This window comes from Pseudomonas sp. efr-133-TYG-23 (genome assembly GCF_030209215.1).
Classification (GTDB): Bacteria; Pseudomonadota; Gammaproteobacteria; order Pseudomonadales; family Pseudomonadaceae; genus Aquipseudomonas; species Aquipseudomonas rhodesiae.
On the sequence record NZ_JARVSL010000028.1, the window covers coordinates 1 to 55,589 of the forward strand.

The following is a 55,589-nucleotide window of genomic DNA, read 5'->3' on the forward strand; positions in this document are numbered from 1 at the left end:
TACCGGCCTGTCACGCCGGGGGTCGCGGGTTCGAGTCCCGTCCGCTGCGCCATATCTGCCTCAAGGCCCACTGAACGCCTTGAAGCACAAAGCAAGCTAAAAGCTGTTTTGATCCGATAGCAAAAACCCTGGTCGAAAGACCGGGGTTTTTTGTTTGTGCGATTTGCAACGGATTTTGGAGCCGGCGAACCGGCTCCAACGACCTATTCAGAAGCCCAGCTTGTCCCGCAACCCGTAATACCACGCCCCCATTGCCGCAAACGGCGTACGCAACAGTTGCCCGCCCGGGAAGGGGTAGTGCGGCAGGTCGGCGAATGCGTCAAAGCGCTCTGCCTGGCCTCTCAAAGCCTCCGCCAGTACCTTGCCTGCCAAGTGCGTGTACGTCACGCCATGGCCGCTGCAGCCTTGGGAATAGTAGATGTTGTCGCCCAGGCGCCCGACTTGCGGCAAGCGAGACAGCGTCAGCAGGAAGTTACCCGTCCAGGCGTAGTCGATCTTCACGTCCTTGAGTTGTGGGAACGCCTTGAGCATTTTCGGACGGATGATCGCCTCGATGTTGGCTGGGTCGCGCGCGCCATACACCACGCCGCCGCCGAAGATCAGGCGTTTATCGCTGGTTAGGCGATAGTAGTCGAGCAAGTAATTGCAATCTTCGACGCAGTAATCCTGCGGCAGCAGCGAATTGGCCAAGTCATCGCCCAGCGGCGCAGTGGTGATGACTTGGGTGCCACACGGCATCGACTTGGCCGCCAACTCCGGCACTAGGTTACCCAGATAGGCATTGCCCGCAACGATGATGAACTTGGCTCTGACCTTGCCTTCGGCGGTATGCACCACGGGGCTCGCGCCTCGCTCGATACGCACCGCCGCCGATTGCTCGTAGATCGTGCCACCCAGGGATTCCACGGCGGCGGCTTCGCCCAATGCCAGGTTGAGCGGATGGATATGGCCGCCGCTCATGTCTAGCAGACCGCCTACGTAGTTCTCGCAGGCCACCACCTCGCGGATACGACGCTCGTCCAGCAGCTCTAGTTGTGTATGGCCGTAGCGTTCCCACAGACGCTTTTGCGACTCCAGATGGGCCATGTGCTTGCTGTTGAGCGCGGCGAAAACTCCACCATCTTTCAAGTCGCACTGAATCTGGTACTTGGCCACCCGTTCGCGAATGATCTTGCCCCCTTCGAACGCCATTTGCCCCAGCAACTGCGCCTGCTTGGGCCCGACGCTGCGCTCGATCACGTCGATATCGCGGCTGTAGCTGTTGACGATCTGTCCGCCATTGCGGCCCGAGGCGCCGAAACCCACTTTCGCGGCCTCCAGTACCGTAACGCGAAAGCCGTGCTCCAGCAGGAACAGTGCGCTGGAAAGACCGGTATAGCCGGCGCCAATCACACACACATCGGTTTCGACCTCGCCTTGCAGCACAGGGCGAGGTGTAACGGCGTTGGCGGAAGCGGCGTAATACGACTGGGGGTAGGGGGTGTTCGCCATCCTGGAACCTCTGTTTTATATTTTTTACGAGTGCGTCGATCCTACCTGAGTTGAAAATCGGCTGCCAGCCATGCAAAAACTGCGGGTGATGTGGCCCTCGATAAAAAATTCGCATATTCATAGGGTTAGCTACGAAAAAGATGTTGACACACCTTCGGAATTCCGTAGAATGCCGCCTCACAGCAGGCACGTAGCTCAGTTGGTTAGAGCACCACCTTGACATGGTGGGGGTCGTTGGTTCGAGTCCAATCGCGCCTACCAAACAAAATCCGCTCTGCTGGGCGGTCTAGAAGGGCTCACCGAAAGGTGGGCCCTTTTTTGTTGTCGAAATTACCGCAATGGAAATGGACAGCAAGACTAAAGTCCCCGGTAATCAAGCCGATAAAGTGAGCAATCTCTCGTTATCGGACATTCGACATGCTTATCAATGTTGGTAATTCCAGCTCCGTAGTCGTCCCGCAGACCACGTCTATCACCAGTGAGACAACCAAGAACGAAGACACCGGGGCCCTGACCATTCGTATGGATCCAAAAGCCACGGGGGCTGCTGCGAACGGCGGGGACCAGGCTCTATCCGGCACGCAGGAGTCAGATCAGGTCAAAGAGTTGAAAAAACAGATCGAGCAACTGCAAAAGCAGCTTCAGCAGGCTCAGGAGGCGTTGCAGAGAGCCCAGTCCAGCAAACAAAGTGAAGAGGCCAAGGCTGTGGCTGTCATGGCGGCTCAAACACAGATTTCGACCATAAACGCGGCATTGCAGACGGTTACCGCGGCGCTTTTGCAGGCCGTCATGGCCGAGAGCGGCAGCGGGAAGGGGTCAATGCTCAGCACCACGGCTTGAACTGATCGTAAAGGGTCGTTGTAGAACGGAGCCACGGGGCGCCAAACTATTTTTTGACTCCGGTTGTCTATGAGGCAGGAAGTCCGTTTTCTCCTCTATCAAGCCGACAGGATTTAGCCCCGTGACTCATCAACCAAAAGATCTCCACACCCGCGTGGATAACTCTGAAACCGGTGATATCACATCGGCAGGTAAGAACATCTTCTTTGCTGCCGTCGGCACCACGCGTATGCCCATGATCGTCACCGATCCCAATCGCGAAGATAATCCGATCATTTTTGCCAACCAGGCCTTCCTGGATATGACCGGTTACAGCGCCGACGAAATCTACGGGCGCAACTGCCGCTTTCTACAAGGCCCGGATACTGACCCCGAGGTGGTGGGCCAGATCAAGCAATCCATCAGTGAAGAAGAAGACGTCGCGGTCGAGTTGCTCAACTACCGCAAAGACGGCTCGACGTTCTGGAACGCGTTGTTCATTTCGCCGGTGTACAACGAATCCAATCAGTTGATGTACTTCTTCGCTTCGCAGCTGGACGTCAGTCGCCGCCGCGATGCCGAGGACGCGCTGCGTCAGGCGCAGAAAATGGAAGCGCTGGGCCAGCTCACCGGCGGTATTGCTCACGACTTCAATAACCTGCTGCAGGTCATCGGCGGCTATGTCGAGATGGTCGACCGCGCCGTGCGCAAGCCTGTGCTAGACGAAGATCGTGTGATTCGCAGCCTGAGTATGACCAAAGGGGCGGTAGAGAAAGCGTCCACGCTGACGCAGCAGTTGCTGGCGTTTTCCCGCAAGCAGAAGTTGCAGGGGCGAGTGATCAACCTCAATCATTTCGTCGAGCTGGCCAGACGCTCCGCTGAGCGGGTGATGGGCGACAACATCGATTTTCGCACCGACCTGCAAACCGATCTGTGGAACTGCCGCATCGACCCGACCCAGGCCGAGCTGGCCATCCTCAATATCGTGATCAATGCGCGCGACGCCTTGGTGGAGCGTGAGCAGCCTGCCTTGGCTATCGAGACCCGCAATATCCAAGTGCGCGAACTCAGCTCCATGTCCTACGACGGGCTGATGCCGGGACGCTATGTCAGTATGGCCTTGACCGACAATGGCTGTGGGATGCCCGACAGTATTCTTACGCGGGTTATGGACCCGTTCTTCACCACCAAGGATGAAGGCAAGGGCACCGGCCTGGGCTTGTCGATGGTCTACGGCTTTGCCAAGCAGTCCGGCGGCGCTGTGCGGATTTACTCCGAGGAGGGCCTTGGCACCACGGTGCGCTTGTATTTCCCGGCGGATGAAGCCGGCGTGTCGGCCCAGGAAGAGCCCAAGGTGTCGGAAGCCCGCAGCGGTTCGGAACGTATCCTGATCGTCGAGGACCGCCCGGATGTCGCGGAGCTGGCGCGCATGGTGCTGGAGGACTACGGCTATCACACCACCATCGCCTACGGCGCTGCCGAGGCATTGGACGTGTTGGCCAGGGAAGAGCGTTACGACTTGCTGTTCTCCGACGTGATCATGCCCGGCGGCATGAATGGGGTGATGCTGGCGCGGGAGGTCTGCCAGTTGTACCCCGACATGAAAATCCTGCTGACCACTGGTTACGCGGAAAACGCCATTGAACGCACCGACCTGGGCGGCGCGGAGTTCGAGGTGATCTCCAAGCCGTGTTTGCCCAATGTGCTGGCCAAGAAGGTCAGGTATGTGCTCGATGGTCCCAACGGCGTAAGCTGAGCCTTGTGTAGGGGGCGTTGCCGACGACGCGCCCCCATTCCCTCCGATACCCACAAAATTTATTGGATCGCAGCAACAATTTTTCTTGTTGGACACCTCCCGCCTCCAGGCAGCAAAGTTGCCGCCACTGACGCTCGACCTTCCGGGTCAACAATAAAAAACCGAGCCGACTGCACGCCACCTCTTGCTGTGAACCCTTTGTTCACATCCTGCTGTAATGGCGCCGCAGCGCGCATTTAAAGGACCTCTTCGTCATGCAAACTGTTGTGAATCTATGGCCGTTGATTGGCGTGCTCGTCATCGTGGTCGGCTTTGTTTTGCGCTTCAATCCGCTGCTGGTGGTCACCGCTGCCGCGATCGCCACCGGGCTTGCTGCTCACTTTCCCCTGGAAAAAATCCTCGCCTCCATGGGGGATGGCTTCCTTCAGACCCGTGCCCTACAGCTAATTCTATTGTTACCGTTGGCAGTCATCGGACTGCTGGAGCGTCATGGGTTGCGTCTGCATGCGCAGAACTGGATCGCACGGTTCCAGCGCGCCACGGTCGGGCGCTTGTTGATCATCTATCTGTTCGTACGCGAATCCACTGCGGCCATGGGCCTGACCAGCCTGGGCGGGCATCCGCAGATGGTGCGGCCGCTGCTGGCGCCGATGGCTGAAGGTGCGGCGGAAAAGCGCTACGGCAAACTGCCGGACAAAGTGCGTCACAAGGTGCTGGCCATGTGTGCGGCCACAGACAACGTTGGGCTGTTCTTCGGTGAAGACATCTTTGTGGCGTTCGGCGCCATCGCGCTGATGCACACGTTCCTGCTGGGCTCGGGGATCGATGTGGAGCCGCTGCACATTGCGGTATGGGGCATTCCCACGGCGATCTGTGCATTTATCGTGCATGGGATCCGGCTGCACCGCTTCGACCGACGGCTCACCCGCGAGCTGACGCCCAGCGTGAAGGCTGTGGAGGCGGCGCAATGATTATTTCGATTCAATACCTGTACTGGCTGGCCGGGGTGCTGCTGTTGATTACGGCAGGCATGATTGTGCTGGATCGCAGCCACCCCAAGCGTTGGTCCAGCGCGCTCTTTTGGCTGCTGTTCGCGATTCCGTTTCTGGTGGGGGAGCGTCTGCCCTCGGTGGTGGTCGGTGCCGGCGTGGTGGTAATGGCATTGATCGCCGGTTTCGGCGGTGTGGGGCGTGGCACCCATGCTGAACTGCATGACAAGGCCACCCGTGCCAGTGCCGGTCGCCTGGGGCACAAGTTGTTTATTCCAGCGTTGGCTATTCCCCTGACCACGGTGATCGGTTCGGTCTTGCTCAAGCACACCGAAATCGGCGGCGTGCCGTTGCTGGACCCGAAAAACACTACCTTTGTGTCCCTCGGTATCGGCTGTCTGATCGCCCTCGGCCTGGCCTGTTGGCTGACCCGCGATACACCGGTGCAAGCCTTGCGCGAGTCGCGTCGCCTGACCGAAGCCCTGGGCTGGGCCATGGTCTTGCCGCAGATGCTGGCCATGCTCGGCCTGTTGTTTAACGAGGCTGGGGTGGGCACGGCGGTCGCCCATGTCACCACTACCTACATCAACCTGGATTTCAAGTTGGTGGCGGTGATGGTCTATGTGCTGGGGATGGCGTTGTTCACAGTGATCATGGGCAACGGTTTCGCGGCGTTCCCGGTGATGACCGGCGGCGTCGGTGTACCGGTGCTGGTGGGGATCTACGGCGGCAACCCAGCGGTCATGGCTGCCATCGGTATGTTCTCCGGCTACTGCGGTACGCTGATGACCCCGATGGCCGCCAACTTCAATATCGTCCCGGCGGCCTTGCTGGAACTGCCGGACAAGAACGCGGTGATCAAAGCGCAACTGCCGACTGCCTTGATGATGCTGGTGGTCAATATCGTCCTGCTTTACCTGTTGATGTGAGGCCACTATGCACACTGTGTTGCTGACGGGATTTGAGCCCTTCGATCAAGACCCGGTGAACCCGTCCTGGGAGGCTGTGCGCCAGTTGGATGGCCTGCAACTGGACGACGACGTGCGGATCGTCGCGCGGCGGCTGCCCTGTGCCTTTGCCACGGCCCCGGAATGTCTGCTGCAAATGATCAACGAACTGCGCCCGGCGATGGTTATCGCCACGGGGCTGGGGCCTGGGCGTAGCGATATTTCCATCGAAAGGGTGGCGATCAACCTCAACGATGCGCGTATCGCCGATAACCTCGGGGCGCAGCCGATCGACACGGCGGTGGTGACGGATGGCCCGGCGGCGTACTTCACCACGCTGCCGATCAAGGCGATGGTGCGGGCGGTGCGCGAGGCTGGGGTAGCCGCTTCGGTGTCCCATACAGCGGGTACGTTCGTGTGCAACCAGGTGTTCTATCGCCTGCAGCATGCGCTCGTCGGCTCTGGTGTGCGCAGCGGCTTTATTCATGTGCCGCGCTTGCCAGGGGGCAGCGAGCCGTCCATGCCGTTGACGACCCTGGTCGAAGGACTGCGCGTCGCGGTGACGGCAGCCTGGCAGACCTCGGTGGATGTGGTGGAGGCGGGCGGTCAGGTAAGTTGATCGGGGCGCTGCTTTCAATGCGTCGCCGTGCAATTTCAACTACAGTTCAAGGACGTTTCTGCCCTGGAAAAATCGCCATGCTCAAGTGCTCGAAATTTGCGTCTGTTGTGCTAATGCTTGCGTTGTCTGCCGGGAGTGGTCTCGCCTTGGCCGATCCTGGCAACGGCCATGGGAATGGCAAGGGCGGCGGTAACGGCAAAGGCAATAACCCTGGCGGTCAGAACTACGACAAACCCAAAGGCAAAGGTGCCTCGGGCAGTCATGGGCCCAACGTGGATCGCAGCAGCGTACTGAGTGTGCTGGGCGGTTATCGCGACTATTGGAGCCCCGGCCCGGCCTTGCCGCCGGGGATCCAGAAGAACCTGGCACGCGGCAAACCGCTGCCGCCGGGTATCGCGAAAAAACTCGATGGCCGCTTGCTGGGCCAGTTGCCACATTACGATGGCTACGAATGGCAGCAGGCGGGCACTGACTTGATCCTGGTGGCCATTGCTTCGGGCATCATCTACGAAGTCCTCAATGGTGCGTTCAACTGATCAGTCCGCTTCACGCCCGGGGAACAACAGCTCGAAACAGGTGACACCGTTCTGGCTGCTGACGCTGTAGCGGCCATTGTGCAACTGCATGATGGTCGCCACGATCGACAGGCCCAACCCGTTGGAGTGAGCCGAACGTTCCCGCGACTCATCCACTCGATAAAAACGCTCGAACAGACGCGGCAGGTGTTCGGCCGCAATCGTCTCCCCCTGATTGCTGACCCGCAGGATGAGGCCCTCATCCGTGGGCATCGCCTCGATACGCAGCTCTGAATGCGCGGCGCCGTACTTGATCGCATTAGCGCACAGGTTCGCCAGGGCGCGCCGCAGTAGCATGGGCTCGGCCCAGATTTCCCCTTGGCCAGCGGCGAGAATGCGCATCCCCCGATCACTTGCCAGCCCCTCGAAGTATTCCGCGATGCGTTCCACTTCATCTGCGGCGCTGAGTGCCTGGCGTTGGCGCAGGGCGCTGGCCGGGTCAGTGCGTGCGAGGAACAGCATATTGTCGAGCATGCGCGCCAGCCGTTCGAGTTCTTCGACATTCGAGGCCAACAGTTGCTGATAGCTATCGACGCTGCGCTGTTGATGCAGGGCAACCTGGGTTTCCCCCAACAAGTTGTTGATAGGCGTGCGTAGTTCATGGGCCATGTCGGTCGACACCTGGCTCAATTGCGCAAAACCCTTGGCCAGGCGTTCGAGCATGGTGTTGAAGGCATCGATCATCGGCAATAGTTCTTTCGGCGCGCCCCGGCTGTCGAGACGTTCGGCCAGGTTGCCGACGCCGATCCCTTGGGCATGCTGCGCCAACCGTCGCAACGGCAGCAGGCCGCGATGCACCAGTAGATAGCCGGCCAGCGCCAGGGCCAGTGCGGCGATACCTGCCAGGATATACACACTCAATCGATAACTGGCGAGCATGGCGGTACGTTCGGTCATCAAGCGTCCGCTGGTAACTTGCAGGTTGCCCAGGTCGCCGGAGTCGATAGACGCGGCAAGGGCGGCCAAAGGAACGCCGTTGACACCAGGCAGGTGCTGCACATCGGTAAGGTCCAGGACATGGCCTTTGGGCACCGGTGTAACCGCCGGCAAGTCGATATTTCCGGGATTCACCAGCAGCAATGGCTGTTGCCCGGGAGCTGCGATACTCAGCACCGATTCGCGGTTGCCCAGCATGTTCTGGAACAATTCCGGTTTGTTCCTGATCAGCTCCAGGGTGTTGCTGTCGTTGAGCAGGTTGCGCAGTTGATCGACCCGCGAGATCAGCGCGGCATCGTCGCGGCGGATCAGCTCGCGCTCCAGTTCCCGGTACAGCGCCACGCCGAGGGTGGCCAGCAGAGCAAAGGCGAGCAGGGCGAACACCAGCGCCAGGCGCAAAGTCAGCGAATAATGTCGGCGAGGCGTCATGGTTGGGTATCGAAGCGGTAGCCGATGCCGCGCACGCTATGGATCAGCTTGAGCTGGAACGGGTCGTCGATCTTCAGGCGCAAACGGCGCACGGCCACGTCCACCACATTGGTGTCGCTGTCGAAGTTCATGTCCCATACCCGCGACGCGATCAGCGAGCGTGACAATACCTGGCCCTGGTGCGTGGCAAACAGGTGCAGAAGGGCAAATTCCTTGTTGGTCAGGGTAATGCGTGTGCCGGCGCGGGTGACGCGTCGTTTGAGCACTTCAATGTGCAAGTCGGCGATGTGCAGTTGGTCTTCTTCACGGGTTGGGCCGCGACGGGTCAGGGTGCGTAGGCGGGCTACCAGTTCAGCGAAGGAAAAGGGCTTGATCAGGTAATCGTCCGCACCCAGCTCCAGGCCCTTGATGCGGTCGGCGATATCATCACGGGCGGTAAGAAAAAGCACTGGTGTGTCAGCTTCTTTACGCAGGCGGCGCAGCACTTCCCAGCCGTCCATTTTCGGCATCATCACATCCAGGACGATCACATCGAACGGCGTTTCCAGCGCTTGGTGCAGGCCGTCCACGCCATCGCGGGCAAGGCTGACGGAATAGCCCAGTTCCTGAAGGCCATTGAGCAGGTAATTGCCGGCCTTGGGTTCGTCTTCGACAACAAGGATATTCATGGGAAGGGCTCGGGTTCGGTACGTCGCGCCAGTGTAATCCGATCAATTGTCATTGGGGCAACCGATGGCCTGGACCTGGTAGTCCAGTACATGTTCGCGCCCCTGGTGGTCGAGGTAGCGCAATTGCGCCGGGACAACGCCGCATTGGCTGCCGGTGTCGCTGCTCGACAGTACTTTGGCGACGTCCAGGTGCACGTAGAAGCCAGTGGCGTCATGGATTATGCCGGTGTTGTCGGCAGCGAATACGGAGCCGGTGGCAAGCAGTGCGGTGACGCCGAGGATAAACAGTTTCATCACGGTCTTGCTCCAGAAGGGTGGCTGCCAGGCTTTGGCAGTACGTTCACGGTAATCAGCCACCCCTAACAGCCCGCCAACAGAATGATGACAAGTTCGTAATCAAACCCGTTGCCCCAGGTCTGGCGGCGTTTACAAGCCACCGGGTAGCCCCGTAGATTGCAGCAGCCGCTCATGTGTTACCGCCCACGAGGAAGCCATCCAGTGTCCATCCGCGCTTCAGTTGTATTTGCCCGTCCCTACCGTGCTTTTCTGTTCGATATGGATGGAACCCTGCTCAACTCCATCGCCGCCGCGGAGCGGGTATGGAGCCTCTGGGCCGAACGTCACGGTCTGGATGTGGCGGCGTTTTTAACCACCATCCATGGCGCCCGCGCCATCGATACCATCACGCGCCAGGGGTTACCCGGCGTCGACCCGCACGCTGAAGCGCAATGGATCACCGAAGCTGAAATCAACGATGTGCGCGGCGTGGTTGCGATTTCCGGCGCTGCGGCGTTTCTCGACAGCCTGCCTGCCGATCAGTGGGCGTTGGTGACGTCGGCGCCCAAGGAGCTGGCAATGCGCCGGCTGCAAGCGGCGGGCATTGCGCCGCCGACGGTGATGGTGACGGCAGAAGATGTCGCTATCGGCAAGCCGAATCCGGCCTGTTATGTGCTGGGTGCCCAGCGTTTGGGCGTTTCGGTGCAGGAATGTCTGGTGTTTGAGGATGCGTCGGTGGGCATTCGCGCAGGTGAGGCGGCGGGCGCGGATGTGATGGTGGTGACTGCGACCCACCTCAAGCCGTTGGCGACACAACACCCAACCATTGGTGGGTATGAGCGGCTGCAGGTGCGGCGGAATGCCGAGGGCTGGTTGACCTTGCACAACGAGCCGGGGTGATACAAGAAAGCCAAGACCTTTACGGGTCTTGGCTTTCTTGCCACGCAATCGCGTTGGGCGGTGCATGCATGCGTTCGCTCCTCATGCCGCGTCGTGACACCACCATTTCGCGAAGAATCTCATTAGCCAGTCGTGCAATCGCTTCGGCGCCGCGATAGTGCGCGCGTACGATCCCGGTGATTGCGAAATGATCTGTCTCCGGGCCGCTGAGCACCACGGACAAGGTGCCGTCAGCGTGTAGCGTGCAGGCAACCGCATAGCTGGGTAAGCGGGCTGCGAGGGCGGATTCGATTTCTGATCGGCTGAGGGTATCCATCGGTTTCAGGCCTTCAACTAACGGGTAAACACACCAAGCATAGGCCGCGATGCGACACTGTAAATACCGGCAATCTGCTAGCTGATACGTCACTCTGGGCGTGACGTTTTTCCAGGGCTGCGCTGACAGAATCTGCGGTGTACAACCTTTTGTATAGGCTTGAGGCAGAACATAAACAGATAACCGCATAGCAGTAGCGTCAGGTCCAGCACCGAATGCTGATCGGTGGGAGCGCTTCCTGCAATTTCAAACCTGATTGCCAATTCCAGGCCGATAAAAGCCAGCCCTATCAGCAAGGCGATCAGCCAGGATCTGGAAAAGCGCGGCGATGCGGTATGAGACCTCATGTACGTGCTCCCGAGTGCACATTGAGGAAGTCAGTCAGGAGTTTCGGCTGTAAATGACGTAACAAGTTCCGGTCCCGAAGATTGTTTCATCTTGTCGAGTGGACCGACTTGATGGCGATGCTGGCCACGTCCGAAACGCAGGCCGTTGGGAAGAGTTTTCGCCAGCCGTTACCGTGCACGAAAGGGCTGGCTACTGAGGGCGTTTCAAGGCGTCTGGTTTTTGTCCGGAGCAGTCAGGCCAGCCTGGATACGTTGATAGATCTCTTCGCGATGCACGGCAACGTCTTTCGGTGCGTTGATGCCAATTCGTACTTGCTGGCCGCTGACGCCCAGGATGGTGATCGTGATGTCATCACCGATGTTTATGCTTTCACCAACTTTGCGGGTGAGTATAAGCATGGACTTCTCCTTGATTACTTTTAAGGACACATGTTTCAGACAGGGCAGGTGTCGGATGTGTATAGCTTACTGCTAAGCGCTTCCCTGTGACTGCCTCTTTAGGACGCATAGAGGCAACATTAATTCCCATGGGCGCATCATACAGGTCTGCGATACATCATTCGCATTGTTTAATCCAACGTTTATGACGGCCAGAATAGACAGTGGATGATAAAGTCGCCTCTTTAATCCTTAAAGGAGCAGGGCAGTGCGTAAAGTAGTGATGGCAATGATGGTGTTGGCGCTGGCCGGCTGTGGCGAAGGCAAGCCCGTCGATACCCCCAAGGCCAAGCCTGCCGTGAGCGAAAGCCAACCACAGACCGGCGCGATTGCTGTGCAGGAATGGGATGTACGGGTAGGCCCGCCGGACCACAAGCTGCAGGCGATCACTGACCTTACCGCTTGGTTGCTGGAACATGGTTTCAATTTTTATATCGTGAAGGTGGACGGCAAGGACGAAGTGCTTCTAGGGCCGTTCGCAACCAAGGAGGAAGCAGAAGCCAAGCAGGCACTGCTCACTGAAAAACTCGCGCGGGCCAAGAAGAACGACACCGAGTCCCAAGTCATCGAGCACAAGGCCGCCCAGTAACGGGCCGATTGGGCGGGGGCTCCCGCCCATGTTCAACCGCATGCTTTGAGGTTCACCGGGCCGACAAACTCATTGCCGCGCCCCATCACGCAGGCCACGGTCTGGTTACGCTGGCGCTCCCAGGCCTGAACGGGGTAGGTCTTGTTCCAGGCTTCGTACAATTGGCGATCCTGTTTCGACAAGCGCAAACCGTACTGCTTACTCATGTAGAAATAGGTACGCGCAATCATTCCGCGAATCGATGGGCGCGGCATGACCTTCTTGGCCTTGAAGTCAACCTGTGTCAGGCATGAGCCGTATTGCCCACTCTGTACCGGCAGCCAACCAAAGCTGAAGTTGTTACGGTCGCCGTTAACTTCGCCAATGCTGGGTACCAGGTTGTGCAAATCCGCTTCGGCACGCTTGAACACATCATCATGGTGCGTGCAGTTTTTGCGACCGCCGTTCTGCCAGCACTGGCGCTGATGCCCGATCTGCCATGCGGGCACAATGTGTTCCCATTCAATGCGCGCGGCGCGGTTGGCGTTTTTGCGTGGAATGTACCCGCAGGCTTTCAGGTCCACGCGATTGCCGGTGTATTTGCAGCCGCAATAGAACTCGGTGGATTGCGGGGCGTAGAGTTTCCAGGCAATTTTCTTGGCTTCGCTGAACGTGCGAGGCGCTTGGGCATGGGCGGAAATGGCAAAAAACAGGCAACACACAGCAATAAAGCGGGCACTCATTGAGTCAATCTTCCTTCGGCACAACCCAGAAAATCTGCACGCCACCGTCGTCGCGGTAGGCGAGGGTGACATTATCGTTTTCAGCGATTTCCTCGAGCAGGCGCTGCCATTGCTCTTCAGGCTCATCCGGCAGGCGGAAGATGAGGGCGGCCTTGGCTTTCTGAGCCTGGGTCGAGTTAATGATCTTTTGCACACGAACGGCCAAGCGTTCATAAGCATCAGGTGCTGTCGGCAGTGCCGCAGAAGATTTTGCCACGGAATATTCCTTAGTTTGCTGTACGTGCATACAGTATTTAACTGTAGGCAATTTCGCAACTGCTTAAACTTCTGGAGGTTCTTCTGTCAGCAATTCGGGATGGCTGATGGAGGGGGGAGGAGGGGCTGTAGGAGCGAATTCGCTCCTACAGAAGATGTTTAGAAATCAATATTCCCAGAACATCCGTTGCAGCTCTTTGCTGTCCTGAGTCTTGGTCAGGGCGACCATTGCCAGAATCCGCGCTTTCTGTGGGTTCAAGTCCAGGGCTGCGACCCAGTCGTACTTGTCGTCAGGCTGTTCGGCGTTACGCAGCACCATGCCACCCGCGTTGACGTGGGAAGAACGAATGATCTGCACGCCTTGCTTGCGCAGGTCCACCAGAGTCGGCACCACTTTGGAAGACACCGAGCCGTTACCGGTGCCGGCATGGATGATGGCTTTCGCGCCAGCTTGGGCCAGGGCCTTGTAAGCAGTGTCGCTCACGTTGCCGTAGCCGTAGGCAATTTCCACATCGGGCAGGCTCTTGATGGTTTTGATGTCGAACTCGGAGTCCATGGTGTGGCGCTTGGCTGGCAGGCGGAACCAGTAGGACTTGCCCTCAACCACCATGCCCAGTGGACCCCATGGGCTCTTGAAGGCTTCGGTCTTGATGTTGATCATCTTGCTGACGTCACGACCGGACTGGATTTCGTCGTTCATGGTCACCAGTACGCCTTTGCCGCGTGCATCTTTGCTGCCGGCCACGGCCACTGCGTTATACAGGTTGAGCATGCCGTCCGCCGACATGGCGGTGCCTGGGCGCATCGAGCCGACCACTACGATAGGCTTGTCGGTTTTCTCTACCAGGTTCAGGAAGTAGGCGGTTTCTTCCAGGGTGTCGGTACCGTGGGTGATCACGATGCCATCCACGTCTTTGCTGTCGGCCAGCTCCGCAACACGGCGACCCAGTTGCAGCAGGTTCTCGTTGTTGATGCTTTCGGACGCAATTTGCATCACTTGTTCGCCGCGCACATTGGCGATCTGACTAAGCTCAGGAACACCGGCGATCAATTGCTCGATACCGACCTTGGCCGCCTGATAGGTGGCGCTGTTAGCGGCACTGGCGCCGGCGCCGGCAATGGTGCCGCCGGTGGCGAGAATCACCACGTTGGACAGTTTGGTCTTGGCTTCAACTTCTTTTGCCTGGGCGGCAACGGGGAACAGCAGCAGGAGGGCTAAGGCGCCCGGAACAAAGTTCTTCAGTGCGGATTTCATTATTTTTCTCTCTGATTTTTTGATGAGTGCTGTAGCAGGTTCATCCAGAACACTCGGGCGATGCTAAATGCCGCGAGGTGCTGACTAGGAGCAGGATCTGTACCAGCCTCATGGTTGATGGTTTTTTAAATTAACTTATTGATAAAAAAGGATTTTCTATGAAATTTAAGTGTGATCGATTTTCGTGCCGTCCGGCTTTCCGAACACGGCATCGATTGCCGTTCGGTTGTCCGAAAATAATGACGGAATAATCCGCATTGGCTTGCCAGGCGTAAGCGGTTCAGAGAGCGATAAGGGAGACGATGTTCAGAAGCTGCCGCGTATGCTGCAAAGGTGTTGATGAAAGGAGCTGCATGAAAGACGCTTCCCCCGTTGACAAATTTCGACAAGGTTCTCATAGTTTGAGTAACGCAAACGTTTGCGAGATGTTTCCGATGCGCTTGGCGTAACGTGACAGCTCGTATCAGCCACCTAAGTGGGCGGGCTGCCGAAGCCTTCTTCGGTGCAAGCGTTGCTTACAATAATCATAAGATCGGAGTGACCCCATGACGCTGCCATTTGCTGGACGTCTTCTCGCTATCGCTGTGCTTGCTGCCGCATCCGCCGCTTTACCGCTCTCTTCTGCATTCGCTGACGATGCCGCCGCCAAACCGAAAGTCGGTCTTGTAATGAAGTCCCTGGCCAACGAGTTTTTCGTCACCATGCAGGAAGGCGCCAAGGACTATCAGAAAGCCCACCCCGCCGATTTCGACATGATCACGAACGGTATCAAGAATGAAACCGATACTGCTGCCCAGATTGATATCGTCAATCAGATGATCCTGTCCAAAGTCAACGCCATCGTCATTGCACCAGCCGACTCCAAGGCGCTGGTCACCGTACTGAAAAAAGCCTCCGATGCCGGGATCAAGGTGATCAACATCGACAATCGTCTCGACCCCGGTGTGTTGAAAAGCAAGAACCTGGACATTCCCTTCGTTGGCCCGGACAACCGCAAAGGTGCCAAGTTGGTGGGCGATTACCTGGCCAAGCAAATGAGCGCGGGTGACAAGGTCGGCATCATCGAAGGCGTACCGACCACCACCAACGCCCAGCAGCGCACCGCCGGTTTCAAAGACGCGATGGATGCTGCCGGCATGAAGATCGTATCCACCCAGTCGGGTAACTGGGAGATCGACCAGGGCCAGAAAGTCGCCTCCGCAATGCTGAGCGAATACCCAGACCTCAAGGCGCTGCTGGCTGGTAACGACAACATGGCTTTGGGTGCTGTCTCCGCCGTACGTGCAGCCGGCAAAGCGGGCAAGGTGCTGGTGGTGGGCTACGACAATATCGAAGCCATCAAGCCGATGCTGCAGGACGGCCGCGTGCTGGCCACCGCCGACCAGGCCGCTGCCCAGCAAGCCGTGTTCGGTATCCAGAACGCGCTCAAGCTGGTCAAGGGTGAAAAAGTCGATGCCAAAGATGGCGTGATCGAAACCCCGGTCGAACTCGTCCTCAAGAAGTAATTCTGGCAGCACCCAAACAGCGTCCGCTCGCTCCCGGGCGGACGCTCGGAGATTTTCCTATGTCATCTTCCGCCCCGAACGCTGTCCTCTCGGTCAGCGGTATCGGTAAGACGTATGCCCAGCCAGTTCTGTCCGACATCACTCTGACGCTCAATCGCGGCGAAGTGTTGGCGCTGACGGGTGAAAACGGCGCAGGCAAAAGCACCTTGTCGAAAATCATCGGCGGGCTGGTCACCCCGACCACCGGGCACATGCAGTTCAACGGCCAGGATTACTGCCCAGGTAGCCGCACTCAGGCTGAAGCGCTGGGTGTGCGCATGGTCATGCAGGAACTCAACCTGCTGCCGACCCTGACTGTCGCCGAAAACCTGTTTTTGCATAACCTGCCCAGCCACGGTGGCTGGATCAGCCGCAAGCAACTGCGCACGGCCGCGATCGAAGCCATGGCCCAGGTCGGCCTGGATGCCATCGACCCGGACACTCTGGTTGGCAGCTTGGGGATCGGCCACCAGCAAATGGTCGAGATCGCGCGCAACCTGATCGGCGACTGCCATGTGCTGATCCTCGACGAACCCACGGCTATGCTTACCGCCCGTGAAGTCGAGATGCTGTTTGAGCAGATCGCCCGTTTGCAGGCTCGCGGCGTAGCGATTATTTACATTTCCCATCGGCTGGAAGAGCTGGCTCGTGTCGCCCAGCGCATCGCGGTCCTGCGTGACGGCAAACTGGTGTGCGTCGAGCCGATGGCCAACTACAACAGCGAGCAACTGGTCACATTGATGGTCGGTCGCGAACTGGGCGAACACATCGATTTGGGCCAGCGCACCATCGGTGGCCCGGCGCTGACGGTCAAAGGTCTGACGCGCTCGGACAAAGTCCGCGACGTCTCGTTCGAAGTTCGTGCCGGTGAAATCTATGGCATTTCCGGGCTGATCGGCGCGGGCCGTACTGAGCTACTGCGCCTGATCTTCGGCGCTGACCAAGCCGACAGCGGCACCGTGGCCCTGGGCTCGCCAGCTCAGGTGGTGAGCATTCGTTCGCCGGTGGATGCCGTGGGCCATGGCATCGCGCTGATCACCGAAGACCGTAAGGGGGAAGGCTTGCTGCTGACCCAGTCCATCAGCGCCAACATTGCTCTGGGCAACATGCCTGAAATTTCCGCGGGCGGCGTCGTTAACAGTGGCGATGAAACCGCGTTGGCCCAACGTCAGATCGATGCCATGCGCATTCGCAGTTCCAGCCCGGCGCAGTTGGTGTCGGAATTATCCGGCGGCAACCAGCAGAAGGTGGTGATTGGTCGCTGGTTGGAGCGCGACTGCTCGGTGATGCTGTTCGACGAGCCTACGCGCGGTATCGACGTCGGCGCCAAATTCGACATTTACGCCTTGCTCGGCGAGTTGACCCGGCAGGGCAAGGCGTTGGTAGTGGTGTCCAGCGACCTGCGCGAACTCATGTTGATCTGCGACCGCATCGGTGTGCTGTCCGCCGGGCGCCTGATCGACACCTTCGAGCGCGACAGTTGGACCCAGGACGAATTGCTCGCCGCCGCCTTTGCCGGCTATCAGAAACGTGATGCGCTGCTCAACGATGCAGTGCTTAGGGATACCCCATGAAAACGACCACTTTTCCCGGTAAAACCGGCGGCAACTTCTACGGCCTGGGGACCTACCTGGGCCTGGCAGGTGCCTTGCTCGCGATGATTGCGCTGTTCTCGGTATTGAGCGATCACTTCCTGTCCTATGACACGTTCAGTACGTTGGCCAACCAGATCCCGGACCTGATGGTGCTGGCGGTGGGCATGACCTTCATCCTGATCATCGGCGGTATCGACCTGTCGGTAGGCTCCGTGCTGGCGCTGGCGGCGTCGGCGGTCAGTGTGGCGATCCTCAGCTGGGGCTGGAGCGTTTTGCCGGCCGCCGTGCTGGGCATGGGCTGTGCCGCGTTGGCCGGCACGCTCACCGGTTCGATCACCGTGGCCTGGCGCATTCCGTCGTTTATCGTGTCCCTCGGTGTGTTGGAAATGGCCCGCGGCGTCGCGTACCAAATGACCGGTTCACGCACCGCCTACATCGGTGACTCCTTCGCTTGGCTGTCCAATCCGGTTGCCTTTGGTATTTCGCCGTCGTTCATCATTGCCTTGCTAGTGATCATTGCGGCCCAACTGGTGTTGACGCGGACCGTGTTCGGTCGCTATCTGATCGGTATCGGCACCAACGAGGAAGCGGTACGCCTGGCGGGGATCAATCCCAAGCCCTACAAGATCCTGGTGTTCAGCCTTATGGGCCTGTTGGCCGGCGTAGCCGCGTTGTTCCAGATCTCGCGCCTGGAGGCGGCTGATCCGAACGCGGGTTCCGGTCTGGAGTTGCAGGTGATCGCGGCGGTGGTTATCGGCGGCACCAGCCTGATGGGCGGGCGCGGTTCGGTGATCAGCACGTTCTTCGGCGTCTTGATCATCTCGGTTCTGGCTGCCGGCCTGGCACAGATCGGCGCCACGGAGCCGACCAAGCGCATCATTACCGGTGCCGTGATTGTGATCGCCGTGGTGCTCGATACCTATCGCAGCCAGCGTGCCAGTCGGCGAGGCTGAACCATGGCAACGATCAAGGATGTGGCAGCGCTTGCGGGTATTTCCTACACCACCGTGTCCCATGTGGTGAACAAGACGCGTCCGGTCAGCGAGCCGGTGCGCCTCAAGGTCGAGGCCGCTATCAAGCAGCTCGACTACGTGCCCAGTGCCGTTGCGCGTTCGCTCAAAGCCAAGACCACCGCAACCATAGGCCTGCTGGTGCCCAACAGCCTCAACCCGTATTTCGCGGAATTGGCCCGTGGTATCGAGGACTATTGCGAGCGTAATGGTTATTGCGTGATCCTCTGCAACTCCGATGACAACGCTGAAAAGCAGCGCAGTTACTTGCGGGTATTGCTGGAGAAGCGTATCGACGGTTTGATCGTCACCTCAGTGGGCGGCGACGACAGTGGGCTGGCTGCAGGCTTGAGCGCGGTGCGAACGCCCATGGTGATCGTCGACCGGGCGTTGGATGGCATTGATGTCGATCTGGTGCGTATCGACCACGAAGAGGGCGCTTACCTGGCCACCCGGCACCTGCTCGACCTCGGTCATCGGGATATTGCCTGTATCGGCGGCCCGGCCCACACCCGCGTGGCACAAATGCGTCTGGCAGGGTATCGCCGGGCGTTGCACGAGGCTGGCGTGGAAGTACCGGCCGAGCGCATCCGCGAAAGCGATTTCACCAGCACCGGCGGTTATGCCGCCGCCGTGCAACTGCTGGCTGAAAAACCGCCCAGCGCGATTTTCGCCAGCAACGACATGATCGGTTTCGGTGTATTGCGCGCGGCGGCCGAGCGTAATATTCGCGTGCCCGGCGAGCTGTCGGTGATCGGTTTCGACGACATTCAAATGAGCCGTTACGTCTACCCTGCGCTGACCACGGTGGGGCAGTCCATCGTGCAACTGGGCGAGACGGCTGCCGAGCTTTTACTGCGACGGATCGCCAACCCTCAACTGCCGATCGATCAACGTATCGTGACGCCGAGCATTGTGTTGCGTGAGTCGACGGCCCCCGTCGCCGGTGTGTTTGCCCAATACCGCTGAACCGAATTGATGAGTACTGATGTATGCCCGCAAAAGTAGTGGTAATAGGCAGCTTGAACATGGATCTGGTGACCCGCGCCAGCCGCTTGCCGCGCGCCGGTGAAACGCTGATCGGCCAAACCTTTTCCACCGTCCCCGGCGGCAAGGGCGCCAATCAGGCAGTCGCGGCGGCGCGGCTGGGTGGCGAGGTGGCGATGATCGGCTGCGTCGGCACCGATGCCTACGGCAGCCAACTGCGCGAGGCATTGCTGTTCGAAGGCATCGATTGCCAGGCGGTCAGCAGCGTCGCCGGCTCCAGCGGTGTTGCGTTGATCGTGGTGGATGACAGCAGTCAGAACGCAATCGTCATCGTGGCCGGTAGCAATGGCGCTCTGACGCCGGCGTCACTGCAAGCGTTCGACGCGGTGCTACAAGGGGCCGACGTGATCGTCTGCCAGCTTGAAGTGCCCATGGACACCGTGGGGTACGCTCTCAAGCGTGGCCGTGAACTGGGCAAGACTGTGATCCTCAATCCGGCGCCTGCCAGTGCTCCTTTGCCGGCCGAGTGGTACGCCTCGATCGACTATCTGATTCCCAACGAAAGCGAAGCCAGTGCGCTCAGCGGCGTGATGGTCGACTCTCTCGACAGCGCCAAAGAGGCGGCGACTCGTCTGATCGAAGCTGGCGCCGGCAAAGTCATCGTTACCCTGGGTGCGCAAGGTGCGTTGTTTGCCGATGGCCAAGGGTTTGAGCACTTGGTGGCGCCCAAGGTCAAGGCGGTGGATACCACCGCAGCCGGCGACACCTTCGTAGGCGGTTTTGCAGCTGCGTTGTCCGCTGGCAAAAGCGAGGCCGAGGCCATCCGCTTCGGTCAGGTCGCGGCTGCGCTGTCGGTTACCCGCGCCGGCGCACAACCCTCCATTCCAACGCTGCACGACGTACAAGGTTTTGTAGCCTCATGAAAAAGACCCCACTGCTCAATATCGCCCTGTCGCGGGTGATCGCTTCTCTGGGACACGGCGACATCCTGGTCATCGGTGATGCCGGTTTGCCGGTGCCGCCGGGTGTCGAGTTGATCGACCTGGCGCTGACCCAGGGCATTCCGGACTTCATCAGTACCCTGCGCATTGTGCTCAGTGAAATGCAGGTGGAGAGTCATGTATTGGCCAACGAGATTCTGCTCAAGCAGCCTTTAGCGCTGACTGAGCTGAATGCCCTGACGGCTCAGGCCGGGCTCGGCGAGCGTCGTCTGCTGAGTCATGATGAGTTCAAACAGCTGAGCCGTCAGGCCCGCGCCGTGGTGCGTACTGGCGAATGCCAGCCTTACTGCAATATTGCGCTGGTGTCCGGCGTGACGTTCTAGTCTTTCCCAACGACAAGGAGTGTTTTATGCAACGTGGTCTACCCACCCTGAGAAATTTGTTTCGGAGTGTTCTGCTTTTGTCCGCACTCACTGCAGCAAGCGCCCAGGCGGCGGAAAAAATCGACCTGATCATCGACACCGACCCGGGCGCCGATGACGTGGTGGCGTTGCTGTTCGCCATGGCTTCTCCTGAGGAGCTGAATATCCGCGCGCTCACCACCGTCGCCGGTAATGTGCGCCTGGACAAAACCTCCCGTAACGCCCGGCTGGCCCGTGAGTGGGCAGGGCGCGAGGACATTCCGGTATACGCCGGTGCGCCAGCACCGCTGTTGCGCACGCCGATCTATGCCGAGAACATTCATGGCAAGGAAGGTATTTCCGGCGTCACCGTGCACGAGCCCAAAAAGGGCCTCGCGCCAGGCAATGCCGTTGATTACCTGGTCACGACCCTGCGTGCCGCCAAGCCTCACAGCATCACCATCGCTATGCTCGGCCCGCAGACCAACCTGGCGCTGGCATTGACCCAAGACCCGGAAATCACTCAAGGCATCAAGGAAGTGGTGGTGATGGGCGGTGCGCACTTCAACGGCGGCAATATTACGCCGGTCGCGGAGTTCAACCTGTTCGCCGACCCGGTAGCGGCAGAAATCGTGCTCAAGAGTGGCGTCAAGCTGACCTACCTACCGCTGGACGTCACCCACAAGGTGCTCACCAGTGAAGCGCGTCTGAAGCAGATCGCCGACCTCAAGAACAATGCGAGCAAGATCGTCGGCGATATCCTCAACGAGTACGTCAAGGGCGACATGGAGCACTACGGCATTCCCGGTGGGCCGGTGCACGACGCCACCGTGGTCGCCTATCTGCTCAAGCCTTCGCTGTTCAGCGGGCGTGAAGTCAACGTTGTGGTCGACAGCCGTGAAGGCCCGACCTTCGGTCAGACCATCGTCGATTGGTACGATGGCCTGAAACAACCGAAGAACGCATTCTGGGTTGAGAACGGCGATGCCCAGGGTTTTTTCGATCTGCTGGCCGAACGCCTGGCGCGCTTGAAGTAACGTGCTGATCGGTCGGCGTTCACCGGCCGATTCTTACTCGCGCTCGGGGTTATCTGCCCCCATGTGATCGGCTGGGTATTTTTCGAATACCTGGCCGATGAATGCTTGCGCGGCCTGGGTGCCCAATTCCTTGACTAGCAGGTCGATGCCGATGATTGCCAATTCCTCTGGGCTGCCTGGGCTGTAGGAACTCTGGCCCAAGGGCCATTTGGCTTTGATGTCGGCTTGAAGCGTTACGGTGGTCATGAAGGTCTCGCGAGGCAGAAAAAAATACTGGGCAGCGCGCTGGTGCGCGGTTTTTGCCGAGGCAGTTAACCATCTTGCACGCTGTTTGGCACTGATACTTAGGCATGAGGCTTAGGTGCGGGCGCGCGCTGTGCGACACTGTTAGCTTGTTTAATAGTCGGAAAACGCTCCGTGCATATCGATTTGAATAACCCCGAGAATCTGACATTGGCCGCCGTACGCCAACTGCTGGCCAGTGCCAGCGACGACGAGCATGCCCAGTTACGGGTGACCAAGGCCGGTCTTGCCTATATTTCGAGCGGACGGGCGGTGGGCAGTGTGGATATCGACGGGTTGCTGTTTCGGCTGGAGACCTGGGCAAAGGGCTCCGGTTATGTCGGTAACGTGGCGGCCAGTGATGAAGTCTGGGTCACGCAGATTTTCAATGCGTTGCGGCAAAACTGGCCGAAACCGTCGGATGACTACATCGACATCTACTGATCGCGTTCATATCTGGTCACGATTGATCAAGCGAATGCCCGGCGAGAGTCAGGCAGACTTGCTTCTCAACGGTTTACGTCTTGAAACCAAATCGCCACACCGCTGTCGCACGATCTCTGTCCATTTTTTATTCATAGGAGGCTTCATGCCTTGGAAGCTCGCATCATTCGGTACTTTGTTGGCAGCACTCGCATTGGCGGGCTGCAGCACCTCGGGTACCTCTGAGCCGGCCAAAAATGCCGCCGTGACCGATGCCGGTCATAGCCGCTGTGAGGCGAAGGCTGCCGAATTTACAATTGGCCAGAAAGCCTCGCCGCAACTGTTGGAACAGGCTCGTACGCGCTCCGGTGCGCAGAACGCCCGGATCCTCAAGCCCAACGACATGATCACCCTGGAGTACCGCTCCGACCGACTGAACCTGAACACCGATGACAATTTGGTGATCACGCGGGTCAATTGCGGCTGATCCTCACCGGCTTTTGCAGTGCCCATAAAAAACCCCGTCACATGGACGGGGTTTTTTTAGCTCAGCGGAGAATTACTCGCCGCGAACCTGTGCAGCTTGCATACCCTTTTGGCCTTTCTCAGCCACGAAGGAAACGGTTTGGCCTTCTTTCAGGCTTTTGAAACCGTCGCTTTCGATAGCTTTGAAGTGTACGAACAGGTCGTCACCGCCACCTTGAGGAGTGATGAAGCCGAAGCCTTTTTCATCGTTGAACCATTTAACGGTGCCGGTTTGGCGATTAGACATGGTGTATCTCCAAGAAACATATATTTTCAGTAGTGCTGTGCTGCTCAGGCCAACTGGGCACACCGGGCTATCATAGTCGAAATGTTCGGCTTGGGAGCCCCCCCAAGGCATTGTTTGCTAATCAATAGCGTTGCGTTTAGCTCTTTGACAGGCTGAAAGCCCCGATCTACGGGGCTTTTGCGCTAAATATAGGCTGTTAAAAAAAGCCGTAAAACCTGCGTAATTTGTGAGAAATTGCGGATTTCAGAGCTTTTTTTCAATCAGTCGCCCATGTGAACGGGCACTGAACTTACTTTTTCTTCACGACTTTGCAGGACGAAATAGCCGCTACAGCTTTGTTTTTAAGCTCCGCACTGGCGTTCTGGTTGGTCATCAATTCCTTGATTTCAGCAGTGCTCAATTCCGCGTTGATTTTGTCCGCGCCACATTCGCAATGGGCTTTGGCGGTTTTGACGTCCACGTTCTGGCTGGCCGCAGCACTGCAGTCGCTGACGAAACTATCGCGCGCACCGGCTGGCCAGTTCGATGGAGCCGCAGCCTGAGCGCCAAGGGAAACGAAGGTCAGTGAGGCGGCGAGAGCGAGGGTCGAGGTGAAACGCATCATGGGATGCTCCTTTGAGTCGAGGACGAACGGCGATTCTCAATGGGTTTGAGGCACTGCGTACAGCCCAAGTTCATTTTTGCATCTATTAAAGCCTGGAAATTATCGTTATCAGCAGCGGCGGCGGCGCGATGACCGTTCATCTGTGCTAGCATCGGCGGCCTGGCTATTTATCGGCGCGTTCCAGACGGCCTGGCCACGTTGTTTTTTTCACTCCAGTCACTCTGGTTCGATTATCGGTTGGCCGAAAGGCTCCTGCCGCTGTAAGGCAGGCGTTCAGCATTGAGCGGCCTGGTGTTGGATCTTGTACTGGCTCATCCCAACCCACGTGACCTTTGGTAGGGGTCACCACTAGGAGAGGAGGCGCCATGCCAACTATTACTCTTCCCGACGGCAGTCAGCGTTCATTCGATCATCCGGTTTCCGTAGCCGAGGTCGCCGCATCCATTGGCGCGGGCCTGGCCAAAGCCACCGTGGCCGGTAAGGTCGACGGCAAGCTGGTCGATGCCAGCGACCTGATCACCACCGATGCCAGCCTGCAAATCATCACGCCCAAGGATCAAGAAGGGCTGGAGATCATTCGCCACTCTTGCGCGCACTTGATTGGCCATGCGGTCAAGCAACTGTACCCGACAGCGAAAATGGTGATCGGTCCGGTCATTGAAGAAGGCTTTTATTACGATATCGCCTACGAGCGTCCTTTTACTCCGGACGACCTCGCGGCCATCGAGCAGCGCATGCACGCGCTGATCGAAAAAGACTACGACGTGATCAAGAAGGTCACGCCGCGCGCCGAAGTGATCGACGTGTTCACCGCTCGAGGCGAAGACTACAAGTTGCGTCTGGTGGAAGACATGCCGGACGAACAGGCCATGGGTCTGTACTATCACGAAGAATACGTCGACATGTGCCGTGGCCCGCACGTGCCGAACACGCGTTTCCTCAAGTCGTTCAAGTTGACCAAGCTGTCCGGCGCATACTGGCGCGGCGACGCCAAGAACGAGCAATTGCAGCGCATCTATGGCACTGCTTGGGCTGACAAGAAGCAGTTGGCCGCTTATATCCAGCGCATCGAAGAAGCCGAAAAACGTGACCACCGCAAAATCGGCAAGCGCCTGAACCTGTTCCACCTTCAGGAAGAAGCGCCGGGCATGGTGTTCTGGCACCCGAACGGCTGGACCCTGTATCAAGTGCTTGAGCAGTACATGCGCAAGGTTCAGCGCGAAAACGGTTACTTGGAAATCAAGACACCGCAAGTGGTTGATCGTAGTCTGTGGGAGAAGTCCGGACACTGGGCCAACTACGCCGACAACATGTTCACGACTGAGTCGGAAAGCCGCGATTACGCCATTAAGCCCATGAACTGCCCATGCCACGTACAGGTCTTCAACCAAGGCCTGAAGAGCTACCGCGAGTTGCCGATGCGCCTGGCGGAGTTCGGTGCCTGCCACCGCAACGAGCCATCGGGTGCGCTGCACGGCATCATGCGTGTGCGCGGCTTTACGCAGGATGACGCTCACATCTTCTGCACGGAAGAACAGATGCAGGCTGAGTCGGCGGCGTTTATCAAGCTGACCATGGACGTTTATCGTGATTTCGGCTTTACCGAAGTTGAGATGAAGCTGTCCACTCGTCCGGAAAAACGCGTCGGTTCCGACGAGCTGTGGGATCGCGCCGAGGCAGCATTGGCCGCAGCCCTTGATAGCGCGGGCCTTGCATACGACCTGCAGCCGGGTGAGGGAGCTTTCTACGGTCCTAAGATTGAATTCTCGCTGAAAGATTGCCTTGGCCGTGTCTGGCAATGTGGTACCTTGCAGCTCGATTTTAACCTGCCGATCCGTCTGGGAGCCGAATACGTCTCTGAAGACAACAGCCGTAAGCACCCGGTCATGCTGCACCGGGCGATCCTCGGTTCGTTCGAGCGGTTCGTCGGAATCCTGATCGAGCACTACGAGGGTGCATTCCCTGCGTGGCTGGCTCCAACCCAGGCAGTGATCATGAATATCACTGATAAACAGGCAGATTTTGCCGCCGAAGTTGAAAAAACTCTCAACGAAAGCGGATTTCGTGCCAAGTCCGACTTGAGAAATGAAAAGATCGGCTTTAAAATCCGCGAGCATACTTTGCTCAAGGTTCCCTATCTTTTGGTTATCGGAGATCGGGAAGTCGAGATGCAGACTGTCGCTGTGCGTACTCGTGAAGGTGCTGACCTGGGCTCGATGCCCGTCGCCCAGTTCGCTGAGTTCCTCGCGCAAGCGGTTTCCCGGCTTGGTCGCCCAGATTCGGAGTAATTATTATTAAGCGTGAAATGAGACAAGATAAACGAGCTGCACCGAAAGCCCCGATCAACGAGAATATCTCGGCACGCGAGGTTCGGTTAATTGGCGCTGACGGCGAGCAGATTGGCATCGTCTCGATTGATGAAGCGCTTCGTATCGCTGAAGAGTCCAAATTGGACCTGGTGGAAATCTCCGCCGACGCAGTCCCGCCTGTTTGCCGGGTGATGGACTACGGCAAATCGATCTTCGAAAAGAAGAAGCAGATTGCTGCGGCGAAGAAGAACCAGAAGCAGATTCAAGTAAAAGAAATCAAGTTTCGTCCAGGGACGGAGGAAGGGGATTACCAGGTAAAACTGCGCAACCTGGTACGTTTCCTGAGTGATGGGGACAGGGCCAAGGTATCCTTGCGATTCCGCGGCCGTGAGATGGCCCACCAGGAGCTGGGGATGGAACTCCTCAAGCGGGTTGAAGCTGACCTGCTCGAGTACGGTTCGGTCGAACAGCATCCTAAGATGGAAGGACGCCAGCTGATCATGGTCATCGCCCCGAAAAAGAAGAAGTAATCAACAGGGCACGGCAGGCCTTCTGATTATGTTTATCAACTGAATGCGGAGTATCCGAACATGCCAAAGATGAAGACTAAAAGTGGTGCTGCTAAGCGGTTTCTGAAAACTGCTAACGGTATCAAGCACAAGCACGCTTTCAAGAGCCACATCCTGACCAAAATGTCGACCAAGCGTAAGCGTCAACTGCGCGGTAGCAGCTTGCTGCATCCGTCTGACGTGGCAAAAGTCGAGCGCATGCTGCGCCTTCGTTAATTTTTGGATCAAGAATAGAGGAAGTAACTCATGGCTCGTGTAAAGCGTGGCGTCATTGCCCGTAAACGTCACAAAAAAATTCTGAAACTTGCTAAAGGCTACTACGGCGCGCGTTCACGCGTATTCCGTGTTGCCAAGCAAGCGGTAATCAAGGCAGGCCAATACGCCTACCGTGACCGTCGTCAGAAAAAACGTCAGTTCCGCGCTCTGTGGATCGCTCGTATCAACGCTGGTGCTCGTGTTAACGGTCTGTCTTACAGCCGTTTCATCGCTGGCCTGAAAAAAGCGTCCATCGAGATCGACCGTAAGGTTCTGGCTGATCTGGCAGTGAACGAAAAAGCGGCGTTTGCTGCGATTGTCGAGAAAGCTAAAGCCACCTTGGCTTAAGTACCCCCGACAGTCACCCTGGGTTGCTCCTGCAGCCCAAGGTGTTAAACGTCATAAATAGGGGAAGAGCCTTAAAGCTCTTCCCCTATTTCGTATCTGGAGTCTGTACATGGAAAACCTGGACGCGCTCGTCGCTCAAGCTCTCGAGGCTGTGCAAAGCGCTGAAGATATCAATGCCCTGGAGCAAATCCGGGTTCACTACCTTGGCAAAAAGGGTGAATTGACTCAGGTGATGAAGACCCTGGGAAATTTGCCGGCTGAAGAGCGTCCGCAAGTCGGTGCGCTGATCAACGTTGCCAAGGAGCGTGTCACAGAGGTTCTCAATGCGCGTAAGGCGTCGCTCGAGGAGGCCGATCTTGCGGCCAAGCTCGCCGCCGAATCCATTGACGTGACCTTGCCTGGCCGTGGTCAGGCCTCGGGCGGTCTGCATCCGATCACCCGGACTCTGGAACGTATCGAACAGTTCTTTACCCATATTGGCTACGGCATTGCCGAAGGCCCTGAGGTCGAAGACGACTATCACAACTTCGAAGCGCTCAACATCCCAGGCCACCACCCGGCCCGGTCGATGCATGACACCTTCTATTTCAACGCCAATATGCTGCTGCGCACCCATACCTCGCCGGTACAGGTCCGCACCATGGAAGCGAACAAGCCGCCGATCCGCATCGTCTGCCCAGGCCGTGTGTACCGCAGCGACTCCGATATTACCCACTCGCCGATGTTCCATCAGGTCGAAGGCCTGCTGGTAGATCGCGATATCAACTTCGCCGACCTTAAAGGCACGATCGAAGAATTCCTGCGGGTGTTCTTCGAGAAAGAACTGGCGGTGCGTTTCCGTCCCTCGTTCTTCCCGTTCACCGAGCCGTCCGCTGAGGTCGACATGGAGTGCGTGATGTGCAGCGGTAAAGGCTGCCGCGTGTGCAAGCAGACCGGCTGGCTGGAAGTCATGGGCTGCGGCATGGTTCACCCAAATGTGTTGCGCATGTCCGGGATCGACCCGGAAGAGTTCTCGGGCTTTGCCTTCGGCATGGGCGTAGAGCGCCTGGCTATGCTGCGTTACGGCGTGAACGACTTGCGTCTGTTCTTCGACAACGACTTGCGGTTCCTCGCGCAATTTCGCTAGTCGTAACGAATCTTTAGGAGAGCAGGATGAAATTCAGTGAACAATGGCTGCGTGGCTGGGTAAGCCCGCAGGTAGATCGCGACGAGCTGGTTGCTCGTCTGTCGATGGCCGGTCTTGAGGTCGATAGCGTTACGCCGGCCGCCGGTGTCTTCAGCGGCGTGGTAGTGGGCGAGGTGCTGAGCACCGAGCAGCATCCGGATGCCGATAAGTTGCGTGTGTGCCAAGTGAGCAACGGCGCGGAAACCTTTCAGGTTGTGTGCGGGGCGCCCAATGTGCGCCCGGGCCTGAAGATTCCTTTCGCCATGATCGGCGCCGAGTTGCCGGGCGACTTCAAAATCAAGAAGGCCAAGCTGCGTGGCGTCGAGTCCAACGGCATGCTGTGTTCCCAGGCGGAACTGCAGGTGGGTGAAGGTAACGATGGTTTGATGGAGCTGCCGGCCGATGCGCCGGTAGGTCAGGACATCCGCGTCTACCTGGAGCTGGAGGATGCCAGCATTGAGGTCGATCTGACCCCGAACCGCGGTGACTGCCTGTCCCTCGCCGGTCTGGCCCGTGAAGTCGGGGCTCTGTACAACGTGCCGGTCACTCGGCCCGTAGTGGCTGCCGTGCCTGCTGTGCATGACGAAGTGCGCCCGATCGAAGTGCTGGCACCGAGTGCTTGCCCACGTTATCTGGGCCGTGTGATCCGTAATGTCGACCTGTCCAAGCCTACCCCGTTGTGGATGGTCGAGCGTCTGCGTCGCGCTGATGTCCGTAGCATCGACGCTGCCGTCGATATCACCAACTACGTGATGCTGGAGCTGGGCCAGCCGTTGCACGCATTTGATCTCGCCGAAATCAACGGCGGCATTCGTGTGCGCATGGCCGAAGAAGGCGAAAAGCTGGTACTGCTCGACGGCCAGGAAGTGGCCCTGCGTGCCGATACACTGGTCATCGCCGACCACTCGCGCGCGCTGGCGATTGCCGGCGTGATGGGTGGCGAGCACAGCGGCGTGTCCGCGACCACCCGCGACGTATTCCTGGAAAGTGCGTTCTTCGATCAGATCGCCATTGCTGGTAAAGCCCGCTCCTACGGCTTGCACACCGATGCTTCGCACCGCTACGAGCGCGGTGTGGACTGGCAGCTGGCCCGTGAAGCCATGGAGCGCGCCACTGGCCTGCTGTTGGAGATTACCGGCGGTGAAGCCGGCCCAATCACCGAAGCTGTCAGCGAAGAGCATCTGCCAAGTGTGGCGCCGATTACCCTGCGCGCTAAAAGCGTTGAGCAGATGCTTGGCCTGGTGATCGAGCCTGCTGAAATCGAGCAGTTGTTGTCAGCCCTCGGCCTTGGCATTGCTAAGGGCGGGGAAGGGCAGTGGCAGGTAGAGGTGCCAAGCCATCGCTTCGATATCAGCCTTGAAGTCGACCTGATCGAAGAACTGGCGCGCCTGTACGGTTATAACCGTTTGCCGGTCCGTTACCCGCAAGCTCGTCTTGCTCCTCAGCCAAAGGCTGAGGCGCGTGCGCACTTGCCTGAGCTGCGTCGTCTGCTGGTTGCTCGTGGTTACCAAGAAGCGGTGACCTATAGTTTCATCGATCCAAAGCAGTTCGAACTGTTCAATCCAGGCGTCGAGCCGCTGTTGCTGGCCAACCCGATCTCCAACGATATGGCCGCCATGCGTTCGTCCCTGTGGCCAGGTTTGGTGAAAGCGCTTTCTCACAACCTGAACCGCCAACAAGATCGCGTGCGCCTGTTCGAAAGTGGCCTGCGTTTTGTAGGGCAGTTGGATGGCTTGGAGCAAGAGCCGATGCTGGCCGGTGTAGTCTGTGGCAGCCGGTTGCCGGAAGGCTGGGCCCAAGGCCGCGAAGCCGTGGACTTCTTCGACGTTAAGGCTGACGTAGAAGCCGTGCTGGGCTTTGCCGGTGCGTTGGACGCGTTCACCTTTGTTCCGGGTAGCCACCCGGCGCTGCATCCGGGTCAGACTGCGCGCATCGAGCGTGAGGGACGTTTGGTCGGTTTCGTCGGCGCGATTCACCCGGAACTGTCGAAAACTCTCGGCCTTGATCGCCCGGTATTTGTATTCGAGCTGGTGTTGGCTGAAGTGGCGACTGGCAAGATGCCCAAATTCAGCGAGTTGTCGCGTTTCCCTGAAGTGCGCCGAGACTTGGCGCTGATCGCCGATCGCGATGTCGCCGCTACTGCCGTTCTGGATGTAATCCGTGAAAATGCAGGGGAATGGCTGACCGACCTCAGGCTATTTGACGTCTATCAGGGTAAAGGTATTGATCCGCATAGAAAAAGCCTCGCAGTCGGCTTGACCTGGCAGCATCCATCGCGCACTCTTAATGACGATGAGGTGAATACCACGACACAAAATATCCTCACCTCGCTTGAACAAAGGTTAAACGCCACGTTAAGGAAGTGACGTATGGGGGCTTTGACGAAAGCTGAGATGGCGGAACGTCTGTACGAAGAGCTGGGTCTTAACAAGCGCGAGGCCAAGGAATTGGTCGAGCTGTTTTTTGAAGAGATCCGCCATGCTCTGGAAGACAACGAACAGGTCAAATTGTCTGGTTTCGGCAATTTTGACCTGCGGGACAAACGCCAGCGGCCTGGCCGCAATCCAAAAACGGGAGAAGAAATCCCGATCACGGCTCGCCGTGTGGTCACCTTTCGTCCAGGGCAGAAGTTGAAGGCCCGAGTTGAGGCTTATGCTGGAACCAAGTCATAACGACGAACTACCCGTCATCCCAGGCAAGCGCTACTTCACCATTGGTGAAGTCAGCGAGCTGTGTGCGGTAAAGCCGCATGTGCTGCGCTATTGGGAGCAGGAGTTTCCTCAACTCAACCCCGTCAAACGCACCGGGAACCGTCGGTATTATCAGCGCCAGGATGTGCTGATGATCCGACAGATCCGTGCGTTGCTGTACGACCAAGGGTTCACCATCAGTGGTGCGCGTCAGCGCATGTCCGGTGATGAAGCCAAGGACGACACCACTCAGTACAAACAGCTGATCCGCCAGATGATCTCCGAGCTCGAAGATGTGCTGGTGGTTTTGAAGAAGTAAATCCGGCTTTTAAAATACTTCCACATTTCAAAAGCTTGCGGTATATTCCTGATCGCTTCGTTGCGAAGCGAACCCAGTAACACGCCTAGTCGGGGCGTAGCGCAGTCCGGTAGCGCACTAGCATGGGGTGCTAGGGGTCGAGTGTTCGAATCACTCCGTCCCGACCATATAATTCAAGGGGTTGCGAGATTTTATCTCGCGACCCCTTTTTATTTTTAGGCGTTTTTACCCCTACAAAAGCTCTGGCTCTTGGTGGAATTTTCAGCTGATACAAAGGTCATGGCGCGAGGAGAGTGCCTCGCTGTGTCCTGGTCGCTTGAGCAGAAGGGGGCGACCGTTAAAGAGCCTTTTCCGGCGCCGGTTGGTCGTTGGGTTGGGCGATGATTGTTTTGAGTTCTGCGCTCATGGGGAATTTGAGATTCAAGCCTTTGGGAGGGATGGGCTGAGTAAACCATTTATCGTAGATGGCGTTGATTTCGCCCGAGACGAAAAGTGACTTGATCGAGTCATCCACGACTTTTTTGAGATCCGGATCACCCCGACGCATTGTGCAACCATAGATTTCGTTGGATTGCGGGGTGCCGGTCACCACCCAATCTTCCGGTTTCTTTGCCTTGGCCATCTCGCCCGCCAGCAATGCGTCGTCCTGCATAAACGCAATGGCGCGGCCGGACTCGAGCATTTGGTAAGACTCTCCAATGTCTTTGGCAGAGATGACGTTCATGTTCATCTTTTTCTCGGCATTTATGACCTTGAGCATCCGTTCGGCAGTGCTGCCAGCAGTGGTCACTACGTTCTTGCCATTGAGATGGTCAAAGTCTTTGTAGATCGAATCCTTTCGGACCAACAGTCGAGTGCTGGCTTCGAAGATGCCGACTGAAAATTCGACTTGCTGCGCCCTCTCTGCGGTATTGGTTGTAGAACCGCACTCCAGATCGACAGTACCGTTTTGCACAAGCGGGATGCGCGTTTGTGACGTCACCAGGTTGTACCGTACGTTCAGCTCGGGCATCTCAAGTTCCTGCTTGATAGCGTCGACAATTTTCAATTGGATGTCATGCGAGTAGCCAACTGGTTTGCCGGAAGCGTCGGCGATGTAGGAGAACGGAATTGAAGAGTCTCGGTGCCCCAGGGTTATGGTCCCCGAGTTCTTAATTTTTTTAAGTGTACCGGTAAGTTCGGCAGCCATCGCTGGCGTGAAGGTTAACGCCGCAGTCAGCGTAACGCCCAGCATTGCAGGGAAGACTCGCATCAAAAGCTCCTCATAAAGGTGGGGCGAGTCTTTTTCTGACTCGCCCATCTTTGGCTCAGCGGACGTTTTCGCTGGGCCTGGCGACTTGCTTGTTGTTAGTGACGGTCCAGCCAGACGGTCTGTGCATTACAGAATTCGCGCACACCGAAATGCGAAAGCTCACGGCCAAACCCGCTTTTCTTTACGCCGCCGAAGGTGACGCGTGGGTCGGTTGCGCAATAGCCATTGATGAACACGCCTCCGGTTTCCAGTTCGCCGGCCAGCTTCTGGGCCAGTTGGACATTGCGTGTGTAGATGGTCGAGGCGAGCCCAAATTCACTGTCGTTAGCCAGTTCCAATGCATGTGCGGCGTCCCGCGCGGTGATGATCGATGCCACGGGCCCAAACAATTCCTGTTTGAATGAGGTCATCTGGTCGGTGACATCACCAAAGACCGTAGGCTCGTAGTAGTTGCCAGGGCCTTCGGCCTTTCTGCCTCCCAACAACAAGGTCGCACCTTCTTCCAGGGTGTCTCGGACCTGACGATCCAGTTCATCGCGCAAATCAAAGCGGGCCATGGGCCCTATGTAAGTGTCTGTGGCCAGTGGATCGCCGATGACCAACTTGGAGGTGGATTCGACAAACTTGCGGGTAAACTCCTCGACAACGCCTTGTTCGACAATTAAGCGTTTAGCCGCCGCGCAGACTTGTCCGGTGTTTTGGTAGCGGCCAATCACAGCGGCTTTGACAGCTTCGTCCAGGTCGGCGTCGTTGAGCACTATGAAGGGATCTGAGCCACCCAGTTCCAACACACATTTTTTCAAAGCTGCACCCGCCTGTGCCCCAATAGCCATGCCCGCTCGGACGCTGCCAGTGAGCGTGACCGCGGCGATGCGAGTGTCTGTTATCGCAGTGGAGACACCGTCGGGCGTGACATTGATGACTTCGAACACACCTTCAGCAAAGCCGGCGCGCTTGAACGCGTCTAGTAGCAGATAGGCGCATCCCATCACGTTCGGCGCATGTTTGAGGACGTAGGTATTGCCGGCAATCAACGCCGGGACGGCGCCACGCAGCACCTGCCAGATCGGAAAGTTCCAAGGCATCACGGCGAGAATCGGACCCAGTGGACGATATTCAATTCGTGCCTTTCCGCCCTCAACCTGAGTGGGTTCGGCGGTTAGCATGGCGGGGCCGTGCTCGGCGTACCACTCACAGAGTTGCGCACACTTTTCAATCTCACCGCGCGCCTGAGTGTTGGGTTTGCCCATCTCTTGAGTGATCATCTTCGCCATCGCTTCTGCGTTGTCGCGCAATGCCCTTGCCAAAGCGATCAGTGCTTGCGAACGCATTTCGACGGGTTGGCTACGCCAGGTGGAAAACCCCTTGTTAGCACGTGACAGTGATGCCTCCAGTTCCGATGCGGATTCGAAGGGGTAGTGGCCGGTCTGCTCACCATTGGCGGGATTGATTGAAATGGCATGGGTAAGGCTGGAAACGTTAGTCATGACACCGTCCTGTAGGATGGGAATGGATTCATAGCTTCTAAGCAACGGCGCCGGTGTTGAATCAGGTCGCGCGAGCCAAAATGGATTGCGCGCGACCAATGACCGGCGCATCGACCATTTGCCCATCCAGCACGAAAACGCCTTCATCTGAACGAGCGGCTTCGATAATGCGTTGCGCCCAGTGCAATTCTTCCTGGCTTGGTTTTAGCGCCTGATGAATGATCGCGACTTGGGTTGGATGGATACAAAGCGCGCCACCAAAGCCCATGTCGCGTGCAAAATGAACCGCGCGTAGTAGCCCAGCGGTGTCCTGGATCGACGGAAATACTCCATCCAACGCTGGAGCGAGCACTGCAACCCGGGTGGCGAGCAAAACGGCGTAGCGCGCATGGCTAAGGATTTCTTCGGCGGCATGGCTGCCAGTAGTCAGGTTCAGGTCCAGACCCAGATCCAGACTACCGAACGACAACCGCTCAACGCCTTGAGTGCCGGCAATTTCGTTGAGTGCTGACAAGCCCTTCGCGCTCTCGATGATTGGCCAAATCGGTTTTTCGGTACCGGCAGCTGTGGTGACCTGTTTCGCGCTTTCTGCTTTGGGTAGCAGAATTCCGATAACGCCGGCGTGGCGTCGGCAAAGATCCAGATCCGCAACATGCGCCCAGTGATCCGGGGCATTCACTCGGACCAGAATCCGTGCATCCGGGGCTTCGCTCAGGAACGCGTCGAGATTATCCCTCGCCTGCTCCTTGAGGTTTTCTTGCACGGCATCTTCCAAGTCAACGATGACTCGATCCGCCCCGGTGGCAATAGCTTTTGAGATGCGCTCTGGTCGAGTAGCCGGCACAAACAGGGCGGAGCGAACAATTGATTTGCTCATGGCGTTGCTCCATTGCTGAACTCGATCTCTCCGATCTGTGCTGTGCCGTCCTGATTGCCAGCCCAGACCTGTGCCTTGCCGTTTTCGATTAGACGTCCGCCCACCTGGAAAGGCTTAGGCGAAATCAGAGGTCGTACTCCGCGGAATGCGAAACGCTCCAGGCGCGCAGTTGGATGCGCTTTGGTAAAGGCACGCAAATTCAACGTGGCGATCAATGGACCATGTACCACCAGCCCCGGATAACCTTCGGTCTCTGTCACATACGGCCAGTCATAGTGAATACGATGACCATTGAAGGTCACTGCGGAATAGCGAAACAGCAGGGTTGGAGTGGGCTCTATCCGTTCCTGCCATTGGCCTTCAGGTAGCTTTTCGGTACCGTTCAGTTTGGGCGGGGAAGGTTCACGGTAAACAATGTCCTGATCGTCTTGAAGGGCGCGTTTGCCGTCCTGGAAAAACTCATGGCGTACTGTGACGAACAATAAGGAACCCGTGCGACCGTGCTTCTCCTCGACGTTGAGGATGGTCGATACACAGGTCACTTCAGCATCCACTTTTAATGGCTGGAAAAACTCAATTCGGCTTCCCGCCCACATGCGATTGCGGTTATGGGCCGGCGGCAAAAATCCCCCAAGCGCTGGATGGCCGTCCGGCCCCAGTTCGCTGGCACCCACCGGCTCCTGGAAAAATGCCCAGTGCCACAGGGGCGGCAGTGGCTCACCGGGTTGTGGAGCCGACTCTTCCAATGTCGCGGCAATGCGTCTGACCAGAGTGAAACTGATCCGGTCCTGGCTTTCCTGACGTCGTCCAATCCAGGCGGAAAAATCGGAACTGCTGCTCATATTCTTTGCTCCAGTCGGTCAGTGATCAGGCCAGGATGGCCATTTCTGGAATCGCTTCAAAAAGATCCGCCACCAGGCCGTAATCGGCCACCTGGAAGATCGGCGCTTCTTCGTCCTTGTTGATCGCAACGATCACTTTGGAGTCTTTCATGCCGGCCAAGTGCTGGATCGCGCCGGAAATACCGACGGCGATGTACAGCTGTGGAGCAACGATCTTGCCGGTCTGACCGACCTGCATGTCGTTGGGTACGAAACCTGCGTCCACTGCCGCGCGGGAAGCGCCAACAGCAGCGCCCAGCTTGTCGGCCAGGGCGTACAGGTGCTTGAAGTTATCGCCGTTCTGCATGCCGCGGCCGCCGGAAACGACGATCTTGGCAGCGGTCAGTTCCGGACGATCGGACTTGGCCAGTTCTTCACCAACGAAGCTGGAAGTACCGGCGTCGTGAGCAGCAGCCACCGATTCAACGGCAGCCGAACCACCTTCAGCGGCAACCGGGTCGAAACCGGTGGCACGCACGGTGATCACTTTCACTGCAGCGTTGGACTGTACGGTCGCGATGGCGTTACCGGCGTAGATCGGACGCTGGAAGGTGTCAGCGCTGACCACGGCGATGATCTCGGAGATCTGGTCAACGTCCAGCTGCGCGGCAACGCGTGGCAGGATGTTTTTGCCGGTGGAAGTAGCGGCAGCCAGGATGTGGCTGTAGCCCTTGCCCAGTTCAGCGACCAGAGGAGCAACGTTTTCCGGCAGCTGGTGAGCGTAGGTAGCGTTGTCGGCAACCAGCACTTTAGCCACGCCAGCCACTTTCGCAGCGGCTTCAGCCACGGCGCCAGCGCCCTGGCCTGCAACTAGAACGTGGATGTCAGCGCCGATTTTGACGGCAGCAGCCACGGTGTTCAGCGTGGCCGGGGCCACTACTTTGTTGTCGTGTTCAGCGATTACCAAGATAGTCATGATTAGGCTCCTAAGCTCAAAGCACCTTCGCTTCGTTTTTCAGTTTCTCGACCAGTTCAGCCACCGACTTGACCTTGATACCCGCGCTGCGTGCAGCAGGCGCTTCGACTTTCAGGGTTTTGTTGGTGGAGGCGGTGGAAACGCCCAAAGCGTCCGCAGTCAGCACGTCGAGAGGCTTCTTCTTGGCTTTCATGATGTTGGGCAGCGACGCGTAGCGCGGCTCGTTCAAACGCAGGTCGGTGGTGACGATGGCCGGCAGTTTCAGGGAAACTGTCTGCGCGCCGCCGTCGATTTCACGGGTAACAGCCACGCTGTCGCCGCTGATTTCGACTTTCGAAGCGAACGTGCCCTGACCGTAGCCGCTCAATGCAGCGAGCATCTGGCCAGTCTGGTTGTTGTCGCTGTCGATGGCTTGTTTGCCAAGGATCACCAGCTGTGGCTGTTCCTTGTCGACAACAACCTTGAGCAGCTTGGCAACGGCCAGGGAAGTCAGATCTTCGGCGGATTCGACGAGGATGGCGCGATCGGCACCCTGAGCCAGCGCGGTGCGCAGTTGCTCTTGAGCGGTGGACGGGCCGATGGAGACGACAACGATTTCGGTCGCAACACCCTTTTCTTTCAGGCGTACGGCTTCTTCCACGGCGATCTCGCAGAACGGGTTCATCGACATTTTCACGTTGGCGAGGTCGACGCCGGAATTGTCCGCCTTAACGCGAACCTTGACGTTGTAGTCGACCACTCGTTTCACAGCTACCAGCATTTTCATTGGGCAGTGTTCTCTCGAAAAACTTTGATTGTTGCAGGCAGGTTTTTTGTTTTCAGATGAAGGCTAAATCGCCCCGGCTGCGCGCATTTGTTCAATACGGTCTGTACCCAGACCCAGTTCCCTGAGCACCTGTTCGGTGTGCTGACCGAGGCCCGGTACGGCATCCATACGTGGCTCGAACGCGCTGTTGCTGCCGGGAGGTATCAAGCTCGGGACGGTGCCGGCGGAGGTTTCGACTTCCCGCCATCGGTCACGTGCCTGAAGTTGCGGATGGTCCCAAACACCTTGCATGTCGTTGACCCGGGCGTTCGCAATTTGCGCATGCTCTAACCGATCAAACACGGCATCGAAATTGAGTGTGGAGAACGATTCAACGATGAGTGCCCGCAGCGCTTGACGGTTTTCGACGCGCTTGAAGTTGGCAGAGAAGCGTTCGTCTTTCGCCAGTTCAGGAGTAAGCAGTACCTTGTCGCAAAACAGCCGCCACTCTCGTTCGTTCTGCAACCCCAGCATGACTGTGGTGCCGTCACCGATAGGGAAGGGGCCATAGGGGTAGATCGTGGCGTGCGCGGCGCCGGCGCGAGGGGGAGGTGTAGCGCCGTCGTAGGCGTAGTACATCGGGTAGTTCATCCACTCGACCAGGCTTTCCAGCATCGACACATCGAGGTGGCTACCTTCGCCAGTGCGTCCACGCAACAGCAAGGCAGATAGAATTCCGGTGTAGGCGTACATGCCGGCCGAGATGTCAGCAATCGAGCAACCGGCCTTGGCCATTTCTTCCTCACCCGGTCCGCCGGTGACCGATAGGAATCCGCCTTCGCTCTGGATCAACAGGTCATAGGCTTTTTTCTTTTCATACGGGCCGCCTGCGCCGTAGCCTGAAATGTCACAAACGATCAGGCGCGGAAACCGCTGATGCAAAGCCTCAAATGAAAGTCCCATTCGTGCTGCGGCACCCGGCGCCAGGTTCTGCACCAGGACATCGGCAGTGGCCAGCAAGCTGTCCAGCACCTCGGTGGCCGAATCTTGTTTCAGATCGAGGGTCAGGCTTTCTTTCGAACGATTGGTCCAGACGAAGTGCGAGGCGAGACCGTTGACGCGTTGGTCGTACCCTCTGGCGAAGTCACCCGTGCCTGGGCGTTCGACCTTGATCACGCGCGCGCCAAGATCGGCCAATTGTCGGGTGCAGAAGGGCGCTGCAATCGCATGCTCAAGGCTGACGACGGTAATGCCATCGAGCGGACGGATGCCTTTGGGTTGGCTCATGATTATTATCTCTCTTGTCATGGCTCCCCAGCCGCGCCAGCTTGGGCCGACGCACTGGGCTTTACGCTGATCCTTTAAAAGGAGCGTGGCAGTTCAAGTAGGTGTTCGGCAACGTACGACAGGATCAGGTTGGTGGAGATGGGCGCCACCTGATACAGACGGGTTTCACGGAATTTACGCTCGACGTCGTATTCGCAGGCAAAGCCGAAGCCTCCGTGGGTCTGCAAGCAGGCATTAGCCGCTTCCCAGGAGGCTTTCGCCGCCAGGTACTTGGCCATGTTGGCGCTGGCCCCGGCGTTGAGGCCGCTGTCGTATTCCTCGCAGGCGCGCCAGCGCATCAGGTCGGCCGCTTCGATTTCGATGTGCGCTTCGGCGATGGGGAATTGCACGCCCTGGTTCTGCCCGATAGGACGCCCAAACACCACGCGGTCGCGAGCATAGGCACTGGCCTTTTCGATAAACCAGCGACCGTCACCGATGCATTCGGCGGCGATGAGGGTGCGCTCGGCATTCAACCCGTCGAGGATGTAGCGGAAGCCTTTGCCTTCCTCGCCGATCAGACTGTCTGCGGGGATCTCCAGGTTGTCGAAGAACAACTCATTGGTCTCGTGGTTGACCATGTTGGCGATGGGTTGCACTGTCATGCCATTGCCGATGGCCTCACGCAGATCGACAAGGAAGATCGACATGCCCTCGGACTTCTTCTTCACCTCGGCCAAGGGTGTGGTGCGCGCTAGCAGGATCATCAAGTCGGAATGCTGGATTCGTGAGATCCACACCTTCTGCCCATTGATCACATACTTGTCGCCGCGCTTGATCGCGGTGGTCTTGATCTTGGTGGTGTCGGTGCCGGTAGTGGGTTCGGTGACGCCCATCGATTGCAGGCGCAATTCACCGCTGGCCAGTTTCGGCAGGTAGTAGCTTTTCTGCGCCTCGCTGCCGTGTCGTAGCAGGGTGAACATGTTGTACATCTGCCCGTGGACGGTGCCGGAGTTGCCGCCGCAACGGTTCACTTCTTCAAGGATCACCGAGGCCTCGGCCAGCCCGAGGCCGGATCCGCCGTACTCGACAGGAATCATCGCCGCCAGCCAGCCGGCATCGGTCAGGGCCTTGACGAAGGTTTCCGGAAAACCTTTTTCTTCGTCGACTTTGCGCCAGTAAGCCGCATCGAATTCAGCGCACAGAGCACGTACGCCCTCGCGGATGGCATTGAGCTCTTCAGAGTTACGGTCAGTCATTATTATTCTCCTCAACGTGTCACGCACGGCATCTGCCCTGCGTGACCGGGTCCGGGCAAAGAGCAATCAGATCGGGTTGAAACCCAAGGCGGCACGGAAGCGATTCTTGACGTAATGACCATCGCGCGGTGGCAGCACCCGTGGCGGGTTTTCCGCTTTGATCTTTATCGTCGCGAGCTTGACGCCGTCGCGGCTCGCAAAGCGCTCGCGCAGGTCATGTACGCCTTCCATGTCGCGGATTTCATCGGTCCAACTGAAGCCGCAAGTCTTCGCCACCTGGTCCAGGGAAATACCAAAACCGGCGTGGCTGACTTGCATGCCGGTTTCACCAAAGTGACCGTTATCCAGCACCGCGATGGTCAGGTTGGCGGGCGTTTGCAGTGCTACCGTGGCCAGTGCACCGAAGCCCATGAGCAACTCGCCGTCACCGGTGACTACCACCACCGATTTGTCTGGCTGCGCATTTGCCAGGCCCAGACCCACAGTGATCGCGCTGCCCATGGCAGCCCACAGGTAATAATTCAGATCATTGTCACCGGCAGCCATGACGTCGTAGGACGCCGAACCGAGACCCGTCACGACCAGCACGTCTTTGCGGTCGGCCAGCAAGGCCTTGACCACTTCGCGGCGGCACAGAGTGTGGTTTGCGCTTACTTGACCCATTTCTTTTCTCCAATCAGGCGCTGACCGAGCAGCAGGGCAGTGGACGAATCACCGTTGAAGGCCATGGTCGCGGCACCGTGCAGCAGCGGGGCAACGTCTTCCGGGACGTCCGCGCGCCAGGTCATCACTTTCATCAGATTCAGGGAGGCTTCTGTGGCCTGGCCCATCGGGTTCTGCCACGCGTTGAATTCGGCCCAGTCGCCGCGCATGGTGACCACCATCAACAGCGGGAAGCCGGCACAGACTTGAAGTGCCAGGGTGTTGATGCAGTTACCGACGCCGCTGGACTGCATCAAGAGTGCACCGCGCTCACCGCCCAGCCAGGCGCCGGCGAGGTAGCCGATGCCTTCTTCTTCGGTGGTGAGGACGACAGCCTTGATATCCGGGTCGGCATACGACATGCGGATGGCCGCCGAGTGACCTGCATCCGGTACGAAGACCACGTGTTTGACGTCGTGGGCCTTGAGCACGCGGAACACGTCCTCTTGCCAATCCTGTCCCACGGTGTGTTCAGCTTCTGTTGACATGCCAATCTCCCAAGCAGTGCTGCTTTTGTGTTTTCACCCATTCTGGGAGTGCTGGGAGCGGACTGCGACTACCGTTTTTGTCTTTGAGATATGCCCATTTTGTATAGCAGGTGGGGTGAATGCGTGGCCTGCCGGGCAACGGCGATAGCCACGCATTATGGGAAGGGAAATGATTAACGTAGTGAGGTGCAGAAGGTACGGATCGCCTCGCAGGCCCGGCGCAATGAAGCCTCATCCAGGGCGTAGGCGATGCGAATGTAAGGGCCAAGACCAAAAGCGCTACCATGCACTACGGCCACATCCGCTTCGTCGAGCAGTGCATGCGCGACATCTTCGTCGGTGTGCAGTACCCGGCCACCCGCTGAGGTACGCCCGATCAATCCGGCACAGGACGCGAACGCGTAGAACGCCCCGGCTGGACTGACGCATTCAAGGCCTGGGGTGTCGTTCAGCAGCGCCACCATCAAATCGCGACGACTCTGGAATGCCACCCGGCTTTCACGGATGAAATCCTTGGGACCTTCCAGTGCCGCGAGCGCAGCCTGTTGCGACACAGAGCTGGCGCCAGAGGTTTGCTGACCTTGCAGTTTTTCCATGGCTTCCAGCAACCAGCGCGGCCCTGTGGCGAAACCGATTCGCCAGCCGGTCATAGCATAGGCCTTGGACACACCGTTCATGGTCAGGGTGCGAGGTGCCAGTCGTGGTTCAACCTGGGCCAGGGTGTAGAACGCTTGATCATCAAAAATCAGATGCTCGTAGATGTCATCGGCCAGAATCAGCACGTGAGGGTGAGCCAACAACACCTCAGCCAAGGCGTGCAGTTCTTCCCGGCTATACACCGCGCCGGTCGGGTTGGACGGCGAATTGAGGATCAACCAGCGGGTCTGCGGTGTGATCGCGGCGGCCAGCGCCGAGGGCGTCAGCTTGAAGCCAGTGTCGGCGTCGCAAGTAACGATTCGGGCTTCACCGCCACACAATTGAACCATCTCCGGGTAACTGACCCAGTACGGCGCCGGCACGATAACTTCGTCACCCTCATTGAGGGTCGCGGCCAAGGCGTTGTAGATCACCTGTTTGCCACCGTTGCAGACAAGGGTGTCTTGCCAGGCTACGTCCAGACCGTTCTCACGACGGAACTTGGCGGCCACTGCTTCTCGCAGTGAACGTACACCGGCGACCTGGGTGTAGCGGGTGTGGCCGTGTTCAATGGCATGAATGGCCGCTTCACGCACATGCTTGGGCGTATCGAAATCCGGCTCGCCGGCACACAGCGAAATAATTTTCGCGCCTTGCGCCCGGCGCTCTGCCACCCGATCCATGATTCGGTAAGTCGCGGACGGCTGCGCATTGGCAAGACGCTGATTCAGACGTTGGATATCGGCGCTCATGCGCGAGTTCTCCACTCAGTCAGGTTCATCAGTTCCAGGGTCGAGCGGCCCTCGGTCAACGCCTGCATCATCTGCGCTTCCTTGTCCGCCCGCGCTTCACCTTCTGCCAAGGTGCGTGCGGCATCCGCCTTGGGAATGATGATCACACCATCATCGTCGGCCACCACCCAGTCGCCCTGTGTCACGAAAGCACCATTGAAATTGAACGGCTGCCCCACCGAAGGCGCACTGGCTTTGACTGTGCCTTTCAGCGAGATGCCGCGGGCGAACACCGGGAACTGGCGTTTCTTCAGGGCCGCAATATCGCGTACGCCACCATCGATCACCAGCCCGACCACGCCAGCCGCTTCGGCCGCCACGGTCAGCACTTCGCCCCAATAACCGGCGATGAAGCTGCCCGTGCCTACGACCAGCACGCTGCCACGGGGCACACGTTCCATCGCCAGGTGCAGGGCGAGGTTGTCGCCGGGCGAGCATTCCAGAGGGTAAGCGGGAGCGGAGATAAAGGCACCGTCCCAGATCGGGCGGATCGCGCTGTCGACCGCGCAAGGCAGGTGGGACGCTTCATACAGCGTCGAACTGCCCAGCACTTTTGCCCGTGCGTAAGAATCCAGGGGGAGGGGGAGTATGGTCATCAAACTTTCCTCTGCAGGCTGTGGTAGCCCAGTGCGGCGCGGGCTTCTTTAAGGGTTTTGCCCTGAGCGATCAGGGCGCGAATGTCGGCTTCGACCGATTCGATCTGACGGGCACACGCTGCCACTTCAGCTGCACGAGCCCGGGGGACGACGACCACACCGTTGGCGTCGGCGACTACGATGTCGCGGGCACAGACCCGGGCGGCACCGATGGACACCGGCTGGTTGACCGACTGAACCTGTACGCGGTCTTTGCCGGTGCGCATGAAGCGGCCCTTGCTGAAGATCGGGTAGCCATCGCCCAGTGCTTTGTTCACGTCACGGCAAACACCGTCGATGACTGTGGCAGCGATCTGCCGAGTACCGGCGTACTGGGTCATGATGTCGCCCCAGACGGTGCAATCAGTGCGGCCGCCGTTGTCGATGACCACCACATCGCCGGGCGCGACGTCTTCGATGAAATCGCCAACGGTACCCGGAGGTACGCTGGCCGAGACGTACTGCACGGTAAACGCCGGGCCGACGATAACCTTGCTGTAGTTGTCCAGTGGCGCCACACCGAGGCATTGGCCGGGCAGGCCGAGTTTGTCCAGCGCATCGGAAACACCCGGGGTGTCCAGGCCTTCAAACAAGGCGACCAGTTCTTTGTCTTCGATATTCATCAGGCGTGCTCCGTGTGGATCGCTTCGAATTGGGTGTCATGCATCACTTCGGCGACCGAGCGACCGCTGCGGACAGCCTCGACCATGCCGTCCTGGCGGCGGGCGATACGCTCGCCAAGGTCGAGCACTTTCTCGATATAGGCTGAGGGCACGAATACGGTGCCGCAGGTATCGGCGATGACATAGTCGTTCTCGCTGACGTCGACGCCGGCCACGTTGATGGTTACGGCGGCATCGATCTGCACCACCCGATTGCGGGCACTGATCATGGTCACCCCGCGGCCATAAACCGGGTAGCCAATCGACTCGCTGCCGTCGATGTCGCGGCTGAAACCGTCGATTACCGTGCCGCGCACTTTCTTGCTGGCCGCTGCATTGGCGAGGATATCGCCCCAGCAGGAGATGCCTTCGATTCCACCTGCAATCACCAGCACACGATCATCGCTGTCGATCTGTTCCACCACGGGGGTAATCAGGTGCACAGTGGGGACGTTGTCGGATTTAGGAGCCAGCAGCACGGTGCTGGCGCGGCCGACAATCTTTGGGCAGTTCCACAGTGGGCGCAGCCCAACAGTGGCACCCGGCAGGCCGATGAAGTCGAGCGCATCGGAAACCGTGTTGGTATCCAGCGCCGCCAAGCGATCCAGCAAACTCTTATTGATCATGGGAAAGCCTCAGTGGTGACGGAGGCGCCCAGTGTTAGCGAGACAATTTGATAGGTATATTACTAATCACAGATGCGTTAGATACGTTAAACCTATGGATTAATCATGATCAATTTTCGACTGATTCGTCATCTCTGGTTGTTCCTGGCGGTGGCCGAAGAACAGAACTTCGGCCGTGCGGCCAAGCGTTTGGGCATGTCCCAGCCACCGCTGAGCGAGCAGATCCAAGTGTTGGAGCAGGCGCTCAAGGTCAAGCTGTTTGATCGCTCGCGACGCGGTGCGAAGCTGACCCCGGTGGGAGCGGCGATTCTGCCGGCCGTGCGCAAGTTCGCCGACCAATTGGAACGGCTGGAGCTCGCCGTGGAGGAGGCGGTGGCGGGGCAGTCGGGGATATTGACCATCGGCGCGATTTCTACGGCCATGTTTGATGTCTTGCCGGGTTTGATCGAGCAACTGAAGAGCGATTACCCGCACCTCACCGTGTCTGTACGGGAGATCGACAGCGTCGAAGCGGTGCCGGCGCTGGAAGCCGGAGACATCGACCTGGCCTTCGCCCGGCTGGACGGTGATCTGGGGGCCTCGATCAAATCACTGCCGCTGACTCAGGACCGCCTGGTTGTGGCCCTGCCCAGCGATCACCCCTTGGCGGCGCGCACGCGAATCAGCCTGGCCAGCCTGGCCACTGAACCCTTGGTGATGTTTTCCCGAAAGGTTAGTCCGGTCTACTTCGACAATCTGATTGCGACTTGCCGCGCCAGCGGTTTTTCCCCGCGCGTGCTGCATGAAGTGCGCTCGGTCGCCTCGCAAATTGCCTTTGTCAGCTGCGGCCAGGGTATCGCACTGGTACCAGCGTCGCTGAAAAAACTGGCACCGGACAATGTGGTATTTCGAGCACTGATCCAGAAGCTCAATGTCGTGACCACAGCGGTGGCCTGGAATGCAGATCGGCCCAATCCGCTGGTGCAGGAGCTGGTCACCCGACTCCAGTCCCGTGTGTGAGTCGAGCAAGGCCCTGTGCGTGAACAGGAGTGATAGGTTTGGCGTATGAGAGCCTTCCCGTATTAGGAATTTACAGAAGGCTCGATTCCCTTGAAATTGCGAGTCTGGCTGCCGGCAACCCAAGTTCGGCGCTACCTTTTCGTTCAAGGAGTCAACAACGTGTCTTCTCCAGAAACGTTCACTCATGTGCAACTCCCTCTGACGGTGGAGGGTGTCCAACTGAACGTGGCCGCCATCCATCGCGACGGCGTCCTTGCGCCGATCGTGTTCCTGCATGGTTTTGGTTCGACCAAGGAGGACTATGCCGACATCGTGCAGCAGCCCGCGTTCGCCGGTCACCCTTTCGTGGCTTACGACGCACCGGGTTGTGGTGAAAGCCAGTGCGATGATCTTTCCAGGATTTCCATTCCCTTTGTGCTGCAGACAGCGCTGCAGGTGCTGGCACATTTCGGCATCGAACGCTTCCATCTGGTCGGCCATTCCATGGGCGGTCTGACCGCATTGATGCTGGCGCATCAGTTCCCGGACCGGGTGCTCAGTTTCGTCGATATCGAGGGCAATATCGCCCCGGAAGACTGCTTCCTCAGCCGGCAGATCATCGACTATCCGAGCAACGATCCCGAGGTGTTTTTCGCCGCCTTCATCGAACGTGCCCGACACGCCCCTGCCTATGCCAGTGCACTCTATTCCGCGAGCTTGCGGCACAAGGTGCGTGCCGGTGCGGTGCGGGGGATATTCCAGTCGATGGTAGATCTTTCCGATAATGCCGATCTGATGAGCAAATTCCTCGGCTTGAAATGCCCACGAATGTTCATGTACGGCGAGCAGAACGCGTCACTGTCCTATCTGCCGCATATCCAGGCCGAAGGTGTCCGGCTGGCCCCCATTCCTGATTGCGGGCATTTCCCGATGTATTCCAACCCCATCGCGATGTGGCAACAGATCGCCGATTTCCAGGTGAGCAGCCTTACCGGGTAAACCCGGTCGTCCTGAGGGCTTCCTGATCATTCGCGGGAGCCTGGCCAGGCCACGAAGTTGAAATTCAAAAGCTGATTCAGTCACTTCTCCTGCCTTCGGGCGGCGACTTGTGCAGGCGCGTGCGTGCCTGAAATCCGTGTACCTATAAAAACAAGAGGTTCGACCCATGCTTGATGTCATTAATGATTTTCTCTCCGGCAAGCTTCTGATCGTGCTCATCGTAGGCCTGGGCGGCTACTTCACGGTGCGTTCACGCTTTGTCCAGTTCCGCCATTTTCTGCATATGTTCGGCGCCTTCCGCGATAGCGTGCAAAAGAGTGCCGGGCAGATCAGCTCATTCCAGGCATTGATGCTTAGCCTGGCGGGGCGCGTAGGTGCGGGCAATATCGCCGGTGTCGGGTTGGCGGTAACGTTGGGCGGCCCGGGCGCGGTGTTCTGGATGTGGGTTACCGCGCTGGTGGGCATGTCCACCAGCTTCTTTGAGTGCAGCCTGGGGCAGTTGTACAAACGGTGTGATGCTAACGGACAGTTCCGCGGCGGGCCGTCGTATTACATCCAGTACGGACTGAAACAACCCTGGCTGGGCAAGGTCATGGCGTTACTGCTATTGGTGACCTTTGGTTTCGCCTTCAACGGACTGCAATCCCATGCCGTGACTCACTCGCTGAATAATGCGTTCGGTTTCTCTACGACCTACTCCGGAATTACGATTGCCATATTGCTTGGCCTGGTGTTCATGGGCGGCATCAAGCGCATCGCCGCGGTCTCGGACCTGCTGGTGCCGGTCAAAACGCTGGCTTACATTGGCGTGACCGTTTATGTGATCGTGCTCCAGTTTGATCATGTTCCCGGAATGCTGATGACCATCTTCAAAAGTGCTTTCGGCCTGGATCAGGCGTTTGCCGGCCTGGTCGGCAGTGCCATTGTCATGGGCGTCAAACGTGGGGTGTTTGCCAACGAGGCGGGACTGGGGAGTGCTCCCAACGTAGCCGCGGTGGCGAAAGTGGATCACCCGGCGGCTCAAGGGGTGGTTCAGGCCTTCAGCGTTTTTCTCGATACCTTTGTGATCTGTACCTGTACGGCGCTGCTGATTCTGCTGTCAGGCTTTTACACGGCTAGTTTTGAAGGCGATGGCCTGGTGCTGACTCAGAACGCGTTGGCGGCAGTGGTCGGAGATTGGGGACGCACCTTCATCAGCGTGGCGTTGGCGCTGTTTGTCTTCACGTCGATCCTCTACAACTACTACCTGGGCGAGAATAACCTGCGCTTGCTGCTGGGCGACAAGCGCGCTGCAGTCATTGTCTATCGTGGTTTGGTGCTGCTGCTGATCCTTTGGGGGGCCGTACAAAATCTGGGCACTGTGTTCGCTTTTGCCGATATCACCATGACGCTGCTGGCCTTCGTGAATCTGATCGCCCTGGCGCTGTTGTTCAATGTCGGCATGCGCTTGCTGCGCGACTATGACCAGCAACGCAAAGCCGGCATCAAAACGCCTGTCTTCGATTCAAGTCAGTTCAAGGATCTTGATCTTGATTTGCATGCATGGCCGAACCGGGAGCACGCGGCCAACGTCCTCGCCGAAACTGTCACTCAAGTTGCACCTGCATCTGCTACCCAGTGATGCAAAAAGGGCCCATGGATCTCATGGGCCCTTTTCAAATACCTGCTGTAATCGTCAGTGCTTCAAACGCTCGCAGCGTGTGACTTTGCGCAACCCTTCAAACCGGTGCGCTCTTCGATCTCACCGGAACCGCTGATGTATCCATAGCGCGAAAGATTCGGCATCAGCATCGCGGCGATGAAAGTGATGGTCACGACGGCCGCGACATAGAAGAAGAAATATTCCTCAATGCCTTGGGACCGGAGCGACAAGGCGACGTATTCGGCGGTGCCGCCGAATGCCGCATTGCCGATGGCATACGGAAAGCCTACGCCCAATGCGCGTACCGCAGGTGGGAACAGTTCAGCTTTGACGATCCCGGCAATCGGGGTGTAGAGCGACGCAATGGCCAGGCCACCAAACACCAGCAGGAACGCCGTAAACGGGCTGCTGACCGATTGCAGTGAATAGAGCAGGGGAATCACCAACAGCATCGCCAACCCGGAAAACATCAGCATGTGCGCCTTGATCCCGATACGGTCCGCCAGCAAGCCGAACAGTGGCTGGCAGAACATGAAACCGACCAGGGCCGCGGTCATGATGAAACTAACCGTTTCCGGGCTGAAACCGGCTGAGATCACCAGGAACTTCTGCATATAGGTGGTGAAGGTGTAGAAGTACAAAGAACCACCGATGGTAAACGCTACCACCAGCGCGACCGCCCGTTTGTGCTTGAACATGCCGCGTAGCGAGCCGGCGTCTTTGCGGCTCATGTCTTTCTTGGTGGCGGTTTCATGCATGGCGCGGCGCAGATACACCACCACGATTGAGCTCAGGGCACCGATGAAGAACGGAATCCTCCAGCCCCATTCGCGCAATTCTTCGCCGGTGAGGGTTTGCTGGAGAATGACCACAGTCATCAATGCCATGAGCTGACCGGCAATGATGGTGAAGTACTGGAACGAGCCATAGAAACAGCGACGCCCAGGTGTAGCGATCTCACTGATGTAGGTGGCACCGGTGCCGTACTCCGCGCCGACTGACAGCCCTTGAATCAACCTCGCGACGACAAGCAAAACTGGCGCCGCCACACCAATGGTTTCATAGGTCGGCATGACGGCAATCAGCAGGGAGCCGGCGCACATCATAAAAACCGAGATAATCATCGAGACCTTGCGGCCGCGAGTGTCGGCAATCCAGCCGAAAATCCAGCCGCCGAGAGGCCGCATGAAAAAGCCGACGGCGAAGACGCCGGCGGTTGCGAGCAACTGACTGGTGGTGTCGCCTTTGGGGAAAAACGAGCTCGCAAAATAGATGGCGGTATAGGCGTAAATGAAAAAGTCGTACCACTCCACCAAATTGCCCGAGCAGGCACCCATGATGGCTCTGACGCGATTCGGACTTTTTATCTGATCGGACTTTTCAGTGTGGAGTGTTGAGTCGCTGGTTGATGCAGACATTCTGTTCACCCTTTTTTCAAGGCGAGACGATACGAGGCGCACGCTGATGCGTGTCCGACGTTGCAAGCTCGATGGGTTGATGGGCTTAACGCAGTTGCAGTGATCCTTTGACGACCAAGGCACATGAAGAGGGGGGATGTATATGAGAGGTCAGCTGCTTGCTGACTGTGTAAGGCGGGTCGGTCAGGTAACGAGAAATGCAGTAAATCATGACGTAAGCCCTCGAATCTTATTCTTGTAGTCAGTCGAGCGCTCTTGGCGTCGACGTTGATTGCACGCTACCGCAGAGTGACGAGGGTAATAAGCCGTCAGCCAGGCCTAACTGATATACCGAAATTTTATAGCTTGCCTTGCAACCCGTGCGGGCTGGGGGATACAGCCGGCTCGAAAGTCGCAAGGCCCCATGCGGCGCGGGCCCTGTGGCATTCCAAGGAACGCTAATGCGTTTACACTCATACTACTTTCGACGCATTTCGCGCCGAGCCCGACTTTGACTGGCCAGGTAATGGATGTCGTTCAACTCAAGACCCTAATTCATGTGGCCGAGCTTGGCAGTCTCAGCAAGGCCTCCGACCGGCTTCACATCGCACAACCGGCACTGAGTAGGCAAATTCGTCTGTTGGAAAAGGAACTCGGGGCCTACCTTTTTGATCGGCATGGACGAGGCATGGAAATTACCGATGCCGGCCGTGAAGTCTTGGCGCATGCCACTCGAATCATGGAAGAAATGGAGTCCATTCGAAGTTCTGTGGTGGGCGGAAAGACCTCTTTTCGGGGAACGGTCGTCATCGGTACGACGCCGACGGTAGCGGAAATCGTCACCGTTCCTCTAGTGCGCAAAATCAAAGAGGCGCATCCGAATCTTGCCGTCAGGTTTTCCTCGGCCTTCAGCGGCTATCTGCTGGATTGGGTTCAGCGTGGCGAATTGGAACTGGCGATTTCTTACGATCCCCAACCCCTGCATACGCTGCGTATCGTGCCGGTGATGATGGAAAATCTGCTGCTGGTCGGCCCCGCCAGCGCCAACCTGCGTCTTGATACACCGGTGTCGTTCGAGTCTTTGGCAGAGCAGCTATTGGTGTTGCCAAGTGCTCGGCATAGCCTTCGCGTGATTCTGGATGATTGTGCGCGTGAAGTCGGGATCAAGCTCAAGACCAGTGTCGAAGCGGATTCCTTTGGCGCGATGATTGCCTTGGTCTGCAATGGGTTCGGTTTGACCGCTTTGCCTTTGGCATCGATTTACGCCCAAATCGAAGCTGGCGTGCTCAGTGCCGCTCCCTTGATTGACCCCATTCCCATGCGCAAACTTGTTCAGGTTTTTCCTGCCGACAGGCGTGTCAGTCCGGCTGCCAAATTCGTCGGGGATGCCTTCATCGAAATTGCTGCCGACCTGGTCAATCGTAAGATTTGGGCTGGGCACATGCTTTGAGCCAATGGATTCGTTGGCTAGGTGAATCGTTCGTTTAAACGTAATTGCTCAGCTAGTCACGCTATCCGCCTTTCTCACCACTGATGACATCGTCTTGAATCAACAAACGCGACTGCCTGGCGTATTCGGCATTTTTATTTTGGGGATGCTGCAGGTTCTGGTCTGGGGAGGCTCGTTCTTCCTGATGGCCGTCATGGCCGATCCGATCATGAAAGAAACCGGCTGGGCCAGCCAATGGGTGTATGGCGCACTGTCTCTGAGCATTCTGGTTTCCGCGTTGCTGGCGCCGTTGACCAGCCAGCTTATTGGCCAGTACGGCGGTCGCCCTATTCTGGCCAGTAGCGGTCTGGGCGTCGCCATCGGGTTGTTTCTGATGGCCAGTTCGACCTCGTTGCCGATGTTTTTTTTGTCTTGGGCTGTAATAGGTGTCGGTATGGCGCTGGGGTTGTATGAAGCGCTATTCGCCGCTTTAGGTTCTCTCTATGGGGAGCGAGCGGGCAGTGCGATTACGGGCATCACGCTTGTGTCTGGGTTTGCTACAACACTGTCATGGCCCGCGGTTGCGTTGGTCATCGAACACGTTGGTTGGCGCACGACGTGCGTGGCTTATGGAGTGTTATTGGTCATTGTCGTGGCGCCGCTTTATTTCTGGGTGCTGGCACGGGGCACGGGACCACTCATAAAAAGTCAGGCAGTGGGTGGCGAAAGTTTCTCAATCGACCGGCGGATCTACTTGTTGCTTACGCTGATTTTTGCTTTGGGTGCAGTGATCATGACGGCGATGTCGGTCCAGCTCATTTCATTGTTGCAGGGGCAGGGTTACTCGCTTGCAGCCGCCGTCGGACTGAGCGCATTGCTGGGGCCGAGCCAGGTAGGATCACGTGTTCTACAGGTGTTTTCGCGTAAGCGACACCCAATCTGGACGACGTTGATCTCCGTGATATTCGTGGCAATTGGTCTGCTGTTTGTGACCATCGCACCGGCAATGACTGCCCTGGGGTTGGTGATCTATGGCGCGGGTAATGGTTTGCGGGCGATCGTTCGAGGACTTCTGCCATTGGCCCTCATGTCGCCCACCCATTATGTTTTGCTGATGGGACGCATGGCTCGGCCTTCGCTCATAGGACAAGCCTTGACCCCCCTTGCAGGCGGTTACCTGTTGCAGACCTGGGGCGCTGGCGGTGTGCTTGCGGGACTGAGTGTGCTGGCTGTATTGAACGTGCTCTTGGTCTTGCTGCTCATTCGACTGGTATGAAAAGAACAGCGCTGATTGTCATCTTCCCTAAGGATTCGGCTGGCATCTTCAGAGATCAGCGATTCAAGTTCTTTGATGGTGATTTTGGCCATAAAATGAGTTACCCCTACTTTTCCCCCCACAAAAACGGCGGCTCTTGATGGACGTTCCTGGACTCTCGTAGAGCAGAACACCTCTGGAACTCAAGTAAACACTAGCTTGGAGAAATCCAGAGTAAAATTTTGGAGTCTTTCAAGAAGTATGAAAAAGGAGATGGGGTGCTAGGGGTCGAGTGTTCGAATCACTCCGTCCCGACCATATCATTCAATGACTTAGCCCAATCTACCCAGGTTGGGCTTTTTCATGCCCAAAAAATATCCCACGACTGCCACCCGTGCTCACGCCCATGCGCTACGCAACGGCAATGGATAAGCCAATCAAAGCGTCCCCTGTGCCCTGTACAACCCTGATCGGCTAGCCGGCGTACTCGACTGAAACGGCAGGTGTCTCCACTGCTTGGTGTGGCTTGGTACATCGCGTCGGCGGCTTTAGCGAGAAGCGCTCCGACGGTGCTGTCGTTGTGGGGGCAGAGCAGTAGGTTGGCTCATAAACTGCTGGCGGCGGTTTTGAGATCCGCTGCTGACGCGAAGTCTGTTAGGCGAAGACAAAATATTGGCGATGAGGCATGTTCACCGCGGATTTCCCGCCTGATCCTTTTTATGGCGCGCATAGCCATCGACAAAAAATAGGGGTGAAGCCTGTCCCTTTTTTTCACCTCGCCTGTCATTCCAGGCAAGTGAACATAATCGAGAGCTTCCCCAATGCCCGTCGTCCGCCCCTTGCGCTTGCGCCCGTTGCTGAAACTGAGTTTGCTGCTGAGCCTGAGTACCAGCCCGTTGTTCGTCCCCGTCAGCTATGCCGAAGACAGCGCGCCGCGCCGCAGCTACCAGGTGCCGGCCGGCAGCCTGAGCGCGGCGTTGACCCGGTTTGCCGGGCTGGCGGGGGTCAATCTGTCGGTGGACCCGGCGTTGGTCAGCGGGCGTAGCAGCCAAGGCCTGACCGGCGAATATGGTGTGGAAGAGGGCTTTGCGCGCCTGCTGCAAGGCTCCGGCCTGCAGCTGCAACCCATGGGCGAGCAGGCCTACATGCTGGTGCCCCAGCCGGATGGCAGCAGCCTTGAACTGGCGCCCACTTCCATCCTCGGCACCACCGGCCTGTATGACGGCGACAGCTATGCCGGCGGCCAGGTGGCGCGACGTGGCTCCCAGGGCTTGCTGGGCACCCGCGACTTTATGGAGACGCCCTTCAGCATCACCACCTACACCCAGGACACCGTAAAAAACCAGCAGGCGCGCACCTTGGGCGACCTGATCGCCAATGACCCCTCGGTACGCGCCACCAACCCGGCCGGTGGGCGCTATGAGCAATTCACCATCCGTGGCTTCAGCCTGTTCAACAGCGATGTGGCTTACAACGGTCTGTACGGCGTACTGCCGACCTACAGCATCGATATGGAAATGGCCGACCGCGTCGACATCCTCAAGGGGCCGACCCAGTTGATCAACGGCATCTCGCCGCGAGGCAGCGTGGGCGGCGGTATCAACGTGGTGCCCAAGCGCGCCACCGACAAGGACATCACCTCGTTCACCGGCACCTGGGCCTCCGACAGCCAGGCCGGCGGCGCGGTGGATGTGGGCCGGCGCTTTGGCGAGGATAACCAGTTCGGCCTGCGCTTCAACGGCGTGAAGCAGTCCGGTGATACCGAGTGGGATCACCAAAGCGTCGACCGTGAAATGGCCGTGCTCGGTCTGGACTTCCGCGGCGAGCGCCTGCGCCTCTCCACCGATATCGGCCACACCGAACGCGACACCGACGCGCCCCAGGAGCGCGTGCAAGTCGCCGCCGCCGCGCCGGTGCCCCGGGCCAGCGATGTGCGCCGCAACTATGCGCAATCCTGGAGCAAGGCACGCACCAACGACACGTTCGGCACGTTCAACGGCGAGTTCGATCTGAGCGATAACGTGATGCTCTATGGCGGCGTCGGCGTGCGCAAAAGCAGCCACGACTTCCTGCGCCACGCGGTGTCCGTCACCAACGCGGCCGGTGCCTTCAGCGTGCAGCCTCGGGATTTTACCCGCGATGAAAACGTACGCACCGCCACCGCCGGCGTGCGCAACTGGTTCCACACCGGGCCGGTGAGCCACGAGGTCAACCTGGCGGCCAGCTACTTCTATATGGACTTCACCAATGGCGGCGCGCGTTATGCGGCGGCACCGAGCAACCTGTACGACCCGGTGCAAACGCCGACACCTTCGACGCCTACGCGCCAGGACGCCAAGGTCTACACCGAAAACAAGTTCAGCGGCCTGGCGTTGTCCGACACCCTGGGCTTTTTCGATGATCGCCTGTTGCTCACCCTCGGTGCGCGCTGGCAGCGGGTCAAGGTCGACGACTGGAGCAATGGTGTCAAAGGCGACACCGCCTACGACGAAGAAAAAATCTCGCCCTCGGGCGGTCTGTTGTTCAAAGCCACCGACAAACTGTCGCTGTATGCCAACTACATGGAAGGGCTGAGCCAGGGCAAGATCGCGCCATCCACCTCGGTCAATGAAGATCAGATCTTCGCGCCGTTCATCAGCCGCCAAGTGGAAGTGGGCGCCAAGTACGACGCCGGTGCCTTCGCGGTGACCGCCGCCGTGTTTCGCATCAAGCAGCCGGCCTACGAAACCAACGCCACCACCCGCGTGTTCGGTCCCAATGGCAAGCGCCAGAACGACGGGGTGGAGCTGAGTGTGTTCGGCGAGCCGCTCAAGGGCGTTCGCCTGCTGGGCGGCGTGATGTATATCGACAGCGAACTGAAAAACACCACTAACGGCACCTTCGACGGTAACCGTGCGCCGGCCACGCCCAAGTACAACGTCAACCTCGGGGCCGAATGGGACGTACCGACCCTCGAAGGCCTGACCCTGACTACCCGCGGCATCCACTCCAGTTCCCAGTACCTGGACCAGTCCAACGTCAAGGAAATCGACGCCTGGAACCGCATCGACGTCGGCGCCCGTTACGCATTCAAGGTGGACGACAAACA

The 55,589-nt window shown here is 58.2% G+C and carries 59 protein-coding genes and 2 tRNA genes (1 of these 61 running past the window's edge); 33 read left to right on the forward strand and 28 right to left on the reverse strand.

Translation table 11 applies throughout. The features are described 5' to 3' along the window. Positions 1-207: 207 nt before the first annotated feature. Positions 208-1,491 (reverse strand): NAD(P)/FAD-dependent oxidoreductase, encoded by a 1,284-nt coding sequence (locus QRN41_RS19935; RefSeq protein WP_034136874.1) that lies wholly within the window; start codon positions 1,489-1,491, stop codon positions 208-210. A 184-nt stretch (positions 1,492-1,675) separates the two neighbouring features. Between QRN41_RS19935 and QRN41_RS19940 the strand changes: the two genes are divergently transcribed. The 7 genes from QRN41_RS19940 to QRN41_RS19970 all read left to right on the forward strand — a co-directional run bounded on the left by QRN41_RS19940 (position 1,676) and on the right by QRN41_RS19970 (position 7,157). Then, positions 1,676-1,752: transfer RNA gene (locus tag QRN41_RS19940), tRNA-Val, on the forward strand. 156 nt (positions 1,753-1,908) lie between these two features. Further along, positions 1,909-2,331: a hypothetical protein gene (locus QRN41_RS19945; RefSeq protein WP_034136875.1), complete on the forward strand. Its 423-nt coding sequence runs from the start codon at positions 1,909-1,911 to the stop codon at positions 2,329-2,331. 178 nt (positions 2,332-2,509) lie between these two features. Beyond that, complete coding sequence (locus QRN41_RS19950; protein WP_305377563.1) at positions 2,510-4,066, forward strand: histidine kinase famiy protein; 1,557 nt, start codon at positions 2,510-2,512, stop codon at positions 4,064-4,066. Between the two features lie 254 nt (positions 4,067-4,320). Continuing rightward, entirely contained in the window at positions 4,321-5,037 is a 717-nt protein-coding gene (locus QRN41_RS19955) for a DUF969 domain-containing protein (protein ID WP_094066753.1), read from the forward strand. Beyond that, positions 5,034-5,984, forward strand: a complete 951-nt coding sequence (locus QRN41_RS19960; RefSeq protein ID WP_167418534.1) for a DUF979 domain-containing protein — start codon at positions 5,034-5,036, stop codon at positions 5,982-5,984. Before QRN41_RS19955 ends, QRN41_RS19960 begins: the two co-directional genes overlap by 4 nt. Before the next feature lie 7 nt (positions 5,985-5,991). Beyond that, positions 5,992-6,621, forward strand: coding sequence for a pyroglutamyl-peptidase I (gene pcp, locus QRN41_RS19965; protein ID WP_285422048.1), 630 nt, complete (start codon positions 5,992-5,994; stop codon positions 6,619-6,621). 77 nt (positions 6,622-6,698) lie between these two features. After that, a complete protein-coding gene (locus tag QRN41_RS19970) occupies positions 6,699-7,157 on the forward strand; it encodes an anti-virulence regulator CigR family protein (protein ID WP_285422049.1) in 459 nt (152 codons plus the stop codon). Here QRN41_RS19970 and QRN41_RS19975 read toward each other — a convergent pair whose 3' ends face one another. The 3 genes from QRN41_RS19975 to QRN41_RS19985 are packed head-to-tail and all read right to left on the reverse strand — an operon-like array spanning position 7,158 to position 9,523. Next, on the reverse strand, positions 7,158-8,561 hold the full coding sequence (locus tag QRN41_RS19975; RefSeq protein ID WP_285422050.1) for a heavy metal sensor histidine kinase: 1,404 nt from the start codon (positions 8,559-8,561) through the stop codon (positions 7,158-7,160). Further along, positions 8,558-9,229, reverse strand: coding sequence for a heavy metal response regulator transcription factor (locus QRN41_RS19980; RefSeq protein WP_034136881.1), 672 nt, complete (start codon positions 9,227-9,229; stop codon positions 8,558-8,560). The genes QRN41_RS19975 and QRN41_RS19980 overlap by 4 nt, the downstream gene beginning before the upstream one ends. Positions 9,230-9,271: 42 nt before the next feature. Beyond that, entirely contained in the window at positions 9,272-9,523 is a 252-nt protein-coding gene (locus QRN41_RS19985; protein WP_034136882.1) for a DUF2790 domain-containing protein, read from the reverse strand. 204 nt (positions 9,524-9,727) lie between these two features. Here QRN41_RS19985 and QRN41_RS19990 point away from each other — a divergent pair, with 204 nt between their 5' ends. Then, positions 9,728-10,405, forward strand: a complete 678-nt coding sequence (locus QRN41_RS19990) for an HAD-IA family hydrolase (RefSeq protein WP_285422051.1) — start codon at positions 9,728-9,730, stop codon at positions 10,403-10,405. Positions 10,406-10,424: 19 nt separating this feature from the next. On the opposite strand, the gene QRN41_RS19995 is transcribed toward QRN41_RS19990, so the two are convergent. From QRN41_RS19995 to csrA, 3 genes are all read right to left on the reverse strand, one after another. Next, on the reverse strand, positions 10,425-10,721 hold the full coding sequence (locus tag QRN41_RS19995) for a DUF1652 domain-containing protein (protein WP_034136884.1): 297 nt from the start codon (positions 10,719-10,721) through the stop codon (positions 10,425-10,427). Between the two features lie 89 nt (positions 10,722-10,810). Then, positions 10,811-11,068 carry a hypothetical protein gene (locus QRN41_RS20000; RefSeq protein ID WP_285422052.1) on the reverse strand — a complete coding sequence of 86 codons (258 nt, stop codon included), beginning with the start codon at positions 11,066-11,068 and terminating at the stop codon, positions 10,811-10,813. 204 nt (positions 11,069-11,272) lie between these two features. After that, the gene (gene csrA / locus QRN41_RS20005; RefSeq protein ID WP_003192511.1) at positions 11,273-11,467 is read right to left on the reverse strand and encodes a carbon storage regulator CsrA; all 195 of its coding nucleotides are present in this window, start codon (positions 11,465-11,467) and stop codon (positions 11,273-11,275) included. A 262-nt stretch (positions 11,468-11,729) separates the two neighbouring features. Here csrA and QRN41_RS20010 point away from each other — a divergent pair, with 262 nt between their 5' ends. Beyond that, a complete protein-coding gene (locus tag QRN41_RS20010) occupies positions 11,730-12,095 on the forward strand; it encodes an SPOR domain-containing protein (RefSeq protein ID WP_034099847.1) in 366 nt (121 codons plus the stop codon). 32 nt (positions 12,096-12,127) lie between these two features. On the opposite strand, the gene QRN41_RS20015 is transcribed toward QRN41_RS20010, so the two are convergent. From QRN41_RS20015 to QRN41_RS20025, 3 genes are all read right to left on the reverse strand, one after another. Then, positions 12,128-12,817, reverse strand: a complete 690-nt coding sequence (locus tag QRN41_RS20015) for an endonuclease (RefSeq protein ID WP_285422053.1) — start codon at positions 12,815-12,817, stop codon at positions 12,128-12,130. A gap of 4 nt (positions 12,818-12,821) precedes the next feature. Further along, positions 12,822-13,073 carry a DUF1654 domain-containing protein gene (locus QRN41_RS20020; RefSeq protein WP_169869002.1) on the reverse strand — a complete coding sequence of 84 codons (252 nt, stop codon included), beginning with the start codon at positions 13,071-13,073 and terminating at the stop codon, positions 12,822-12,824. A 165-nt stretch (positions 13,074-13,238) separates the two neighbouring features. Beyond that, the gene (locus QRN41_RS20025; protein WP_034099126.1) at positions 13,239-14,327 is read right to left on the reverse strand and encodes an asparaginase; all 1,089 of its coding nucleotides are present in this window, start codon (positions 14,325-14,327) and stop codon (positions 13,239-13,241) included. Positions 14,328-14,872: 545 nt separating this feature from the next. On the opposite strand from QRN41_RS20025, the gene QRN41_RS20030 reads away from it, so the two are divergent. From QRN41_RS20030 to QRN41_RS20060, 7 genes are read left to right on the forward strand one after another with little or no spacing between them, the layout of a single operon-like run. After that, complete coding sequence (locus QRN41_RS20030) at positions 14,873-15,832, forward strand: sugar ABC transporter substrate-binding protein (RefSeq protein WP_285422054.1); 960 nt, start codon at positions 14,873-14,875, stop codon at positions 15,830-15,832. A gap of 59 nt (positions 15,833-15,891) precedes the next feature. After that, entirely contained in the window at positions 15,892-17,445 is a 1,554-nt protein-coding gene (locus QRN41_RS20035; protein WP_285422055.1) for a sugar ABC transporter ATP-binding protein, read from the forward strand. Further along, entirely contained in the window at positions 17,442-18,419 is a 978-nt protein-coding gene (locus QRN41_RS20040; RefSeq protein ID WP_285422056.1) for an ABC transporter permease, read from the forward strand. The genes QRN41_RS20035 and QRN41_RS20040 overlap by 4 nt, the downstream gene beginning before the upstream one ends. A gap of 3 nt (positions 18,420-18,422) precedes the next feature. Next, on the forward strand, positions 18,423-19,445 hold the full coding sequence (locus QRN41_RS20045) for a LacI family DNA-binding transcriptional regulator (protein ID WP_034114417.1): 1,023 nt from the start codon (positions 18,423-18,425) through the stop codon (positions 19,443-19,445). 23 nt (positions 19,446-19,468) lie between these two features. After that, positions 19,469-20,386 carry a ribokinase gene (gene rbsK / locus QRN41_RS20050; RefSeq protein WP_285422057.1) on the forward strand — a complete coding sequence of 306 codons (918 nt, stop codon included), beginning with the start codon at positions 19,469-19,471 and terminating at the stop codon, positions 20,384-20,386. Continuing rightward, positions 20,383-20,787 (forward strand): D-ribose pyranase, encoded by a 405-nt coding sequence (gene rbsD / locus QRN41_RS20055; protein ID WP_167418526.1) that lies wholly within the window; start codon positions 20,383-20,385, stop codon positions 20,785-20,787. Before rbsK ends, rbsD begins: the two co-directional genes overlap by 4 nt. 26 nt (positions 20,788-20,813) lie before the next feature. Further along, positions 20,814-21,842: a nucleoside hydrolase gene (locus QRN41_RS20060; protein ID WP_285422058.1), complete on the forward strand. Its 1,029-nt coding sequence runs from the start codon at positions 20,814-20,816 to the stop codon at positions 21,840-21,842. Between the two features lie 33 nt (positions 21,843-21,875). On the opposite strand, the gene QRN41_RS20065 is transcribed toward QRN41_RS20060, so the two are convergent. Beyond that, positions 21,876-22,088: a hypothetical protein gene (locus QRN41_RS20065; RefSeq protein WP_034099115.1), complete on the reverse strand. Its 213-nt coding sequence runs from the start codon at positions 22,086-22,088 to the stop codon at positions 21,876-21,878. 171 nt (positions 22,089-22,259) lie between these two features. Between QRN41_RS20065 and QRN41_RS20070 the strand changes: the two genes are divergently transcribed. Beyond that, positions 22,260-22,568: a hypothetical protein gene (locus QRN41_RS20070; protein ID WP_040268856.1), complete on the forward strand. Its 309-nt coding sequence runs from the start codon at positions 22,260-22,262 to the stop codon at positions 22,566-22,568. A gap of 145 nt (positions 22,569-22,713) precedes the next feature. Beyond that, positions 22,714-23,034, forward strand: a complete 321-nt coding sequence (locus QRN41_RS20075) for an I78 family peptidase inhibitor (protein WP_034099112.1) — start codon at positions 22,714-22,716, stop codon at positions 23,032-23,034. Between the two features lie 72 nt (positions 23,035-23,106). Here QRN41_RS20075 and QRN41_RS20080 read toward each other — a convergent pair whose 3' ends face one another. Further along, a complete protein-coding gene (locus QRN41_RS20080; protein WP_003234260.1) occupies positions 23,107-23,319 on the reverse strand; it encodes a cold-shock protein in 213 nt (70 codons plus the stop codon). A gap of 289 nt (positions 23,320-23,608) precedes the next feature. After that, positions 23,609-23,923: a hypothetical protein gene (locus tag QRN41_RS20085; RefSeq protein ID WP_080761387.1), complete on the reverse strand. Its 315-nt coding sequence runs from the start codon at positions 23,921-23,923 to the stop codon at positions 23,609-23,611. Positions 23,924-24,288: 365 nt separating this feature from the next. On the opposite strand from QRN41_RS20085, the gene thrS reads away from it, so the two are divergent. From thrS to QRN41_RS20130, 9 genes are all read left to right on the forward strand, one after another. Continuing rightward, the gene (gene thrS, locus QRN41_RS20090) at positions 24,289-26,211 is read left to right on the forward strand and encodes a threonine--tRNA ligase (RefSeq protein WP_285422059.1); all 1,923 of its coding nucleotides are present in this window, start codon (positions 24,289-24,291) and stop codon (positions 26,209-26,211) included. Beyond that, positions 26,211-26,762, forward strand: coding sequence for a translation initiation factor IF-3 (gene infC / locus QRN41_RS20095; protein WP_169850653.1), 552 nt, complete (start codon positions 26,211-26,213; stop codon positions 26,760-26,762). Before thrS ends, infC begins: the two co-directional genes overlap by 1 nt. Positions 26,763-26,822: 60 nt before the next feature. Further along, entirely contained in the window at positions 26,823-27,017 is a 195-nt protein-coding gene (rpmI, locus tag QRN41_RS20100; RefSeq protein WP_002553160.1) for a 50S ribosomal protein L35, read from the forward strand. A 30-nt stretch (positions 27,018-27,047) separates the two neighbouring features. Next, positions 27,048-27,404, forward strand: a complete 357-nt coding sequence (gene rplT / locus QRN41_RS20105; protein ID WP_002553161.1) for a 50S ribosomal protein L20 — start codon at positions 27,048-27,050, stop codon at positions 27,402-27,404. Positions 27,405-27,513: 109 nt separating this feature from the next. Then, complete coding sequence (gene pheS / locus QRN41_RS20110; RefSeq protein WP_034099107.1) at positions 27,514-28,530, forward strand: phenylalanine--tRNA ligase subunit alpha; 1,017 nt, start codon at positions 27,514-27,516, stop codon at positions 28,528-28,530. A 26-nt stretch (positions 28,531-28,556) separates the two neighbouring features. Then, entirely contained in the window at positions 28,557-30,935 is a 2,379-nt protein-coding gene (gene pheT, locus QRN41_RS20115; protein ID WP_167418525.1) for a phenylalanine--tRNA ligase subunit beta, read from the forward strand. A gap of 3 nt (positions 30,936-30,938) precedes the next feature. Then, complete coding sequence (gene ihfA / locus QRN41_RS20120; protein ID WP_002553164.1) at positions 30,939-31,241, forward strand: integration host factor subunit alpha; 303 nt, start codon at positions 30,939-30,941, stop codon at positions 31,239-31,241. Continuing rightward, positions 31,222-31,578, forward strand: coding sequence for a MerR family transcriptional regulator (locus QRN41_RS20125; protein ID WP_003174972.1), 357 nt, complete (start codon positions 31,222-31,224; stop codon positions 31,576-31,578). The genes ihfA and QRN41_RS20125 overlap by 20 nt, the downstream gene beginning before the upstream one ends. A 90-nt stretch (positions 31,579-31,668) precedes the next feature. After that, a tRNA-Pro gene (locus tag QRN41_RS20130) sits at positions 31,669-31,745 on the forward strand. A gap of 170 nt (positions 31,746-31,915) precedes the next feature. Here QRN41_RS20130 and QRN41_RS20135 read toward each other — a convergent pair. The 14 genes from QRN41_RS20135 to QRN41_RS20200 form a co-directional block, all read right to left on the reverse strand. Beyond that, complete coding sequence (locus tag QRN41_RS20135; RefSeq protein WP_034099846.1) at positions 31,916-32,830, reverse strand: transporter substrate-binding domain-containing protein; 915 nt, start codon at positions 32,828-32,830, stop codon at positions 31,916-31,918. 95 nt (positions 32,831-32,925) lie between these two features. Further along, positions 32,926-34,317 carry an aldehyde dehydrogenase family protein gene (locus tag QRN41_RS20140; protein ID WP_167418477.1) on the reverse strand — a complete coding sequence of 464 codons (1,392 nt, stop codon included), beginning with the start codon at positions 34,315-34,317 and terminating at the stop codon, positions 32,926-32,928. A 61-nt stretch (positions 34,318-34,378) separates the two neighbouring features. Beyond that, on the reverse strand, positions 34,379-35,194 hold the full coding sequence (locus QRN41_RS20145) for an HpcH/HpaI aldolase/citrate lyase family protein (RefSeq protein ID WP_167418476.1): 816 nt from the start codon (positions 35,192-35,194) through the stop codon (positions 34,379-34,381). Beyond that, a complete protein-coding gene (locus QRN41_RS20150) occupies positions 35,191-36,036 on the reverse strand; it encodes an HTD2 family dehydratase (RefSeq protein WP_167418475.1) in 846 nt (281 codons plus the stop codon). The genes QRN41_RS20145 and QRN41_RS20150 overlap by 4 nt, the downstream gene beginning before the upstream one ends. Before the next feature lie 25 nt (positions 36,037-36,061). Continuing rightward, a complete protein-coding gene (locus QRN41_RS20155) occupies positions 36,062-36,991 on the reverse strand; it encodes an electron transfer flavoprotein subunit alpha/FixB family protein (protein WP_167418474.1) in 930 nt (309 codons plus the stop codon). Between the two features lie 16 nt (positions 36,992-37,007). Next, a complete protein-coding gene (locus tag QRN41_RS20160) occupies positions 37,008-37,757 on the reverse strand; it encodes an electron transfer flavoprotein subunit beta/FixA family protein (protein WP_167418473.1) in 750 nt (249 codons plus the stop codon). A gap of 63 nt (positions 37,758-37,820) precedes the next feature. After that, on the reverse strand, positions 37,821-39,023 hold the full coding sequence (locus QRN41_RS20165) for a CaiB/BaiF CoA transferase family protein (protein ID WP_034099094.1): 1,203 nt from the start codon (positions 39,021-39,023) through the stop codon (positions 37,821-37,823). Positions 39,024-39,097: 74 nt separating this feature from the next. Next, positions 39,098-40,261, reverse strand: coding sequence for an acyl-CoA dehydrogenase family protein (locus tag QRN41_RS20170; RefSeq protein ID WP_034099092.1), 1,164 nt, complete (start codon positions 40,259-40,261; stop codon positions 39,098-39,100). Between the two features lie 66 nt (positions 40,262-40,327). Next, positions 40,328-40,924 carry a thiamine pyrophosphate-dependent enzyme gene (locus QRN41_RS20175; RefSeq protein WP_167418472.1) on the reverse strand — a complete coding sequence of 199 codons (597 nt, stop codon included), beginning with the start codon at positions 40,922-40,924 and terminating at the stop codon, positions 40,328-40,330. Continuing rightward, entirely contained in the window at positions 40,912-41,451 is a 540-nt protein-coding gene (locus QRN41_RS20180; protein WP_003442221.1) for a thiamine pyrophosphate-binding protein, read from the reverse strand. The genes QRN41_RS20175 and QRN41_RS20180 overlap by 13 nt, the downstream gene beginning before the upstream one ends. A gap of 173 nt (positions 41,452-41,624) precedes the next feature. Continuing rightward, the gene (locus QRN41_RS20185; protein WP_034114369.1) at positions 41,625-42,839 is read right to left on the reverse strand and encodes a pyridoxal phosphate-dependent aminotransferase; all 1,215 of its coding nucleotides are present in this window, start codon (positions 42,837-42,839) and stop codon (positions 41,625-41,627) included. Continuing rightward, the gene (locus tag QRN41_RS20190; RefSeq protein WP_167418471.1) at positions 42,836-43,474 is read right to left on the reverse strand and encodes an RraA family protein; all 639 of its coding nucleotides are present in this window, start codon (positions 43,472-43,474) and stop codon (positions 42,836-42,838) included. Before QRN41_RS20190 ends, QRN41_RS20185 begins: the two co-directional genes overlap by 4 nt. Beyond that, positions 43,474-44,136, reverse strand: coding sequence for an RraA family protein (locus QRN41_RS20195; protein WP_034099083.1), 663 nt, complete (start codon positions 44,134-44,136; stop codon positions 43,474-43,476). The genes QRN41_RS20190 and QRN41_RS20195 overlap by 1 nt, the downstream gene beginning before the upstream one ends. Next, positions 44,136-44,801, reverse strand: coding sequence for an RraA family protein (locus QRN41_RS20200; RefSeq protein WP_034099082.1), 666 nt, complete (start codon positions 44,799-44,801; stop codon positions 44,136-44,138). The genes QRN41_RS20195 and QRN41_RS20200 overlap by 1 nt, the downstream gene beginning before the upstream one ends. Positions 44,802-44,906: 105 nt before the next feature. On the opposite strand from QRN41_RS20200, the gene QRN41_RS20205 reads away from it, so the two are divergent. The 3 genes from QRN41_RS20205 (at position 44,907) to QRN41_RS20215 (ending at position 48,399) form a co-directional block, all read left to right on the forward strand. Next, positions 44,907-45,800: a LysR family transcriptional regulator gene (locus QRN41_RS20205; protein ID WP_034099080.1), complete on the forward strand. Its 894-nt coding sequence runs from the start codon at positions 44,907-44,909 to the stop codon at positions 45,798-45,800. Between the two features lie 159 nt (positions 45,801-45,959). Beyond that, positions 45,960-46,778, forward strand: coding sequence for an alpha/beta fold hydrolase (locus QRN41_RS20210; RefSeq protein ID WP_034099078.1), 819 nt, complete (start codon positions 45,960-45,962; stop codon positions 46,776-46,778). Positions 46,779-46,944: 166 nt separating this feature from the next. Further along, positions 46,945-48,399 (forward strand): alanine/glycine:cation symporter family protein, encoded by a 1,455-nt coding sequence (locus QRN41_RS20215; protein ID WP_167418470.1) that lies wholly within the window; start codon positions 46,945-46,947, stop codon positions 48,397-48,399. A gap of 62 nt (positions 48,400-48,461) precedes the next feature. Here the strand turns inward: QRN41_RS20215 and QRN41_RS20220 are convergent, their stop codons facing one another. Next, a complete protein-coding gene (locus tag QRN41_RS20220) occupies positions 48,462-49,838 on the reverse strand; it encodes an MFS family transporter (RefSeq protein ID WP_034099074.1) in 1,377 nt (458 codons plus the stop codon). Positions 49,839-50,343: 505 nt separating this feature from the next. Here QRN41_RS20220 and QRN41_RS20225 point away from each other — a divergent pair. From QRN41_RS20225 to QRN41_RS20235, 3 genes are all read left to right on the forward strand, one after another. Then, positions 50,344-51,267 carry a LysR family transcriptional regulator gene (locus QRN41_RS20225; protein ID WP_034099072.1) on the forward strand — a complete coding sequence of 308 codons (924 nt, stop codon included), beginning with the start codon at positions 50,344-50,346 and terminating at the stop codon, positions 51,265-51,267. A gap of 145 nt (positions 51,268-51,412) precedes the next feature. Then, positions 51,413-52,522 (forward strand): MFS transporter, encoded by a 1,110-nt coding sequence (locus QRN41_RS20230; protein WP_034099071.1) that lies wholly within the window; start codon positions 51,413-51,415, stop codon positions 52,520-52,522. Positions 52,523-53,322: 800 nt separating this feature from the next. Beyond that, positions 53,323-55,589, forward strand: partial view of a TonB-dependent receptor gene (locus QRN41_RS20235; protein ID WP_285422061.1) — the 5' portion only. The gene runs 139 nt beyond the window's last position; the window shows 2,267 of its 2,406 coding nt (coding positions 1-2,267); the start codon lies at positions 53,323-53,325; the stop codon falls past the right edge of the window.

Coding starts and splice junctions, on each gene's coding strand:
- QRN41_RS19935 (WP_034136874.1), bottom strand. CDS start 1,491: ATGGCGAACACCCCCTACCCCCAGTCGTATTACGCCGCTTCCGCCAAC.
- QRN41_RS19945 (WP_034136875.1), top strand. CDS start 1,909: ATGCTTATCAATGTTGGTAATTCCAGCTCCGTAGTCGTCCCGCAGACC.
- QRN41_RS19955 (WP_094066753.1), top strand. CDS start 4,321: ATGCAAACTGTTGTGAATCTATGGCCGTTGATTGGCGTGCTCGTCATC.
- QRN41_RS19960 (WP_167418534.1), top strand. CDS start 5,034: ATGATTATTTCGATTCAATACCTGTACTGGCTGGCCGGGGTGCTGCTG.
- pcp (WP_285422048.1), top strand. CDS start 5,992: ATGCACACTGTGTTGCTGACGGGATTTGAGCCCTTCGATCAAGACCCG.
- QRN41_RS19970 (WP_285422049.1), top strand. CDS start 6,699: ATGCTCAAGTGCTCGAAATTTGCGTCTGTTGTGCTAATGCTTGCGTTG.
- QRN41_RS19975 (WP_285422050.1), bottom strand. CDS start 8,561: ATGACGCCTCGCCGACATTATTCGCTGACTTTGCGCCTGGCGCTGGTG.
- QRN41_RS19980 (WP_034136881.1), bottom strand. CDS start 9,229: ATGAATATCCTTGTTGTCGAAGACGAACCCAAGGCCGGCAATTACCTG.
- QRN41_RS19985 (WP_034136882.1), bottom strand. CDS start 9,523: ATGAAACTGTTTATCCTCGGCGTCACCGCACTGCTTGCCACCGGCTCC.
- QRN41_RS19995 (WP_034136884.1), bottom strand. CDS start 10,721: ATGGATACCCTCAGCCGATCAGAAATCGAATCCGCCCTCGCAGCCCGC.
- QRN41_RS20000 (WP_285422052.1), bottom strand. CDS start 11,068: ATGAGGTCTCATACCGCATCGCCGCGCTTTTCCAGATCCTGGCTGATC.
- csrA (WP_003192511.1), bottom strand. CDS start 11,467: ATGCTTATACTCACCCGCAAAGTTGGTGAAAGCATAAACATCGGTGAT.
- QRN41_RS20010 (WP_034099847.1), top strand. CDS start 11,730: ATGGCAATGATGGTGTTGGCGCTGGCCGGCTGTGGCGAAGGCAAGCCC.
- QRN41_RS20015 (WP_285422053.1), bottom strand. CDS start 12,817: ATGAGTGCCCGCTTTATTGCTGTGTGTTGCCTGTTTTTTGCCATTTCC.
- QRN41_RS20025 (WP_034099126.1), bottom strand. CDS start 14,327: ATGAAATCCGCACTGAAGAACTTTGTTCCGGGCGCCTTAGCCCTCCTG.
- QRN41_RS20030 (WP_285422054.1), top strand. CDS start 14,873: ATGACGCTGCCATTTGCTGGACGTCTTCTCGCTATCGCTGTGCTTGCT.
- QRN41_RS20035 (WP_285422055.1), top strand. CDS start 15,892: ATGTCATCTTCCGCCCCGAACGCTGTCCTCTCGGTCAGCGGTATCGGT.
- QRN41_RS20040 (WP_285422056.1), top strand. CDS start 17,442: ATGAAAACGACCACTTTTCCCGGTAAAACCGGCGGCAACTTCTACGGC.
- QRN41_RS20045 (WP_034114417.1), top strand. CDS start 18,423: ATGGCAACGATCAAGGATGTGGCAGCGCTTGCGGGTATTTCCTACACC.
- rbsK (WP_285422057.1), top strand. CDS start 19,469: ATGCCCGCAAAAGTAGTGGTAATAGGCAGCTTGAACATGGATCTGGTG.
- rbsD (WP_167418526.1), top strand. CDS start 20,383: ATGAAAAAGACCCCACTGCTCAATATCGCCCTGTCGCGGGTGATCGCT.
- QRN41_RS20060 (WP_285422058.1), top strand. CDS start 20,814: ATGCAACGTGGTCTACCCACCCTGAGAAATTTGTTTCGGAGTGTTCTG.
- QRN41_RS20065 (WP_034099115.1), bottom strand. CDS start 22,088: ATGACCACCGTAACGCTTCAAGCCGACATCAAAGCCAAATGGCCCTTG.
- QRN41_RS20075 (WP_034099112.1), top strand. CDS start 22,714: ATGCCTTGGAAGCTCGCATCATTCGGTACTTTGTTGGCAGCACTCGCA.
- QRN41_RS20080 (WP_003234260.1), bottom strand. CDS start 23,319: ATGTCTAATCGCCAAACCGGCACCGTTAAATGGTTCAACGATGAAAAA.
- QRN41_RS20085 (WP_080761387.1), bottom strand. CDS start 23,923: ATGATGCGTTTCACCTCGACCCTCGCTCTCGCCGCCTCACTGACCTTC.
- thrS (WP_285422059.1), top strand. CDS start 24,289: ATGCCAACTATTACTCTTCCCGACGGCAGTCAGCGTTCATTCGATCAT.
- rpmI (WP_002553160.1), top strand. CDS start 26,823: ATGCCAAAGATGAAGACTAAAAGTGGTGCTGCTAAGCGGTTTCTGAAA.
- rplT (WP_002553161.1), top strand. CDS start 27,048: ATGGCTCGTGTAAAGCGTGGCGTCATTGCCCGTAAACGTCACAAAAAA.
- pheS (WP_034099107.1), top strand. CDS start 27,514: ATGGAAAACCTGGACGCGCTCGTCGCTCAAGCTCTCGAGGCTGTGCAA.
- pheT (WP_167418525.1), top strand. CDS start 28,557: ATGAAATTCAGTGAACAATGGCTGCGTGGCTGGGTAAGCCCGCAGGTA.
- ihfA (WP_002553164.1), top strand. CDS start 30,939: ATGGGGGCTTTGACGAAAGCTGAGATGGCGGAACGTCTGTACGAAGAG.
- QRN41_RS20125 (WP_003174972.1), top strand. CDS start 31,222: ATGCTGGAACCAAGTCATAACGACGAACTACCCGTCATCCCAGGCAAG.
- QRN41_RS20135 (WP_034099846.1), bottom strand. CDS start 32,830: ATGCGAGTCTTCCCTGCAATGCTGGGCGTTACGCTGACTGCGGCGTTA.
- QRN41_RS20140 (WP_167418477.1), bottom strand. CDS start 34,317: ATGACTAACGTTTCCAGCCTTACCCATGCCATTTCAATCAATCCCGCC.
- QRN41_RS20145 (WP_167418476.1), bottom strand. CDS start 35,194: ATGAGCAAATCAATTGTTCGCTCCGCCCTGTTTGTGCCGGCTACTCGA.
- QRN41_RS20150 (WP_167418475.1), bottom strand. CDS start 36,036: ATGAGCAGCAGTTCCGATTTTTCCGCCTGGATTGGACGACGTCAGGAA.
- QRN41_RS20155 (WP_167418474.1), bottom strand. CDS start 36,991: ATGACTATCTTGGTAATCGCTGAACACGACAACAAAGTAGTGGCCCCG.
- QRN41_RS20160 (WP_167418473.1), bottom strand. CDS start 37,757: ATGAAAATGCTGGTAGCTGTGAAACGAGTGGTCGACTACAACGTCAAG.
- QRN41_RS20165 (WP_034099094.1), bottom strand. CDS start 39,023: ATGAGCCAACCCAAAGGCATCCGTCCGCTCGATGGCATTACCGTCGTC.
- QRN41_RS20170 (WP_034099092.1), bottom strand. CDS start 40,261: ATGACTGACCGTAACTCTGAAGAGCTCAATGCCATCCGCGAGGGCGTA.
- QRN41_RS20175 (WP_167418472.1), bottom strand. CDS start 40,924: ATGGGTCAAGTAAGCGCAAACCACACTCTGTGCCGCCGCGAAGTGGTC.
- QRN41_RS20180 (WP_003442221.1), bottom strand. CDS start 41,451: ATGTCAACAGAAGCTGAACACACCGTGGGACAGGATTGGCAAGAGGAC.
- QRN41_RS20185 (WP_034114369.1), bottom strand. CDS start 42,839: ATGAGCGCCGATATCCAACGTCTGAATCAGCGTCTTGCCAATGCGCAG.
- QRN41_RS20190 (WP_167418471.1), bottom strand. CDS start 43,474: ATGACCATACTCCCCCTCCCCCTGGATTCTTACGCACGGGCAAAAGTG.
- QRN41_RS20195 (WP_034099083.1), bottom strand. CDS start 44,136: ATGAATATCGAAGACAAAGAACTGGTCGCCTTGTTTGAAGGCCTGGAC.
- QRN41_RS20200 (WP_034099082.1), bottom strand. CDS start 44,801: ATGATCAATAAGAGTTTGCTGGATCGCTTGGCGGCGCTGGATACCAAC.
- QRN41_RS20205 (WP_034099080.1), top strand. CDS start 44,907: ATGATCAATTTTCGACTGATTCGTCATCTCTGGTTGTTCCTGGCGGTG.
- QRN41_RS20215 (WP_167418470.1), top strand. CDS start 46,945: ATGCTTGATGTCATTAATGATTTTCTCTCCGGCAAGCTTCTGATCGTG.
- QRN41_RS20220 (WP_034099074.1), bottom strand. CDS start 49,838: ATGTCTGCATCAACCAGCGACTCAACACTCCACACTGAAAAGTCCGAT.
- QRN41_RS20225 (WP_034099072.1), top strand. CDS start 50,344: ATGGATGTCGTTCAACTCAAGACCCTAATTCATGTGGCCGAGCTTGGC.
- QRN41_RS20230 (WP_034099071.1), top strand. CDS start 51,413: ATGCTGCAGGTTCTGGTCTGGGGAGGCTCGTTCTTCCTGATGGCCGTC.